The sequence below is a fragment of the Brachybacterium sp. SGAir0954 genome (genome assembly GCF_005490785.1).
In the GTDB taxonomy this organism is placed as follows: Bacteria; Actinomycetota; Actinomycetes; order Actinomycetales; family Dermabacteraceae; genus Brachybacterium; species Brachybacterium rhamnosum.
This window is the reverse complement of record NZ_CP027295.1, coordinates 845,348-901,756: the sequence shown is the minus strand read 5'-3', so window position 1 is coordinate 901,756 and position 56,409 is coordinate 845,348. Positions and strand designations below refer to the sequence as shown.

46 protein-coding genes (2 of these 46 only partly in view) are annotated in these 56,409 nt (G+C 74.1%); 18 read left to right on the top strand and 28 right to left on the bottom strand.

Going from position 1 to position 56,409, the window contains the following annotated elements:
- Positions 1–918, bottom strand: the 5' portion of a protein-coding gene (locus C1N80_RS03995) for a WXG100 family type VII secretion target (RefSeq protein WP_137769592.1). 18 nt of this gene lie to the left of the window's left edge; 918 of the gene's 936 nt are visible here — the first part of the coding sequence; its start codon is at positions 916–918; its stop codon lies beyond the left edge, outside the window.
- Between the two features lie 116 nt (positions 919–1,034).
- Here C1N80_RS03995 and C1N80_RS03990 point away from each other — a divergent pair, with 116 nt between their 5' ends.
- Together C1N80_RS03990 and C1N80_RS03985 are read left to right on the top strand one after the other, a co-directional pair.
- The gene (locus C1N80_RS03990; RefSeq protein ID WP_137769591.1) at positions 1,035–1,526 is read left to right on the top strand and encodes an NUDIX hydrolase; all 492 of its coding nucleotides are present in this window, start codon (positions 1,035–1,037) and stop codon (positions 1,524–1,526) included.
- A 99-nt stretch (positions 1,527–1,625) separates the two neighbouring features.
- Positions 1,626–2,987 (top strand): MFS transporter, encoded by a 1,362-nt coding sequence (locus tag C1N80_RS03985; RefSeq protein WP_137769590.1) that lies wholly within the window; start codon positions 1,626–1,628, stop codon positions 2,985–2,987.
- 197 nt (positions 2,988–3,184) lie between these two features.
- Here the strand turns inward: C1N80_RS03985 and C1N80_RS03980 are convergent, their stop codons facing one another.
- The gene (locus C1N80_RS03980; RefSeq protein ID WP_137769589.1) at positions 3,185–6,682 is read right to left on the bottom strand and encodes an efflux RND transporter permease subunit; all 3,498 of its coding nucleotides are present in this window, start codon (positions 6,680–6,682) and stop codon (positions 3,185–3,187) included.
- A 181-nt stretch (positions 6,683–6,863) separates the two neighbouring features.
- Here C1N80_RS03980 and C1N80_RS03975 point away from each other — a divergent pair, with 181 nt between their 5' ends.
- From C1N80_RS03975 to C1N80_RS03965, 3 genes are all read left to right on the top strand, one after another.
- The gene (locus tag C1N80_RS03975) at positions 6,864–8,252 is read left to right on the top strand and encodes an MATE family efflux transporter (protein ID WP_370297200.1); all 1,389 of its coding nucleotides are present in this window, start codon (positions 6,864–6,866) and stop codon (positions 8,250–8,252) included.
- 168 nt (positions 8,253–8,420) lie between these two features.
- Positions 8,421–9,641, top strand: coding sequence for an esterase family protein (locus tag C1N80_RS15620; protein WP_205750672.1), 1,221 nt, complete (start codon positions 8,421–8,423; stop codon positions 9,639–9,641).
- Positions 9,642–9,726: 85 nt separating this feature from the next.
- Positions 9,727–10,338: a short chain dehydrogenase gene (locus tag C1N80_RS03965; protein WP_137769588.1), complete on the top strand. Its 612-nt coding sequence runs from the start codon at positions 9,727–9,729 to the stop codon at positions 10,336–10,338.
- A 10-nt stretch (positions 10,339–10,348) separates the two neighbouring features.
- On the opposite strand, the gene C1N80_RS03960 is transcribed toward C1N80_RS03965, so the two are convergent.
- Complete coding sequence (locus tag C1N80_RS03960) at positions 10,349–11,200, bottom strand: PHP domain-containing protein (RefSeq protein WP_137769587.1); 852 nt, start codon at positions 11,198–11,200, stop codon at positions 10,349–10,351.
- A 114-nt stretch (positions 11,201–11,314) separates the two neighbouring features.
- Positions 11,315–12,892 carry a GTP pyrophosphokinase family protein gene (locus C1N80_RS03955; RefSeq protein WP_137769586.1) on the bottom strand — a complete coding sequence of 526 codons (1,578 nt, stop codon included), beginning with the start codon at positions 12,890–12,892 and terminating at the stop codon, positions 11,315–11,317.
- A gap of 274 nt (positions 12,893–13,166) precedes the next feature.
- Here C1N80_RS03955 and C1N80_RS03950 point away from each other — a divergent pair, with 274 nt between their 5' ends.
- Positions 13,167–14,171 (top strand): endonuclease domain-containing protein, encoded by a 1,005-nt coding sequence (locus tag C1N80_RS03950; RefSeq protein WP_137769585.1) that lies wholly within the window; start codon positions 13,167–13,169, stop codon positions 14,169–14,171.
- Between the two features lie 85 nt (positions 14,172–14,256).
- On the opposite strand, the gene metE is transcribed toward C1N80_RS03950, so the two are convergent.
- The 5 genes from metE to C1N80_RS03925 all read right to left on the bottom strand — a co-directional run bounded on the left by metE (position 14,257) and on the right by C1N80_RS03925 (position 21,545).
- Complete coding sequence (gene metE / locus C1N80_RS03945; protein WP_137769584.1) at positions 14,257–16,590, bottom strand: 5-methyltetrahydropteroyltriglutamate--homocysteine S-methyltransferase; 2,334 nt, start codon at positions 16,588–16,590, stop codon at positions 14,257–14,259.
- On the bottom strand, positions 16,587–17,528 hold the full coding sequence (locus C1N80_RS03940; RefSeq protein ID WP_137769583.1) for a methylenetetrahydrofolate reductase: 942 nt from the start codon (positions 17,526–17,528) through the stop codon (positions 16,587–16,589). Before C1N80_RS03940 ends, metE begins: the two co-directional genes overlap by 4 nt.
- A gap of 193 nt (positions 17,529–17,721) precedes the next feature.
- Complete coding sequence (locus tag C1N80_RS15930; RefSeq protein ID WP_137769582.1) at positions 17,722–18,495, bottom strand: transglycosylase family protein; 774 nt, start codon at positions 18,493–18,495, stop codon at positions 17,722–17,724.
- Between the two features lie 331 nt (positions 18,496–18,826).
- The gene (locus C1N80_RS03930; RefSeq protein ID WP_137769581.1) at positions 18,827–19,963 is read right to left on the bottom strand and encodes a hypothetical protein; all 1,137 of its coding nucleotides are present in this window, start codon (positions 19,961–19,963) and stop codon (positions 18,827–18,829) included.
- Between the two features lie 151 nt (positions 19,964–20,114).
- The gene (locus tag C1N80_RS03925; RefSeq protein WP_137769580.1) at positions 20,115–21,545 is read right to left on the bottom strand and encodes an MFS transporter; all 1,431 of its coding nucleotides are present in this window, start codon (positions 21,543–21,545) and stop codon (positions 20,115–20,117) included.
- Positions 21,546–21,727: 182 nt separating this feature from the next.
- Between C1N80_RS03925 and C1N80_RS03920 the strand changes: the two genes are divergently transcribed.
- Positions 21,728–23,428, top strand: a complete 1,701-nt coding sequence (locus C1N80_RS03920) for a M48 family metallopeptidase (RefSeq protein ID WP_240811224.1) — start codon at positions 21,728–21,730, stop codon at positions 23,426–23,428.
- Between the two features lie 93 nt (positions 23,429–23,521).
- Here C1N80_RS03920 and C1N80_RS03915 read toward each other — a convergent pair whose 3' ends face one another.
- Positions 23,522–24,910, bottom strand: coding sequence for an aldehyde dehydrogenase family protein (locus tag C1N80_RS03915; protein WP_137769579.1), 1,389 nt, complete (start codon positions 24,908–24,910; stop codon positions 23,522–23,524).
- Between the two features lie 109 nt (positions 24,911–25,019).
- Positions 25,020–26,690 carry a cell wall metabolism sensor histidine kinase WalK gene (locus C1N80_RS03910; protein ID WP_137769578.1) on the bottom strand — a complete coding sequence of 557 codons (1,671 nt, stop codon included), beginning with the start codon at positions 26,688–26,690 and terminating at the stop codon, positions 25,020–25,022.
- A 207-nt stretch (positions 26,691–26,897) separates the two neighbouring features.
- On the opposite strand from C1N80_RS03910, the gene C1N80_RS03905 reads away from it, so the two are divergent.
- A complete protein-coding gene (locus tag C1N80_RS03905; protein WP_137769577.1) occupies positions 26,898–27,944 on the top strand; it encodes a MauE/DoxX family redox-associated membrane protein in 1,047 nt (348 codons plus the stop codon).
- A 9-nt stretch (positions 27,945–27,953) separates the two neighbouring features.
- Here the strand turns inward: C1N80_RS03905 and manA are convergent, their stop codons facing one another.
- The 3 genes from manA to C1N80_RS03890 are packed head-to-tail and all read right to left on the bottom strand — an operon-like array spanning position 27,954 to position 32,033.
- On the bottom strand, positions 27,954–29,162 hold the full coding sequence (gene manA, locus C1N80_RS03900; RefSeq protein WP_137769576.1) for a mannose-6-phosphate isomerase, class I: 1,209 nt from the start codon (positions 29,160–29,162) through the stop codon (positions 27,954–27,956).
- Between the two features lie 58 nt (positions 29,163–29,220).
- Positions 29,221–30,258, bottom strand: a complete 1,038-nt coding sequence (locus C1N80_RS03895; protein WP_137769575.1) for a hypothetical protein — start codon at positions 30,256–30,258, stop codon at positions 29,221–29,223.
- Positions 30,259–30,290: 32 nt separating this feature from the next.
- The gene (locus tag C1N80_RS03890) at positions 30,291–32,033 is read right to left on the bottom strand and encodes a pyruvate dehydrogenase (RefSeq protein WP_137769574.1); all 1,743 of its coding nucleotides are present in this window, start codon (positions 32,031–32,033) and stop codon (positions 30,291–30,293) included.
- A gap of 177 nt (positions 32,034–32,210) precedes the next feature.
- On the opposite strand from C1N80_RS03890, the gene C1N80_RS03885 reads away from it, so the two are divergent.
- Entirely contained in the window at positions 32,211–32,666 is a 456-nt protein-coding gene (locus C1N80_RS03885; protein ID WP_103385017.1) for a MarR family winged helix-turn-helix transcriptional regulator, read from the top strand.
- Here the strand turns inward: C1N80_RS03885 and C1N80_RS03880 are convergent.
- The 10 genes from C1N80_RS03880 to C1N80_RS03835 all read right to left on the bottom strand — a co-directional run bounded on the left by C1N80_RS03880 (position 32,623) and on the right by C1N80_RS03835 (position 43,739).
- Entirely contained in the window at positions 32,623–34,152 is a 1,530-nt protein-coding gene (locus C1N80_RS03880) for an AMP-binding protein (RefSeq protein WP_168198007.1), read from the bottom strand. The genes C1N80_RS03885 and C1N80_RS03880 overlap by 44 nt on opposite strands.
- On the bottom strand, positions 34,121–35,263 hold the full coding sequence (locus C1N80_RS03875) for an MSMEG_0565 family glycosyltransferase (protein WP_137769572.1): 1,143 nt from the start codon (positions 35,261–35,263) through the stop codon (positions 34,121–34,123). The genes C1N80_RS03880 and C1N80_RS03875 overlap by 32 nt, the downstream gene beginning before the upstream one ends.
- Complete coding sequence (locus C1N80_RS03870; RefSeq protein ID WP_137769571.1) at positions 35,254–36,519, bottom strand: MSMEG_0569 family flavin-dependent oxidoreductase; 1,266 nt, start codon at positions 36,517–36,519, stop codon at positions 35,254–35,256. Before C1N80_RS03870 ends, C1N80_RS03875 begins: the two co-directional genes overlap by 10 nt.
- Entirely contained in the window at positions 36,516–36,854 is a 339-nt protein-coding gene (locus C1N80_RS03865; RefSeq protein WP_137769570.1) for an MSMEG_0570 family nitrogen starvation response protein, read from the bottom strand. Before C1N80_RS03865 ends, C1N80_RS03870 begins: the two co-directional genes overlap by 4 nt.
- Positions 36,847–37,749: a carbon-nitrogen hydrolase family protein gene (locus C1N80_RS03860; protein ID WP_137769569.1), complete on the bottom strand. Its 903-nt coding sequence runs from the start codon at positions 37,747–37,749 to the stop codon at positions 36,847–36,849. The genes C1N80_RS03865 and C1N80_RS03860 overlap by 8 nt, the downstream gene beginning before the upstream one ends.
- Positions 37,750–37,761: 12 nt before the next feature.
- Positions 37,762–38,289 carry an MSMEG_0572/Sll0783 family nitrogen starvation response protein gene (locus C1N80_RS03855; protein ID WP_103384775.1) on the bottom strand — a complete coding sequence of 176 codons (528 nt, stop codon included), beginning with the start codon at positions 38,287–38,289 and terminating at the stop codon, positions 37,762–37,764.
- Positions 38,290–38,386: 97 nt separating this feature from the next.
- Complete coding sequence (locus C1N80_RS03850) at positions 38,387–39,838, bottom strand: MSMEG_0567/sll0787 family protein (protein ID WP_137769568.1); 1,452 nt, start codon at positions 39,836–39,838, stop codon at positions 38,387–38,389.
- A 1-nt stretch (position 39,839) separates the two neighbouring features.
- Positions 39,840–40,979, bottom strand: coding sequence for an MSMEG_0568 family radical SAM protein (locus C1N80_RS03845; RefSeq protein ID WP_240811223.1), 1,140 nt, complete (start codon positions 40,977–40,979; stop codon positions 39,840–39,842).
- Positions 40,980–41,203: 224 nt separating this feature from the next.
- Positions 41,204–42,562, bottom strand: coding sequence for a hemolysin family protein (locus C1N80_RS03840; RefSeq protein ID WP_137769566.1), 1,359 nt, complete (start codon positions 42,560–42,562; stop codon positions 41,204–41,206).
- A gap of 232 nt (positions 42,563–42,794) precedes the next feature.
- Positions 42,795–43,739, bottom strand: coding sequence for a serine hydrolase (locus tag C1N80_RS03835; RefSeq protein WP_137769565.1), 945 nt, complete (start codon positions 43,737–43,739; stop codon positions 42,795–42,797).
- Positions 43,740–44,031: 292 nt separating this feature from the next.
- Between C1N80_RS03835 and C1N80_RS03830 the strand changes: the two genes are divergently transcribed.
- From C1N80_RS03830 to C1N80_RS03820, 3 genes are read left to right on the top strand one after another with little or no spacing between them, the layout of a single operon-like run.
- Entirely contained in the window at positions 44,032–45,147 is a 1,116-nt protein-coding gene (locus tag C1N80_RS03830; RefSeq protein WP_137769564.1) for an efflux RND transporter periplasmic adaptor subunit, read from the top strand.
- On the top strand, positions 45,144–45,923 hold the full coding sequence (locus tag C1N80_RS03825; protein ID WP_137769563.1) for an ABC transporter ATP-binding protein: 780 nt from the start codon (positions 45,144–45,146) through the stop codon (positions 45,921–45,923). Before C1N80_RS03830 ends, C1N80_RS03825 begins: the two co-directional genes overlap by 4 nt.
- On the top strand, positions 45,920–47,128 hold the full coding sequence (locus C1N80_RS03820; protein WP_137769562.1) for an ABC transporter permease: 1,209 nt from the start codon (positions 45,920–45,922) through the stop codon (positions 47,126–47,128). Before C1N80_RS03825 ends, C1N80_RS03820 begins: the two co-directional genes overlap by 4 nt.
- A 219-nt stretch (positions 47,129–47,347) precedes the next feature.
- Here the strand turns inward: C1N80_RS03820 and C1N80_RS03815 are convergent, their stop codons facing one another.
- Positions 47,348–48,460, bottom strand: coding sequence for a type II CAAX prenyl endopeptidase Rce1 family protein (locus C1N80_RS03815; RefSeq protein WP_240811222.1), 1,113 nt, complete (start codon positions 48,458–48,460; stop codon positions 47,348–47,350).
- Between the two features lie 104 nt (positions 48,461–48,564).
- Here C1N80_RS03815 and C1N80_RS03810 point away from each other — a divergent pair, with 104 nt between their 5' ends.
- From C1N80_RS03810 to C1N80_RS15985, 4 genes are all read left to right on the top strand, one after another.
- A complete protein-coding gene (locus C1N80_RS03810) occupies positions 48,565–49,269 on the top strand; it encodes an NADPH-dependent F420 reductase (RefSeq protein ID WP_137769561.1) in 705 nt (234 codons plus the stop codon).
- A gap of 103 nt (positions 49,270–49,372) precedes the next feature.
- Positions 49,373–50,635 (top strand): sensor histidine kinase, encoded by a 1,263-nt coding sequence (locus C1N80_RS03805; RefSeq protein ID WP_137769560.1) that lies wholly within the window; start codon positions 49,373–49,375, stop codon positions 50,633–50,635.
- Positions 50,632–51,381: a response regulator transcription factor gene (locus tag C1N80_RS03800; RefSeq protein ID WP_240811221.1), complete on the top strand. Its 750-nt coding sequence runs from the start codon at positions 50,632–50,634 to the stop codon at positions 51,379–51,381. Before C1N80_RS03805 ends, C1N80_RS03800 begins: the two co-directional genes overlap by 4 nt.
- A 72-nt stretch (positions 51,382–51,453) precedes the next feature.
- Complete coding sequence (locus C1N80_RS15985; RefSeq protein ID WP_370297198.1) at positions 51,454–52,869, top strand: hypothetical protein; 1,416 nt, start codon at positions 51,454–51,456, stop codon at positions 52,867–52,869.
- A 31-nt stretch (positions 52,870–52,900) separates the two neighbouring features.
- Here the strand turns inward: C1N80_RS15985 and C1N80_RS03790 are convergent, their stop codons facing one another.
- Positions 52,901–53,893: an aldo/keto reductase gene (locus tag C1N80_RS03790; protein ID WP_137771635.1), complete on the bottom strand. Its 993-nt coding sequence runs from the start codon at positions 53,891–53,893 to the stop codon at positions 52,901–52,903.
- A 135-nt stretch (positions 53,894–54,028) separates the two neighbouring features.
- Positions 54,029–54,538, bottom strand: coding sequence for a hypothetical protein (locus tag C1N80_RS03785; RefSeq protein ID WP_137769558.1), 510 nt, complete (start codon positions 54,536–54,538; stop codon positions 54,029–54,031).
- 101 nt (positions 54,539–54,639) lie between these two features.
- On the opposite strand from C1N80_RS03785, the gene C1N80_RS03780 reads away from it, so the two are divergent.
- A complete protein-coding gene (locus tag C1N80_RS03780) occupies positions 54,640–55,182 on the top strand; it encodes a DUF2087 domain-containing protein (protein ID WP_137769557.1) in 543 nt (180 codons plus the stop codon).
- Positions 55,183–55,229: 47 nt separating this feature from the next.
- Positions 55,230–56,123 carry an ornithine cyclodeaminase gene (locus C1N80_RS03775; protein WP_137769556.1) on the top strand — a complete coding sequence of 298 codons (894 nt, stop codon included), beginning with the start codon at positions 55,230–55,232 and terminating at the stop codon, positions 56,121–56,123.
- A 43-nt stretch (positions 56,124–56,166) separates the two neighbouring features.
- Here the strand turns inward: C1N80_RS03775 and C1N80_RS03770 are convergent, their stop codons facing one another.
- Positions 56,167–56,409, bottom strand: the final stretch of a protein-coding gene (locus C1N80_RS03770; protein ID WP_137769555.1) for an FAD/NAD(P)-binding protein. 2,430 nt of this gene lie beyond the right edge of the window; only the last 243 of its 2,673 coding nucleotides appear in the window; the start codon falls outside the window, past its right edge; its stop codon occupies positions 56,167–56,169.

The window sequence follows — 56,409 nt, the reverse complement described above, 5'->3', positions numbered from 1 at the left end:
GGGATCGGAGATGAAGTCGCCGACGCCCTCGACCGCGTCGCCCACGGCGTCGGTCGTCGCGTCCCACGCCTTGCCCGCGGTGTCGCTGATGGTGTCCCAGTTCTCGACGATCGCCTTGCCCGCGTCGATGCCGAGCGAGATGCCGCCGGCCACGAGCCCCACCCCCGCGACGATCGGCGCCGCCGGGCCGGTGAAGGGCGCCGCGAGCAGCAGGCCGCCGCTGAGCGTGCTGAGCCCGCCCGCGGCCACATCCCAGCCGTCCTCCGCGGTGACCATCTGGTGGATGCCCATGCCGATGTCGAGCACCGGCAGCGCCTTGCCGAGCACCTTGCCGGCCCCCTTGACGACCCCGGAGTCCAGGATCCCCTCGGCGACGTCGGCGACCCGGGTCCAGCCCTTGCCATGCAGGAAGTCCATGATCTTGCCTGAGGGAGCCCGGGTCCGGTCCACCAGCTCGTCGATGAACTGCTGGTTGACCAGCCCCTTCAGCCCCTCATAGCCGGCCTCGCCGAGCTTCGCGAGATCCCGGAAGAGCTGGAACGCCTTGACGCCCTTCCCGATCGTGGAGATCGCCTTGCGCAGATCGTTCAGGCCGCCCTTCACGGAGTCGAAGAGGTCGCCGATCGTGTCGAGGAAGCCACCGCCGCCGTCCTCGCCGGATGCCTCGTCCTGCTGCTCGGCCTGCTCCTCGAGCTCGCCGCGGCGCCGCCCCACGCCCTCGGAGGTCTCGCCGAACTGCGCGCTCACGCCCGTCCATCGGTCGCGGAAGGCATCGGCGTCCCCGCCCTGCCAGATGTCCTCCCGCAGCACGGCGGCGTCGAGCTGGTCCCGCAGCTCCGCCAGGCGCCTGCTGCGGTCCTCGAACACCCCCGCCACGTCGCGCAGCGCGTCCGTGTCCGCCCCGTAGAAGCCCGCCATGTCTCTCCCCCGCCGTCATGGTCCGCGGGGAGTCCCGCGGCCTGCACGCACCCTACGGCGAGCGCGCCCGCCCGGACCATGGGGAGAACTCCCCGCGCGGGTGACACGATGGGCGCATGCCGCGACTGCTGCCCGATCCCGCCTACTTCGCGACCCTGCCCAAGGTCATCACCTCCGCCGCGGTGATCCTGCGCGACGAGCGCGGCCGCTTCGTCATCGAGAAGCCGAACTACCGCGACCACTGGCTGCTGCCCGGCGGCGGCGTCGACCCGGGCGAGGACCCTCGCGGCTGCGCCCGCCGCGAGGTGCAGGAGGAGCTGGGCCTCGACGTCGAGATCGGCCGCCTGCTCGCCCTGAACTGGGTGCCCTCGCGCGCCGCCGCGGGCGCCCCGATGGGCGTGCACTTCGTGTTCGACGCCGGGGTGATGCCCGCCGCGGAGCTCGAGGCGCGGATCGTCCCCCAGGAGGCGGAGCTCGACGACTGGCGCCTCGTCGAGGAGTCCGAGGCGCATCTGCTCTCCCCGTGGGGCGCCGCCCGCGCCGAGCGCGCCCTCGCCGTGCTGCGCGGCGAGGCGGAGGTCGATCTCCTCTCCCCGCCCGTCGGCTGAGCCGCCCCGCCCCATGACCGGGGTGCGCGCGGGTTCCGGCGATGCGGGATCATGGCGCTCGTCCTTCCCCGTCCTCACCCCTCCCCTCCTCCGGAGCCGATGATGTCCCCGACCTCCGCCGCCTCGAGCGCCGCGCCCCTCACCCGGGCCGAGCGCCTCGACCGCCTTCCCTTCACCCGCCGCCACGGCCGCCTGCTCGGCGCGTCGGGGATCGGCTGGGCGCTCGACGCGATGGACGTCGGCCTCGTGTCCTTCGTCATCGCCGCGCTCACCGTGCACTGGGGCATCGACAAGGCCGACGGGTCGCTCATCGCCTCCGCGGGCTTCGCGGGCATGGCGATCGGCGCGACCGTCGGCGGGCTGCTCGCGGACAGGATCGGCCGGCGCAGCGTCTTCGCGCTCACCCTCCTGGTCTACGGCATCGCGACCGGCGCCTCCGCCCTCGCGGGCGGTCTCGCCGTGCTCATCGCCCTGCGTTTCATCGTGGGCCTGGGCCTCGGCGCGGAGCTGCCCGTCGCCTCGACCCTCGTCTCCGAGTTCGCGCCCCGCCGGATCCGCGGCCGCGTCATCGTGTGGCTCGAGGCGTTTTGGGCGATCGGCTGGATCCTCGCCGCGCTCATCGGCACGCTCGTCGCGGCGAGCGGCCCCTCCGGCTGGCGCTGGGCGCTTGCGATCGGCATGGTCCCGGCGCTCTACTCGCTCGTGATCCGCGTGGGCATGCCCGAGTCGGTGCGCTTCCTCGAGGGCCGCGGCCGGCATGCGGAGGCGGAGCAGGTGGTGCGGCAGTTCGAGGAGTCCGCCGGGTTCACCGACGCCGACCACCCCACCGAGGAGGACACCTGGAGCGCCGGAGCGGAGGCCCCCGCCCCGCGGCACGAGAGCATCTGGAGCCGTGGCCTGCGCGGGCGCACCGCCGCGCTGTGGACGGTGTGGTTCTGCATCAACCTCTCCTACTACGGCGCCTTCATCTGGATCCCGACGCTGCTGGTGGAGCGCGGCTTCGACCTCACGAAGTCCTTCACGTTCACGCTGATCATCACGCTCGCGCAGATCCCCGGCTATGCGGTCTCCGCCTGGCTCATCGAGCGCCTGGGCCGGCGCTGGACGCTGACGATCTTCCTCGCCGGCTCCGCCATCGCGGCGGTCGCCTACGGCTCGGCCGGCTCCGAGACGGCGATCATCGTCGCGGGCTGCCTGCTGAGCTTCTTCAACCTCGGCGCCTGGGGCGCGCTGTACGCGATCGGCCCGGAGCTCTACCCCACCGCGGTGCGCGGCACGGGGACGGGCGCCGCCGCCGGGTTCGGCCGGATCGCCTCGCTCGTCGCGCCCTTCCTGGTCCCGGTGCTCGTGGTCGCGGGGAGCACGGTGCTCGCCTTCGCGGTGTTCGCGGCGACCTTCGGCGTCGCGGCGCTCGCGGCCTTCACGCTGCCCGAGCAGCGGGGGCGCGCCCTCGAGGACTGACCCGGCGGGGTTCCCGGGTGCGGTGCAGCGCGGGGTAGGCGCCAGCACGGTCCGGCACGGCATGGCCCGCCGCGAACCATGGGCACGGCGCGAACTATTGGCACGGCACAGACGATGGGCACCTCAGGGAGCATGTCGCGCAGGACATGCTCCCTGAGGTGCCCATTCTTTCGCTCGCTCCCGTAGCTGCGGCCGGCTCAGCGGCGGAAGCGGCGCCGGAGGATGCCGACGATGCCGCCGCGCTCCTTGAGGCTCGCGCGTCGGCCGCGCTCGGCACCTGAGGTCGGGACCGACGGGCGCCCGACGACCGGGGTGCCCGTCGCGGGCTTCGCCGCACGACGACCGTGGGCCGTGGCCGAAGCGGGAGCAGATCCCGCCGCGACGGTCCCCGCCGAGGCCGACGAAGCCGTGCCCGACGAGACCGTGCCGCTCGAGGCGGGGGCCGGGGCGGTCGGCACCGCGTCGACGCCCTCGCCGGTCGTCGCGCTCTCGCCGCGGTGACGCTCCCGGCGCTCGGCGTCGGCCGCGTCGCGCTGCGCCCGCTGCTCCGTCTCCCGGGCCTCGCGGCGCAGGCGGCGACGCTCCCCCGGGCCCTCCACCATGCGGTAGAGCACGGGGACGATGACCAGGGTCAGCAGGGTCGAGGAGACGAGGCCGCCGATCACGACCACCGCGAGCGGCTGGGCGATGAAGCCGCCGTTGCCGGTGAGGCCCAGGCCCATCGGGATGAGCGCGAAGATCGTCGCGGCGGCGGTCATGAGGATCGGCCGCAGTCGCTTCGAGGCGCCCAGGTGCAGCGCCTCGTCCAGGCCCATGCCGTCACGCCGGTACTGGTTGACGAGGTCGATGAGCACGATCGCGTTGGTGACGACGATGCCCACGAGCATGAGCAGGCCGATCATCGAGGGCAGGCCCAGCGGCACGCCCGTGATGACGAGCAGGCCGAACGCGCCCACCGCGGCGAAGGGGATCGAGACGAGCAGCACGAGCGGCTGGATGAGGGACTTGAAGATCCACACCAGCAGCACGTACACGAGCAGGATCGCGGCGGCCATCGCGAGGCCCAGCTGCCCGAAGGTCTCGTTGATGTCCGCGGAGGTGCCGCCCAGGGTGGCCTCCGTGCCCTCGGGCAGGTCCGCCGCGTCGATCGCGGCGTTCGCGGCCTCGGAGACGGTGCCGACGTCGTCCCCGGCGGGGGTCAGGGAGATCGTCACGGTCTCCACGCCGTCCTTGGTGGAGATCGACGGGCGCGAGTCCTGCTCGGAGACCTCGGCGACGTCCGTGAGCGGCAGGCCCGGGGCGAGCTCGAGGTCCTGCAGCTGGGTGAGGGTGTCGACCTTCTCCCCCTGCTCGACGTAGATGTCGAGGTCGGAGTCGTCCAGGGCGATGGTGCCGATCGAGCCCGGGTAGAGCTGCGCGGCGACCATGCCGATCACGGCGTTCTCGGTGAGGCCCTTCTCCGCGGCGGCCGTGCGGTCCACGGTGACGACCGCGGTGGGCTCGTCGCCCTCGAGGTCGCTCGAGACGTCGGTGACGCCCGAGGGCAGCGGGTCGAGCTCGGCGAGGATCGCGTCGTTCGCCTTCTTGCGGTCCTCGGCGGTGGGGCCGGTGATCTCGATGTCCACGGTGGAGGAGCCGGTCGCGGAGCCGACGTCGGAGGACTCGACCTCGCCCGGATCGGGCAGGTCCTTCAGCGTGTCCACGAGCTTCTCGGTGAGCGCCTGCTGGTCCTCGACGTCGGTCGCCGTGGTGATCGAGTAGCTGATCGTGTTCTCGCCACCCGCGCCGCCGCCGAGGCCGGCCTGCGCGCCGCCACCGCCGATGGTGGTCTGCACGGTCTCGACGCCGTCGACGTCCATGAGCGCCTTCTCGGCGTCCGTGGCCTTGTCCGAGGACTGCTCGAGGCTCGTGCCGGCGGGGAGGGTCTGGGTGATCGAGGCGATGTTCTGCCCCGTGTCGCCGAGGAAGTTGACCGTCATCAGCGGGACGAGGAAGCCGGAGCCGATCAGCACGAGGATCGCGACGGCGACCGTGCCCAGGCGCCGCGGCAGCGAGTCGAGGGTGAGGTGGAGGACCGGGGCGTAGAGGCGGTGCAGCCAGCCCTTCTCCTCCTTCGCCTCGGCGTCCTCGCGGACCTTCGCCTGCTGGGCGGGATCGTCGGGGTCGGTGATGGCGGCGGCCGCCTTGGGCGCCCGCAGGAACCAGTAGGCGAGCACCGGGACGATCGTCAGCGACACCAGCAGCGAGGAGAGCATCGCGATCGCGACGGTCAGCGCGAAGGGCCGGAACAGCTCCCCGGCCATGCCGGCGACGAGCGCGATCGGCAGGTAGACGACGACCGTGGCGAGCGTCGAGGCGGTCACCGCGCCCGCGACCTCCCGCACGCCGTCGAGGATCGCCCGGCGTCGCGGCTTGCCGTAGGAGAGGTGGCGGGTGATGTTCTCGATGACGACGATCGAGTCGTCGACGACGCGGCCGATGGAGATCGTGAGCGCCGCGAGGGTCAGCATGTTCAGCGTGTAGCCGGAGACCAGCATGCCGATGAACGCGATGAGCAGCGACGTCGGGATCGAGATCGCGGTGACGACCGTCGGCCGCACGCGGCGCAGGAACAGCAGGATCACGCCGATGGCCATGAGCAGGCCCAGCGCGCCCTCCTCGGCGAGCGCGACGATCGACTCCTGGATGAACGGCGCCTGGTCGAAGACGACGTCGCTCTTCGCGCTGCCGCCCACGCCGGGGAGGAGGTCCGCCATCGTGTCCTCGACGCCCTTCGAGACGTCGACGACGTTGCCGTCGGCGGTCGCGGTGACCATGAGGACGAGCGACTCGCGGCCGTCGGTGCGGGAGATCGAGGTGGCGTCCTGGGTGGTGCGCTCGACCTTCGCGACGTCGCCGAGGGTCGTGACCTCGGGGGTCTGGCCGGGCGTCTGCGAGGTCGTGTCGGAAGAGTCCGCCGGCATGAGCACCATGGACTCGAGGTCCTTCAGGGAGCTCATGGACTTCCCGAGCACCACGTCGAGGCTGCGGTCGGAGTCGGTGACGGTGCCGCCGGGGGCGGAGAGGCCGCTGTCGTCCAGGGCGGTCTTGATGTCGTTGTCGGTGAGGCCCTTGGCGGTGAGCTCGTCCTCGTCCGGGGTGATGCGCACGATCTCCTCGGGGGCGCCGATCACGGCGACGGAGGAGACGCCGTCCACGCGCTCGAGCTCCTTGACGACCTGGGAGTCGAGGCGGTCGGCGAGCTCGGAGGGGTCGAGGTCCGAGGAGACGGAGAGGACCACGGCAGGGATGTCGCCCGAGCCGCCGGCGATGACCTGCGGGTCCGTGCCGTCGGGCAGCTGGTCCTCGATGCGGGTCAGCGCGGCGTCGACCTGGTTCGCGGAGCGGGAGACGTCCGTGCCGTAGGTGAGCTCGAGGGTGACCATCGAGGTGTTCGCCTGCGAGGTCGAGGAGGTCGACTCGACGTTCTCGATGCCGCTCACGGCCTGCTCGATCGGGGAGGAGATCCGCTCCTCGATCTGCTCCGAGGTGGAGCCCTGGGAGGTCGTGACGATCTGGATCTGCGGCAGCGAGACCGAGGGGATGAGCTCCTGGCGCATCGTCGACATGGCGAACACACCGACGATCGAGACCGCGATGCACACGAGCGCGATGAAGGCCCGGTTGTTCAGGCTGAGGTGGGCGAGACGATGCATGGCGCTCCCTGGGACTGCGGCCGACGGCGGCGACGCGACCGCACGGCCGCGACCGGGGGTCACGGCTCCGGAGGCCCCCGCCGGGTACTGTTCCACAGCCCGATGCGCCGCCGTATCCGACGTCGGTAGGGGTTCGGTCACGATCCGCTGTGACGTTCCGGGGAGCCGCCACAATGGACGGGTGGCGCCACCCCCCTCCCCCTCCTCCCCCGCTTCCCCGTCCCCCACCCCCTCGCCGGGCGATCCCCGTGCCGCGCGCCGCGCGGTGGACCGCGACATCCTGCGCCTGGCCGTGCCGAGCCTCGGCGCGCTCGTCGCCGAGCCGCTGTTCGTCATGGCGGACTCCGCGTTCGTCGCCCGGGTCTCGACGACGGCGCTCGCCGGCCTCGGCATCGCCTCGACGGTGCTGATGACGGTCGTGGGGCTGTCGATCTTCCTCGCCTACTCGACGACGGCCGCCGTGGCCCGGGCGATCGGGGCGGGCCGCCGCCGGGAGGCGATCTCCCGCGGGGTGGACGCCTCCTGGCTCGCGCTGCTCATCGGGACGGTGTGCGCGCTCCTGCTCGCGGTTGCCGGGCCGTGGCTGCTCGCCCTGTTCGGTGCGAGCCCAGAGGTCACCGCGCAGGCCGTGATCTACCTGCGGATCTCCGCCTTCGGCCTGCCGGCGATGCTCGCCGTGCAGGCGACGACGGGCCTGGTGCGGGGCATGCAGGACGCGCGGCTGCCGCTCGTCGTCGCCGTGGGCGGCGCGATCCTCAACGTGCCGCTGAACGCGCTGCTGATCCTCGGCCTGCAGCTCGGGATCGCGGGCAGCGCGATCGGCACCGTCATCGCGCAGTGGCTCATGGCGCTCGTGCTGCTCGCGGCGGTGCGCCGCTACGCGCGGGGTGCGGGGGTGAGCCTGCGGCCGGACCTCCACGGGGTGATGAGCACGGGCCGGGAGTCGGTGCCGATGCTCCTGCGCACCCTCAGCCTGCGCGTGGTGACGATCGTGACGGTCGTCGTCGCGGCGCGGCTGGGCGATGTGCAGCTCGCCGCGCACCAGCTCGCGACCACCGTGTTCATGCTGCTCTCCCTCGCGCTGGACGCCCTCGCCATCGCAGGGCAGGCGCTCACCGGCCGCTACCTCGGCGCGGCGGACACGAGAACCGTGCACGCGGTGACGAGCCGCCTGACCCGCTGGGGAGTGGGCGGCGGGGTCGCGGTGGGGCTCGTGCTGCTCGCGGCGAGCTACGCCGTGCCCGGGGTGTTCAGCCCGGATCCGCTCGTGCAGGAGAACCTGCGAGCGGCGCTGTGGGTGCTCGTGGTCGCCCAGCCGATCGCCGGGTACGTGTTCGTGCTCGACGGGATCCTCATGGGCGCCGGGGACGCCCCCTACCTCGCGCGGGCGGGGATCGTCGCAGCGGCCGCGGTCATGCCGGGCGCGATCGCGGTGGGCGTCGTCGCCCCGACCGGCCCGCTCGGCACGGCGCTGCTGTGGGTCGCGACGAACCTGCTGTACATGATCGCGCGCGCGATCACGCTGGGCCTGCGCACGCGCGGAGACACCTGGATGCGCACGGGGGCCTGACGGGGGCCTGAGGGCGCCACCGCGCCGGTCCTCTCGACCGGCGGACGGCGATGTGTCGGGCCGACCCCCACAAGTAAGGTGACCCTTACTTAGCGGCATGCGACGGCGGCCGACACGGCGTCCCCGTCGGCCGACGTCCCTGTGTCCCGCCCCCGCGAAGGAGTCCCCGTGCCCGCCGATCAGCTCACCGACCTGCTCGACCCCGCGCGCTGGGATCCGCTCCCGCACCCGCCCGCGATGGAGGACCCGCTCCCGGTGCGCCGCCGCGACCCGCGCACCCTGCCGCCCGCCCCCGCGACCGGCAGCGCCCCCGAGGTCCTCTCCCGCGGCGCGGACGGCGTGCTGCTGCGCCTGCGGCACCGGGCGCCCCGGGCCCGCGCCGTCGCCCTCCACGCCTCCGGCTGGTGGCGGCCGCAGCCGGCCGACGCCCTCGACCTCGTGCCCGCCGGGGACGGCTGGTGGGAGATCGTGCTCGAGGCGCCCGCGGACTGGCGCACGAGCTACGGCTTCGTCGAGCACGACGGGCCCAGCGATCCGCCCTGGTGGGAGGCGGGGCTCAAGGCGCCCGGCGCGCCCGTGCACCCCGACGCCCTGTGCGCGCACCGCCACGGCGCGGCCCGCGGCGGCGCCGAGCGCTCCGTGCTCTCCCTCCCCTTCGACGGCCTCTTCCGCGCCGGCCGCGACGACGCCGAGACCCCTGCCGAGGTGCACGAGCTGCCGCTCGGTCCGGACGCTCCCCGCGTGCGCTGGTGGGTCCCGGAGGAGGCGGGGCCCGCGCCGCTGCCGCTGCTCGTCGTCACCGACGGCGCCGAGCACGTGGAGCAGCTGGGCACCCCGGAGCGGCTGCGCCGCGGCGTCGAGGCGGGCGTCCTGCCGCCCCTGGTCGCCCTCTTCGTCGACGCCGGTGAGCATCGCGGCGACGTGCTCGGGGTACCCGGCGGGCAGGCCCGCTGGATCCCCGAGGACCTCGTCCCGCGACTCCGCGCCGCGGGCCTGACCGCGCCAGGCGGCCGCCGCCTCGCCCTGACCGACGATCCCGCCCGCACGATCATCACCGGGGCCAGCTACGGCGGCCTCACCGCCCTGTTCACCGCCGCCCGCGCCCCCGGCACGATCGGCATCGCGATCGCGCAGTCCGTCTCCCTGTGGCGCTACCCGCGCGGCGCACTCGTCGGCCCGCTGCGGGAGGCCGCCGGCTACGCCCCGCTGCGTCTGCGGCTGCACGCCGGCCGCTTCGAGGGGTCCATGGCCGCCGACGCCCGCGCGCTCGCCGACGCCCTCGACGGAAGCGGCGCCGAGGTCACCCTCGACCTGCACAGCGGCGGCCACGACTGGGCCTGGTGGCAGCCGGCGCTGCTCCACGACCTCGCCGCCGAGCTCGGCCGCTGAACCCGGGCACGGTGCCCAGGCGGGCGGTGCATGCTCGGGGCACGGCCCGATCCCGGGCCATCACCTCAGCGAACGGAGCCCCCGCATGACCACCCAGCGAGTTCTCGTCGTCGGCGCGAGCGGCCTGATCGGCGGCGCCGTCGCCGACCTCCTCGAGCAGCGCGGCCACGAGGTCGTGCGCGCCTCCCGCTCCACCGGCGAGCAGGTCGACCTGACCGACGAGGCCTCCGTCGCGGACCTCCTGCGCCGCGTCACCACCGCCGGGCCCCTCCACGCCGTCGTCGCCGCGACCGGCAAGGTGCCCTTCAAGCCCGCCGCGGAGCTCACCGTCGAGGACTACCGCGCCGGCCTGCTCGACAAGGCGCTCGGGCAGATCGCGCTCGTCGTCCACGGCGCCCCGCTGCTCGCCGAGCGCGGCTCCTTCACGCTGACCAGCGGGATCCTCTCCCACTCCCCCGTCCCCACGGGCGCCGCGGCCTCCGTCGCGAACGGCGCGGTCGAGGGGTTCGTGCGCGCGCACGCGGCGACCCTCCCCGGCGGCGCGCGCATCAACGCGGTCAGCCCGAACGTGCTCGCCGAGGCGGAGGGCTACCACCCGAGCTTCCCCGGCTTCCTGCCCGTCCCCGCGGCCGACGTCGCCGCGACCTACGTGCGCGCCGTCGAGGGCGTCGAGACGGGCCGCGTGCTCGACGTCTGAGCCCGCGGGCTCAGCGGCGCCACAGCTCCCGGGGGTCCCGGCCCGGCCGGAAGCCGAAGGACTCCACCATCGCGGCCGCCTCCGGGAAGCCGTGGGCCAGCGCCGCGGGCACGTGCGCGTCGCTGCCGAAGCTCACGGCGCGCCCGCCCTCCTCGCTCCACCACTGCGGCATCCACGGCCACAGGCGGCGCGTGTTCATCTCGAGCGCGCGGCCGCTGCCCGCGATCGCCCGCATCGCCGCCCGGATCTCCCCCTCGACGCGGCGCGGGTCCACCGGGCCGTGCTCCTCCTCCGGCCAATAGCGCAGCGCGTAGTCGAGGTGGGTGACGACCTCGAAGGGCTCGTCCCCGGCGACCAGCGCGGGCACCTCCGCGAGGTAGCGGCGCAGCACCTCCTCCGGGGGCAGGCGGCGGAACAGGGTGTTCGGTTCCGCCCGCCGGCCCTCGTGCTCGAGCGTGTGCAGGGAGCCGATGATCCGGTCGAACAGGCCCAGGTCCAGCTGCTGCCGCGCCGCTGCGGTGCGCAGGTGCGGCTGGCCGAACTCGAGGCCCGTGCCGATCCGCAGCTCGGGGAACGCCGCCCGGCAGCGCTCCACGCTCTCGAGGTAGCCGTCCACGTCGAAGCGCGGGACGGCGACGATCCCGTCGGCCCCGAGCAGGTGCTTCTCGTGCTCGTCGAAGTCCTCGTCGTCGCTGAACCAGGCGTCCTCGAGGTCGAGGTGCTCGGTGAAGAACAGCGCCGGCAGGCCGATCCGCACCGCGCGGGCGCAGCTCGCCTCCATCGTCCCGGCGGCGGCGGAGCCGGGCCCGCCGGTGTCCCAGGAGAACTCGCTGTGCACGTGGCTGTCGGCGGGGAGGCTCATGGCACGAGCCTGCCACGGCGCGCCGGCGCCGACGGGCCGTGTCCGACGTCCGCCTCACGGCGATCCGGGCCGCCGGCGGGCGAGACCCGTCGCCGTCGGGCGTCCCGCCGCCGCTCAGCCGCCCGTGGCCAGCGGCTCGCCGTTGCGCAGCACCCGCACGTCGGTGCGCTCGGCACCGTCGAGGAGGTCCTCGAGCAGGCGCTCCGCGGCCCGTCGGCCCAGCGCCGTCGCGACCCAGAGCGTGGTGCCGTCGGCCAGGCGCACGGGGCGCGCGCGGGCCTCGAGCGGGAGGTCCTCGAGGCGGCTGATCGCCCCGTCGCGCACCACCTGCGCGGAGCCCTCGACCGTCGCGACGATCCGGGCGACCTCCCGCACCGCCCGCACCGCGGGGATCGCGTGACCCGTGAGATCGGCGGGGACATCGGCCCCGAAGAGCTGGTACGTGACCGTCCGACGGCGCACCGTGACCTTGCCGCGCAGACGGTCGTACCGCCATCGCAGCTGGTCACCGCGCCGTGAGCTGTTGCCGATGCTCGCCGTGCGCTCGATGTACTCCTCGCCGAGCACCGCGAGCAGCTCGTCGTCCAGGCGGCGCACGCGCGTGACGGTCGTCGACGTGTCCATCAGCCGGCGCACCTCCGCGCCGTCGATCGCGGAGAGCTCCGCGTCCAGGCCCCGCACCGTGCGCAGCCCGCAGGCCTGCACGAGCTCGAGGGCGAAGGCGACGCCCCGCTCCGAGCCCTCGGAGTCCTCCGGGAAGCGGCGCGCGAGGTACGCGGTGAGCGCCTCGACGTCGAGCAGCTCGACCTCCGGCGCCGTCGTCTCCTCCTCCGCGCCGTCCTCCGCGGCATCGGCATGATCGGCCGCGGCGGAGCCGGCGGGGTTCGCGAGCACCCGGTCGATCGCCACGAAGATCTCGTCGAGCGCGTGCCGGGCATCCGCCGCCGCCCCGAAGAGCTGGTCGATCGTGAGCCGGTCCAGGTCGCCGACGGCCTTGTAGCCCTCGCCCTTGTAGCGGCGGGCGTGCTCGAACTCCGCCCAGGCGTGCGCGGCGACCGTGCGGATCTGGATCTCGAGGCCGCCGAAGGTGCGGAAGTAGCGGTCGAGGCTCGACCCGCGCGGCGCGACCGGATGCTCGGCGTCCTCCCGCTCCGCGACCGCCACGAGGTGCGTCGAGTCGTAGCCGCGGCGCGCGGGCGAGGCCGTGTCACGCTCGCTCGTGTCGAGATCCTCCGCGAGCTCGAACTGCTCCCTGACAAGCTCCGACGCCCGCTCGCGATCCGTCGCCGAGTACATGATCAGCCGCACTGCGACCGTGTCCGTCACCTGCCGCAGCGGCTCCGTGTAGCCCTTCTGGCGGCACTTCTCGACGAAGGACTCGTAGCGCTTGGCGCGCGCCGTCACGTCATGGGCGTTGATCGACGCCTCGGAGAGCAGCCCCCGCAGCCCCTCCTCGACCTCGTGCGCCGCCTGCGGCAGCCACTCCCAGAGCGAGGCGTCGACGGGCGCCACGGCCTTGGCAGCCGTGTCGCCTGCGGCGGCGCCGCCGTTGCCGGTGGCGCCGCCGTTGCCTGCCGCCTCGCGGTTGCCGGTGCCGGTGGCGGTGGCGGTGGCGCCACCGTTGCCTGCCGCGCCGCCATTGCCGGCCGTGTCGCGGTTGCCTGCCGAGCCGCCGTTCGTCCGTCGTGCCATGCGGTCCTCCCCCTGTGCGTCTGCGCCCACCCTAGGCCCCCACCCCGACGTCGCCGTGGTCGGGCACGGGACGTCTTCGCGCAGATGTGGCCCGAATCGGGGGCACCTGCGCGATGACGTCCCGTGCGCTCGTGACTGATGGCGGCGGAGTCAGCCGAGGGGCACGAGATGCCGAGGCGCCGGTGGCCACGCGTCGTCCCTCCCCAGCCGGTCGCCGTCCACATCTTCATCACCCACCCGGACGCGCCAGGGCGCCCGGTGATCCCCTCACCCCATGCAGATCACCGGCGTCACCCATCACCGCGCCGTCCAGCCGGGGGACCACGCGAAGCACCTCGCCGCCGCCCTCGACGGGGGCACCGCGCACAGGATCGGACCCTGGGTCATCGAGGACGGCGCCCCGGCGGATCTCGTCGCCCTGCTGACAATGGGCGTGCGCCCCACCTGTCTCGACGCCGCCTCGCTGCACGGTCTCTGGGTGCCCCCTCGGCTCGAGTCGGTGCACGTGTTCCGCCCGCGGATGGGACGGGGCACCCGCCTGCCCGACGCGGCGCCGCCGGCCGCGACGGCGATACCCCTTCGCCGGCGCCAGGGCCAGCCCGTGCCGAAGCTCCAGGAGAAGCAGATGCCGCTGCTGTTCCACGGGCCCGCCGCCCGCGCCTGGCCGGGAACCGATCCGGTGCCGAGCCTGCCCCTGGTCCTCGATCACGCCGCGAGGTGCCTGCCCTCGGTGGAGGCGGCGATCCTGTTCGAGTCCGCGATCGAGCGACGCCGCCTCACCCTCCATGACGCGCGCCGGATCGTCGCCGGCCTCCCGCACACCCCGCGCCGCACCCTGGCTCGGATCCGTCACGACGCGGGCTCGGGCACGGAGACTCGGGTGCGCTGGTGGTGCGAGGCGCAGCGGATCCCGGTGCGGAGCCAGGTTGTGGTGCCCGGCGTGGGGCGGGTGGACCTGCTGGTGGGAGAGTCCTGGATCATCGAGTGCGACAGCCGCGAGTTCCACGACTCCGAGGACGTCTACGAGCGCGACCGGGCCCGGGACCTCGCGCTGCGTTCGCGCGGCTACGTGGTCACTCGGCTCACGTGGAAGCAGGTGTTCCTCGAGTGGGCGGAGACCGAGGTCATGCTGCGCACCGTGCTCCGACACGGCGACCACCGGCGATGCCCCGCCGCCGGACTGACGGATCCGCGCGCCGGGCACCCGGGCCGGGGTGCCGCAGGAGGACGGGACGTCACCGCGCAGATCGGCCCCGAAACGGCGGGACCTGCGCGATGACGTCCCGTAGGCCGACGAGGGCCGGGGCCGTGGGCCGGGCCGACGGCGGCCGGGGCGGACCGGAGCCGGGCCCCGGCCCGGGCGGTCAGACGGCGGCGGGGACCTCCGCGTCCTCGCGGGTCGCGCGGGCGGCGGCGACGAGGTTGCGCAGGCTGGCCTCGGTCTCCGCGTAGGCGCGGGTCTTGAGGCCGCAGTCGGGGTTCACCCAGAGCCGGCGGGCACCGACCACGGCGCGGGCGCGGCGCAGCTGGTCCACGATCTCCTCGGTGGTGGGCACGCGCGGGGAGTGGATGTCCCATACGCCCGGGCCGATGCCGCGGGGGAAGGCGTCCGGGTCCACGGCCTCGAGGATCTCGCCGCGGGAGCGGGCGGACTCGATGGAGGTGACGTCCGCGTCCAGGGCGTTGATCGCGTCGACGACCACGTTGAACTCGGAGTAGCACAGGTGCGTGTGGATCTGCGTGGTGTCCTCGACGCCGGAGGTGGCGAGGCGGAACGAGCGCACCGACCAGTCGAGGTAGGCGGCGTGGTCCGCGCGGCGCAGCGGGAGCAGCTCGCGCAGCGCCGGCTCGTCGACCTGGATGATGCGGATCCCGGCGGCCTCGAGGTCGGCGACCTCGTCGCGCAGGGCGAGGCCCACCTGGTCGGCGGTCTCGCCGAGCGGCTGGTCGTCGCGCACGAAGGACCAGGCGAGGATCGTCACCGGGCCGGTGAGCATGCCCTTGACGGGGTGCGGGGTGAGCGACTGGGCGTAGGTGGCCCAGGGGACGGTGATCGGCGCGGGCCGGGACACGTCGCCGAAGAGGATCGACGGGCGCGTGCAGCGGGAGCCGTAGGACTGCACCCAGCCGTGCTCGGTGACCGCGAAGCCGTCGAGGTTCTCGGCGAAGTACTGCACCATGTCGTTGCGCTCGGGCTCGCCGTGGACGAGGACGTCCAGGCCGAGCTCCTCCTGCAGCGTGATGACGCGGGCGATCTCGTCCTTCATCGCCTGCTCGTAGCCGGCGGCGTCGAGCGTGCCGCGGCGGTGGGCGGCGCGGGCGCGGCGCACCTCCGTGACCTGCGGGAAGGAGCCGATGGTGGTGGTGGGCAGGTCCGGGAGGCCGAGGGCCTGGCGCTGTGCCTCCTCGCGCACCTCGTGGTCGGTGCGGGTGGAGTCCGCGTCGGTCACGGCGGCGGCGCGCTCGCGCACGGCCTCGTCGCGGACGCCTGCGAAGGTGCGCGGCACGGAGCGGGGGCCGTCCACGGAGCCCGGGGCGACCTGGCCGGCGGCGAGCTCGACGATCTCGGCGATCTTCTCGTCGGCGAAGGCGAGGGTCGCGACGAGCTCGGCGGGGAGGGAGGTCTCCCGGTCGAGGGTGTGCGGCACGTGCTGGAGGGACACGGAGGAGGAGACGGAGACGTTCTCGCCGTCGCCGCCGGCCTCGGTGATGCGGGAGCGCAGCTCGGCGAGGCGCGCGGCGGCGGTGGGCAGCTCGGTGCGCCACACGGTGCGGCCCTCGACGAGGCCCGCGACGATCCGGGTGGTGCCCACGCCGGTGAGCTGGGCGACGCTCGGCAGGTCACCGCGGGTGAGGTCGAGGTGCACGGCCTCCACGCCCGTGGCGAGGGCGGCGGCGAGCAGGTCGCCGATGCCGCCGTAGGGGGTGGCCAGGAGGATCGCGGGGCGGTCCTCGGAGGCGGCGAGACGGCCGACGGAGCGCTGCAGGGCCTCGGCGAGCTGGGCGGCGTCGAGGCGCTGGTCAGCGGCGAGTACCGGCTCCTCGATCTGGACCCAGGGGGCGCCGGCCTCACGGAGGGCGGAGAGCAGCTGGGCGTAGACGGCGACGAGCTCGTCGAGGCGGTCCAGGGGGTCGAAGCCCTCGGGGGCGTCGTCGGCCGGCTTGGACAGGAGCAGGAGGGTCAGCGGGCCCACGAGCGCCGGACGGGTGCCCTCGCCGTCCTCGAGGCTCTCGCGGAACAGGTCGACGACCTGCGTGGACGCGACGTGGAGGTCGGTGTCCGGGCCGATCTCGGGAACGAGGTGGTGGTAGTTCGTATCGAACCACTTGGTCATCTCGAGGGGGCCCTGCTCGGCGGTGCCGCGGGCGAGCTCGAAGTAGCCGTCGGTGCCGACGGTGCCGTCCGCGCCGAGCACGCCGGCGAGGCGGGTGGGGACGATGCCGGTCGCGACGGCGGCGTCGAGGACCTGGTCGTAGAGGGAGAACGACTCGGGTGCGGCGGAGGCGCCGGCGAGGCCCAGCTCGGCGAGGCGGGCGCGGGTCGCGCGACGCAGGGTGCGGGTGGCCTCGGCGAAGCCGTCCGCGTCGATCCGGCCGGCCCAGTAGGCCTCCTCGGCCTTCTTCAGCTCGCGGTCGGGGCCGATGCGCGGGTAGCCGATCGGCAGGGCTGCGGGGAGGGCGGGGGCGGTGGGGGTCATCGGAGATCTCCTGCGGTGGGTGCGGACCAGCGGTCCAGGTCGAGGGCGTCGAGCACGTCGAGGGCCTCGACATGCCGGTTGAAGGTGAACAGGTGGAGGCCGGGGGCGCCGGCGTCGAGCACGCGCGCCGCGAGACCCGCCGTGTGCGCCACGCCGATGCGGTGGCGCTCGGCGTCGTCCCGGGCGTTCTCGAGGGAGTGGAGCAGCTCGCGGGGCGCCTGCACCCCGGAGAGCTCGGCGAGCCGGGCGAGCCGGCGCGGGTTCGTGGCGGGCACGAAGCCGGGGACGATCGGCAGGCCGATGCCCGCGGTGCGGGCGCGCTCGACGAAGGTCTCGTAGGCACTGGGGTCGAAGAAGACCTGCGTGATCGCGAAGTCCGCGCCGGCGCGCTCCTTCGCCATGAGCACCTCGAGATCGTGCTGGGCGGTGGGCGACTCGGGGTGGCGGTGCGGGTAGGCGGCGACGCCCACGCTGAGGCGGCCGCCGGCGAGGGCGGCCGTGCGCTCCCGCTCGACGGCGCGGATCAGCTCGACGAGGGGGCGGGCGAAGGGGACCTCGTCGTCGTCCAGCCGATGCCCCTCGGGCTGGTCGCCGCGCAGGGCGAGCACGCCGCGCACGCCGCGGTCCAGGAGCGCACCGACGATCGCGGCGAGCTCGGCGCGGGTGGAGCCGATCGAGGTGAGGTGGACGAGGGGGCGCAGGGTGGTCGCGTCGAGGAGGTGCTCGGTCACCTCGAGCACGCGGTCGAGGTTGCCCTGACCGGTCTTCGAGGTCACGGAGACGTAGTCGGGGGCGGTCTGCTCGAGGGCCGCGATCGTGGTGCGCAGGCGCTCGAAGGACACGTCGCTGCGCGCCGGGAACAGCTCGTAGCTGAGGGCGGGGCGGCGGCGTGCGGGAGCGGCCGGGGCACGGTCGGGCAGCGTCGAGGTGGCGGACATGGCGGCGAACCTACGAGGCGCGCGGGGCCCGGGGGAAGGAATGTGACGGCCTGTGCCGAAGGTGGCGCGGTGCGTCGTCGTGTGACGTGCGAGCTCCTCCATGAACCCGCTGGTGACGGGCCCGGACAGCACGACGCGCCGGCCCCCGAGGGGGACCGGCGCGTCCTGGCCTGCGGCGCGGGGCCGCTCCGGGTCAGCGGTTGTTGAGGTAGGTCTGCAGCGCCTTGGTGGTCGCGTAGGACGAGCGGAAGTCCCACACGCCGTTCTTCTTCAGGCCCATCTTCTGGCGCAGCTTGCCGGTGGTCTCGGAGCCGATCTTGCCGTCCGCCTTCGCGCCGACCTTCTTCTGGAGGGCCTTGATGTCCGAGGTCGAGAGCGAGCCGTCCGCCGTCACGCCGACCCACTTCTGGAGCTCACGGGTGGTCTTCGGGCCGAACTTGCCGTCGACGACGAGCGTGCCGGAGGAGACGCTCTCGCGCACGCTGTCACGGCTCGCGGAGCCGGAGCTCGCGGAGCCGGAGCTCGACGAGCTCGACCCCGAGGGCTGCGCGTTGGCGTCGGCGCCGCCGTTGGAGCGGGTGAGGCCGGCCTTCTTACCGCACACGGGCCAGGCGCCGGGGCCCTGGGTCTTGAGGGTGCGCTTGGCGACGGCGATCTGCTCCGCCTTGGTGGCCTTGTCCGCGGTGGACGCGTAGGCGGTGCCGCCGAAGGCCTTCCAGGTCGACTTCGAGAACTGCACGCCGCCGTAGTAGCCGTTGCCGGTGTTGATGGACCAGTTGCCGCCGGACTCGCACTGGGCGACCTTGTCCCACACGGAGTCGTCGGCGCTCGCGATGCCGGCGCCGCCCACGGAGAGGCCGGCGGCGATCACGGCACCGCCGGTGGCAGCAGCGACCTTGGGCGCCACGCGGGCACCGCGGAAGTAGACGGCGCCGCCGTCGGCGCGGTGGGTGTTGGTGGTGGCCATGGAGGACTCCTCGGGGGAAGCGGCTCGGGGAAGCGGGGGAAAGGTCGAGCGGTGCCGGGGGGATCAGGTGCGCGGGCTCATGACCTGCACGCCTGCGGCGTGCTCCCGTCAAGCGTGCAGGTCGCCCACCCCGGGGGCCAGGCCTGGTGACCTATTCCGAATCCACGCTTTGCCAAACTTTTACCGATAATGCGCGGCGCGGCACCATTTCCGCGAATCACAGCGGTGTCATTCTCCGCGCCCGCCCGCGCGGGCTCCCGGCCGGGTGCTCAGCCGCAGACGAGCACCGTCGGGTCCTCGGCGTCCTCCATGGATACCGTCAGCTCACCGGTTAAGCATCGACGCAGATCGCCGCCTCGGCGTCGACCGACGCTGTGAGCTCGCCGCCCGGCGTGAGCACCATCCGCACGCTCGGGAGGAAGCGCACAGTCTGCGCGGGCGAGCCGGTCGCGTCCGGGGTGAAGCGCGCCTCCCCCGCATCCGTCGCCCCCACGAGCCAGCTGTCCACGCCGTCGAACGTGGTCAGGAGTCCCGGAGGCGCGGTGAGGATCTCCCAGGTGCCCGGCTCGGAGGCGTCCGAGCCCGTCGCGGCGAAGGGGCATCCCTCCGGCGCCGCGGTGGTGCTCCGTGCGCACTGGGTGATCAGGTCGGTCGCCTCCTGCGTGGCCGCCTCCTCACCGTCCGCGGTGAGCTCCATCGTGAGCATCACCGGTGAGCGGGACGGCGTCCGCGCACCGGGCAGGTCCGCCCTGAGCGTCTCCGGCACTCCTCGGACGAGGCCGTTGCGGCTGGCGGCGGCGAGGTCGTAGCTGCCGGCCGGCAGCTGGAGCGTGGCGACGACCCCGGTGCCGCTCAGCAGCGCCACCGCCTCCGGCGCGGCACCGTCGGGCACCGCCGCGGCGGCGTCCGAGCGCGCCTGCTCCGCGTCCTCGGGCAGCGGCACCTCCACGCCGCCGATCTCCAGGTGGTCCGCCCCCAGCGGGACGCCCACGGAGACGGACTGCAGCGCGACGGGGTCCAGCACCCAGGACCGCGCCAGGAGCGGGCCGGCGCCCTCGGCATGCGCGGCGAGGGCGAGGGTGCCCGGCTTCGCGCCGTCGGACCAGGTCACGGTGCTGGTGACGGTCGCGGTGTCCCCCGAGATGCTCACGCCCTCGAGGTCGTACCCGGTCACCCGACGCTGCGCGCCCTGCAGCACGGCGTCGACGAGGCCGACGGGGCTCGCGTCCGGCGTCGCCGCGAGATGCTCCTTCAGCACGCCGGCGTCCCCGGCGACGAGCGCGTCGAGGTACTCGCGGGCGGCCCGCTCGGGGGTGCGCGGGTTCATCAGCACGAGCGGGATCGCGATGACCAGGGCGAGGACCAGGGCGACGCCGCCCCAGACCCGCACGGCGCGGCGTCGGCGCGCGGGCGTGGGAGCCGAGTCCCCGCGGTCGGCCGCGGCTCCGCTCCGCGCATGCCCCGCCACGGGGCCGTCGGACGCATCGGCGCAGCCGGCTCCGCCAGCTGCGTCGACCCCATCAGCCCCGTCGGCGTCGGCCCAGCCCAGCCCAGCGAGATGACCCGGCGATGCCCCCCGGTCCCCGTCGGCCCCTGCGTCCCCGGCCGCCGCCGCGCCCTCACAGCGCTCCGGGGGCGGACTTCTCGCGGTTGCGGTCGATGATGCTGACCCCCATCGCGGCGAGCGTGAGCACCATGATGATCACGGCGACCATGATGAACGCCTCGAGCCACGAGGTCCCGGACTCGGTGAGGGAGAAGAGGATGCCGGGGATCATCGCGGTGCCGATCGCGGCGCCCACGCGCTGGCCCAGCTGCAGGATGCCGCCGGCGACGCCGCCGTAGCGGGGGTCCACGGCGTTGAGGGTGAGTGTCTGGTTCGGCGAGATCGTCATGCCCTGGCTGACGCCCATGAGGGTGAGCGGCACGGCGAGGAACCAGAACGGCAGCCAGCCCCATTCGACGGGGCCCACGGCGAGCGCGGTGCCGAGCAGGCCGCAGAAGGCGACGGCGAAGCCGATGATCACGAGCCGCCGGCCCATGGCGAGCACGCGTCGGCCGGCGACCTGGGAGCTGATCGCGGCGGCGATCGACGAGGGCAGGCCCAGCAGCGACGCTTCGAAGGCCGTGTGGTGCAGGTGCATCTGCAGGTAGAGCGGCACGATGATCCACACGCTCGTGGCGCCCAGGAAGTAGATGGAGACGATGAGGATGCCGTTGCGGAACGGGCGGCTCGAGAAGATCGCCGGGTCCACCATCGGCGGCCGGCCCTGGGAGCGGTAGCGGTGCTCCCACGCCCACCACAGGCCCAGCACCACGAGCCCGACGGGGAAGGTCAGCCACACGAGGGCGCTCGCGCCGCGCTCGAGGAACGGGAACATGACGCCGAGGATCGCGAGGGTCAGCAGCGCGGTGCCCACGGGGTCGAGGTCCGGCAGCCGCTTCGAGCGCACCGAGTCGCCCGGGATGATGAGGAATGCGCCGATGATCCCGGCGACGCCGATCGGCAGGTTGATGAAGAACATCCAGCGCCAGCCGGTGTCGTTCCCCAGCAGCTGGATGAGCGCGCCGCCCAGCACGGGGCCGAACGCGGTGGCGACGGCGACGGCGGTGCCCAGCAGCGCGAAGGCGCGGGCGCGGTCGTGGCCGCGGAAGTGCTTCTGGATCAGCGCGACCGTCTGCGGGTTCAGCAGTCCCGAGCCGATGCCCTGCAGGATGCGGGACACGTTGAGCACCTCGATGCTCGGCGCGAGCCCGCTGAGCAGGGAGCCCACGGTGAAGATCGCGACGCCCGCGATGAAGATCCGGCGGCGGCCGGTCGCGTCGCCGAGGCGGCCCGCGGGCACGAGCAGCACCGCGAAGGCGAGGGCGTAGCCGGAGATGACCCACTGCAGTGCGCCGCTGTCCGCCTCGAAGCTCGTCCCGATCGCGGTGAGCGCGACGTTGATGACGCTCATCGCCACGAGGGCCATGAACAGCGGGGCGATGAGGACGGCGAGCAGGGCCTTGCGGCGCACCGGAGGGGTCGGTGCGCTGGGATCGGGTATCACCACAGAAGCATAGGCCGGGCGGCGTCGGTCGCGGCAGGCCCCTCGCCGGGTCCCCCGTGCGTCGGACCCGATCGCGTCGAAGGTCGACGAGGTCCGTCCGCAGGTCGGGACCGTCCACAGCGCTCTGTGAGCATGCACCTCGCGGCGGTACCGTCGAGCCGTCCACGTTCGAAGGAGCAGTCATGAGCGTCCCGCCGTCCTCCGGCCCCCAGTGGGATCGGCCCGCCGTCCCCACGCCCTACGGGCAGGGTCCCGCCGCCGGCTCCCCCGGTGCGCCCTCCGGCCCCTACGGTCCCGGCGGCCCCGGCAGCCCGTCCGGTCCCGGTGGGCCCGCGGGCCCCGGCGGTCCCCTCGGTCCGGGCGGTCCGACGGGCCCGCAGGGCGGTCGCACCGACGCACCGAACCTCGTCAACGGCGCGACGACCCATGGGGTCATGGGCCGGCGCGGCATGCGCCACCCGTGGGAGATCCCGATGGTGGTCATCGCGGCCGTGATCTCGGTGCTCACCGTCCTCGCGCTGATCTCCATCGGCATCATCACGATCTGGCTCGCCGCCCGCGGTGACGACTGGGAGTCCCTCGGCTTCAACCCGCTCGTGGTCCAGATCGCCGCGATCGTGCTGTCGCTGCCGCTGCTGCTGTGGATCCAGCGCGCCCTGATCTACGCCCAGATGCGCGTGTTCGGCGTGCGCATGTCCCCCACCCAGTTCCCCGAGGGGTACCGGATGGTCGCTCAGGCCGCGGAGGAGTTCGGCCTGCGGCGCGTGCCGGATGCGTACGTGCTCGCCGGCAACGGCACGATCAACGCCTTCGCCTCCGGCCACGGGTTCCGCCGCACGGTCGTCGTCTACTCGGACCTGTTCGAGGTGGGCGGCACGGTGCGCGACCCGGAGGCGCTGCGCTTCATCATCGGCCACGAGGTGGGCCACCTGGCCGCCGGCCACGTCTCCTACTTCCGCCTGCTGTTCACGCAGCTCGCCTACCAGATCCCCTTCGTGGGCATGGCGCTGTCCCGCTCGCAGGAGTACACCGCGGACAACTACGGCTACCTCCACACGCCCGAGGGCTCGTGGGGCGTGATGGGCGTGCTCGCCGGCGGCAAGTACCTCAACGCCGAGGTCAACGTGCACGAGCTCGCGGATCGCGCCGCGAGCGAGAAGGGCTTCTGGGTGCACCTGACCCAGTGGCAGTCCACGCACCCGGTGAACACCTGGCGCGCGCACGCCCTGCGTGACCGCTCCGCGCCCGGCCGCATGTTCATCCGGCCCGGGAAGCGCCTGTTCGAGGGTCCGCTGCCCGCGGGCTCGACCTTCTCCGGTCCCTACCCGACGCCGTCGGAGGCGCTCGGCATGCTGGCCCAGGCGGATGCCGTCCGTCCCGCGGGCAGCGGGGACCAGTGGGGCCGCTTCGTGGGCGGCGACTACTCCGCGCGTCCCTCGATGCGGCAGATGCAGCAGGCGGCGCCGCTGCTCGCCCGCCGGGTGGGCTCGATCGCGCCGGAGGGCCCGTCCGGTCCTGCGGGGCCGACGGCGCCCCCGACCGGGCAGGGTGGTCCGACGGGCGGTCCTGCCGGTGGTCCGACGGGCGGTCCCTTCGGCGGCCCGTCGAACGGCCAGGCTCCCACCGGCGGCTACGGTGCGGCCCCGGCCGGCGGGTACGGCCAGTCGTCGGCCCCGGCGGCCCCGGAGGACGACTCGATGTACGGCGCCACCCGGATCTCCCGTCCCGGCGAGACCGCGGACCCGTACGGCCAGGGCGGCGACCCCTACGGCCAGGCGCGCCCGTCGGACCCGTACGCCCAGGGCCCGCAGCACGGTGAGGACCCGTACGGCCAGGGCCCCGGCTCGTCGGCGCCCTCGGGCCCGGCGCCCTACGGCGGCTGAGCACCGGCCCCGGAACGGGCCCGGCACGACGGCCCCGTCCCTGCATCGGCAGGGGCGGGGCCGCCCGTGTGAGGAGCGGTGCCGGGCGGGGCGTCAGCGGAAGAGGCGACCCAGGATCCGGCGGCGGGGTGCCCGGTAGGGCGGGTAGATCGTGCGCAGGGTGTCCGGGCGCAGCGGCTTGCGGACGATCGGCTTGGCGTGCGTGAACGCCTCGAAGCCGGCCCTCCCGTGGTACGCGCCGTGGCCGGACTCCCCCACCCCGCCGAAGGGCATCGCCGTGGTGCCGAGGTGCGCGAGGGTGAGGCCCAGGGCGAGGGAGCCGGAGGAGGTCTGCTCGGCGAAGCGCTCCTCGACCTCGTGGGAGGGGCTGAACACGTACGCTGTCAGCGGCTTCTCGCCGGCGTTGATGCGGGCGATCGCCTCGGCGGGGCCCTCGACGGGCAGCAGCGGCAGGATCGGGCCGAAGATCTCCTCCGCCATCACCGGGTGATCCCAGCTCGCACCCGCGAGGATCGTGGGGGCGAGGTAGCGCTGGCGGCGGTCCGCGCCGGCGGTGCCGCCCACGACAGCGAGGTCGTCGTCGACGAGGGAGCGCAGGCGGTCGAAGTGCCGCTCGGAGACGATGCGCCCGTAGTCCGCGCTGCGCATGGGGTTGCGGCCGTACATCTCCCGCACCGCCTCCCGCAGCTCGGGGACCAGCGCCTCGAGGGTCGCGGGGGTCGCCATGAGGTAGTCGGGGGCGACGCAGGTCTGGCCGGCGTTGGTGAACTTGCCCCACACGATCCGGCGGGCCGCGGTCGCGAGGTCGGTGCCCTCGTCGACGAACACCGGGGACTTCCCGCCGAGCTCGAGCACGGTCGGGGTGAGGTGCTCGGCGGCGGCGCGCGCGACGATCCGGCCCACGCTCGCGTTGCCCGTGTAGAAGATGATGTCGAAGCGCTCGGCGAGCAGGTGGGTGGTCTCCTCGACCGCGCCCTCGACCACGCGCACCCACGCCGGGTCGAGGTGCTCCTCGATGAGGCTGCGGATGACGCGGGAGGTGGCGGGGGCCAGCTCGGAGGGCTTCAGCAGCACCGTGTTGCCGCCCGCGATCGCCGCGACCAGCGGGGACAGGGTGAGGTTCACGGGGTAGTTCCAGGGCGCGATGATCAGCGCCGTCCCGAGCGGCTCGCGCACGATGCTGCCGCGGGAGGGGGCGAGCAGGGTCCCCGGGGAGAAGCGCTCGGGGCGGGTCCAGGAGCGCAGGTTCTTCACGGCGGTCTGGATCTCCGCGAGCACGGGGCCGATCTCCGTGACCGACGATTCCGTCGCCGACTTGCCGAGGTCCGCAGCGAGGGCCCGCTGCAGGTCGCGGCGGCGGGTGCGGATGCCGCGGCGCAGCGCCTCGAGCTCGGTGACGCGAGCGGCGACGGGACGGGCGAGGCCCTGGTCGGCGGAGGCGCGGAGGGCGGCGACGTCGGCCGTGATGCGGGAGGTCGTCATGCCACCAGCGTAGGTGGTGCGGGTCATGACGTCCCCGACTCCGATCGACTCCGCGGGGGCACGGGCGGAGGCGGGAGGACGACGCGACACCACGCTCGTCCCCCGTCCGTCAGGAGACTGAGCTGCGACGGAGCTGCGGGATGCGGATGGTGAAGGTCGAGCCGGCGCCTTCCGTGGATCGCACGCTGATCTGCCCCTCGTGGGCGAGGACGATCAGCTTCGTGATCGACAGGCCGAGGCCGTGACCCGGTATGTGGTGCTGTCGGGCAGTGGGCGTGCGGTAGTACTGCGTGAAGAGGTTCGTCTGCTCCTCAGGGCTCATGCCGATGCCCGTGTCGGACACACGGATCTCGACCGCGCCGTGGTGCTCGCGGACGCTGACCGTGATCCCTCCCCGCTCCGGGGTGTACTTCACCGCGTTGGAGAGCAGATTGGTGATCGCCTGGGTCATCCGTGACGGGTCGACGGAGACCTCCGGTGTGTCGTCGATGGACTCGGCGACGTTCAGCTGCTTGGCCTGAGCCTCATGGCGCATCGACTCCACCGCCCGCCGCGTCAGCTGGGAGAGGTCGACGGACGTCCGGGAGATCTCGATGCCGCTGTCCTGGACGGACTGCGTCGCCAGGAGGTCCTCGACGATGGTCAGCAGCTGCTCCGCATTGCGGGAGACCACCTCCAGATGGGCGAGATCCTCCGCGGGCACCCGGCCGCCATCCATGACGAGGTCGAGGTAGCCGAGGATCGACGTGAGCGGCGTCCGCAGCTCGTGGGAGACGGCCGCGACGAATCGCTGCTGTCGCCGCGCGGTATCGAAGTACGGGGTCACGTCGGCGAACACGATGACCGCGCCGTCCCGCTGGCCGTCGACGTCGATGATCTGCCGAGCTGAGGTCGACACCTTGCGCCCCCGCCCCCGGGTGGGTCCGAATCCGACGACGTAGTTGCTGAACGTCTCGCAGTCCGCTGCCCGTGCGATGGGGCGCTGATCCTCGGGCACCGGGATCGCCGTGTTCGGAAACCGCATCAGCAAATCCGCTTCACGGGGGGTCTCCTGCCCGGGCGGCGAGGCGTAGCGTGACAGCTCCTGGTGAGCACGGTTGATCATCGCCACCCGACCGTTCCGGTCCAGCACGAGAATGCCCATGTCGATCGTGTCGATGATGTTCTCCATCAGACGCTCCTGCGTCACCGCCGCTGAGAGCAGCTCTTCCTTCTCACCCAGCAGCGCTCGCGTGCGCGCGCGCTCCGCGAGGGTCCGCGAGCGTGCCAGGGCCACCATGAATCCCATCTGCGCCACCACCATGGGCACCAGCAGGGATCGGGTGATCACCACGGAGTCGATGTCCGGGAAGGCGCGCACCACCGTCGGCAGGGAGATCGCGAGGGTGACCGCGGCAGTGGCCATCAGGTTCCCGCGCTGGCCGAAGGCGTAGGCGAGCCACAGCGCCGGCAGGAACGCGAACAGCGCCACCGCAGCGGCATCGGCGCGGAACACATCGCGCATGAGGCCCGCCGCCGCGATGTCGAACAGGGGCACGACCGCGATCCACCCGTGCGGGATGCTCGCCCAGCGCACGACGCCCGTGAGGACGGTCATCAGCACGAGCGCCGCCGCAGCCGCGAGATACGGCCCCGAGAAGACCAACGAGGATGCGGACACGGCGAGCAGCAGGCTCATCGCCAGGACGAACCCGGTGAAGAAGCACTGCTTCGCCGCGACGCCTCCGCTCGCCGAGGCGAACCGCCCCAGCCACCCTGCATCGTCTCTCTCGCCGCTCATGGGCCTGAATATGACAGGTCACGCCCGTCACGGCGGGCAACCCGCCCGTGGCGCCGCCGAGTCGGCCCTCGCCGCCGTCACCAGGATGCTCGCTCCGGGCGGCCCGGCTCCCCGTCCTCACACGGAGGTCAGGTGCGCGAGCGGCCCGGGAGTCCCGGGCTCATCGGGACGACGATAATGGGCGGGGTCGCCGACGAAGGGAACCCGATGAGCATCCTGGTGGCAGCGCCGATCCTGCTGTCGATCATCCTGCTGGTGTCCGGCATCGCGAAGCTCGGCGAGCGCCGCGGCACGCAGGACGCCATGACCTCGCTGCGCCTTCCCGCGCGCCGCGCGCACCACCTCGTCGCGGCCGTGCTGCCGGGCGCGGAGATCGTGCTCGCGCTGCTGCTGTGGGTGCCGCTCGTGCCGCTGCAGGTGGTGCTCGCCGTGCTCGCGACGCTGCTGATGGCGGCGTACCTCGTGATCATCGCGCGGGCGCTGACCTTCGAGGAGAAGGTGGAGTGCTCGTGCTTCGGCTCGCTCGCCTCCCCCACGGTCTCGAAGGCGACGCTCGCGCGGAACATGCTGCTCACCTTCCTCGCGCTCGTGACGATCTCCGCCGCCGCGCGCGGCCAGATCGCCGATGCGCTCGTGCGCGCGCCGCTGTCGCTGCTCACGCTCGTGGTGGTGCTCGTGGTGGCGATGGCGCTCGTGGTGCTCGTGCTGGGCGGGGTCGAGCGTGCGGCGGAGCCCGGATCGGAAGCGGAGCCGACGGCGGCCGACGCCGAGCTGGACGGGGAGGACGATCTCCTCGATTACGAGCGTGTCGCCATCCCGGCGGCGGTGCTCCAGCGTCCCGACGGAGACCTCGTCACCCTGCGCCAACTCACCTCCCAGCGAGCGGCGCTGCTCGTCTTCGCGACCGAGGGCTGTGGTCCCTGCGAGCGCGTACTGGACCGTATGCCGACCTGGATCGAGAAGCTCGATCCGTTCATGCAGGTCCTCGCCGTGTTCCGCACCCCTCAGGACAGGCTCACCCCGCGCACGCAGGCCCGGGTCGCGGAGCACGCCCTGTATGACCCGCAGTTCACCGCCCGCGAGCAGCTCGGCAGCCGGGGCGCCCCCGCCGCAGTGCTCTTGGGCGCGGATGGACAGCTCGCCGGGGGTCCCGTGACCGGGGGTGAGCAGGTCATCGAACTCGTCGAGGAGATCCTCGACCAGGTGACCGCCGCTCAGGAGGCAGGGGAGCTGCAGAGCACGACCCCCGCCTGATCGGGCCGGCTACGGGACCGACGCCTGGATCACTCGCCCTTGCCCTGCCACGTGCAGGTCCCCGTCCTCGGCGGCGACGAACACCGCCCGGCCGGCGGGCAGACGCAGCGTGCTCCCGCCCGCGCTCACGGTCAGCTCGCCGTCGAGGCAGAGCAGGATCCTCGGTCCTGAGCCGGGCACGAGGTACCGGGCGACCGGGTCGGCGACGTCCCCTCCCCCGTCGAGCGTCGTGACCGAGAGCTGAAAATCATCGATCGGCGCGAAATAGGCGACCGTGCTCGGGGTCAGACGCTCCGGAGCGACCCGTTGCGGCGGCGCGGCCTGCACGCTCACGCACTGCAGCATCTCCTCGACGTCCACCCGCTTCGCGGTCAGGCCTGCCCGGAGCACGTTGTCGCTCGCCGCCATCACCTCGACGCCGAATCCCGAGAGGTAGGCGTGGATCGCGCCCTCGGGGACGTACATCGCCTCCCCCGGCTGCAGGGTCACGGGATTCAGCAGCAGGTTGGCCACGACACCCGGGTCTCCGGGGAAATGCTCGTGGAGGCGCACCACCGTCCGGTCGATCCGCGGTGAGGGCGAGGCCCCGGCGGCGACCCGGGCTTCGCAGGCTGCGACGACCTCGGCGACGGCCGCGGCATCCGGCCGGAGGGACGGCGAGACCAGGGTGCGGAAGGCGGCACGCATCCCGTGAGCACTGAGGTTCTCCACCAGCAGGGTGTGGAGACGATCGGAGAGATCGGTGTCCAGGCCCGCGAGGATCTGGGCGGCACGGCGCGGCGCACGGAAGCCGCAGACCGCCTCGAACTTCGTCAGCGCGAGGACCATCTCTGGCTTGTGGTTGTCGTCCCGGTAGTTGCGATGGGGTGAGTCGAGCGGGAGCCCGGCGGCGTTCTCGGCGGCGAACGACTCCGCCGCATGCGAGCGTGAGGGGTGGACCTGCAGGGAGAGCGGGCGCTCGGGAGCGATGAGCTTGAGCAGGTACGGGAGGCGGCTGCCGAAGGCGTTCACCACGTCGTCCCCGAGCATGCCCCGGGGGTCCCCCGTCACCGCGGCGTCCAGCGGCCCCGCGGCATCGAGGATCGACGGGGCGCTGGGATGGGCCCCGTACCAGAGCTCCGCCCACGCTCTGCCGTCAGGATCCCTCCCGAGGAAGCGCGGCAGCTCCTCGGCGGACCCCCACGCGTAATGCTGCGGATGCGCATGCAGCGGCCTCATCGGTGCTCCGATCCCCTCTCCTCGGCCCGTGCATCACGCCGGTTCCGGAACGTCCCGTTCATCGCACCCCGTCGAGGGTCTCCGCGAGCACTGTCGCCGGCTCCTCGGCGGGCGGGGCCGGCGGCCGCGACGGACCGGAGCTTCCGTATCGTCGCATGCCGGTCCGGTCCCACAGGTCCTGCAGCCATGCCGGAGCGCCGGGTGCGTGCACCCGCACCGGGACTCCTCGGACCGCGGCCTCCAGCAGCTCCTCCTGACGCACGCCGACGAGAGGCACGGCCGGGAGCTCCGCCCCCGGCTCGACGAGCTCCGCGCCCCGTCGGCGCCAGAGCTCGTAGGAGGCCCGCGAGATCGGATCGGTATCGCCGATGTCCGGCCGCAGCCGAAACTGCCCGTGGCGCATCGCGCTCGCGGCTGCCCTCGTGGCGAGATGGCGGGGAAGGAGGTCATCCGCGAGGCGAGCCAGCAGCACGGGAGGTCCGTCCTGCAGCTCGGTGACGGGATCATGGGACAGCTCCCAGAGCCGCTGCGACCCGATGACCATGGTGTCGACGTCGTGCCGTCCCGAGCGCAGCAGCGCGGCATCCGCATCGGTCCACGCCACCACGGTGGTCTCCTCCGGGAGAGGGGGCGAGAAGGGGGTGACCTGCCCCGTCTGCAGGACGAATGTCGCCACCCCGCGCCCGATCACCTCCTCGTGGAGGCCCCGCGTCCACGGGCCGGCTCCGCCTGCGGTGAGCACGGCACCCGCACCCGTGGCCTCGAGCAGGCCCTCGAGGCCCTGGACCGGGGAACGGGGCAGCGAGGCGAGCTCCGTCGGCACGCTCTGCGCACCGACCACGACGCAGTGCACCGTGCCGCGCAGATACGGGAGCGGCGCGAGGAGGGCGCCCATCGCGCGGTCGTCCAGGTCCTCGAGCACGACCAGCGTCGACCTCGTCCCGGAATCATCCCCCGGGATCGACGCCAACTCCGCGAGGGGCACCTGCTCGTCGGCGGCGCCCCCGCGCAGTCGACGGAGACGCCGCCCCGTCTGCCCGCGCAGGTCTCTGCGCTCCCGCCAGAGCGCGAGATCGCGCGGGTGGATGAGCTCCATGTCAGTTCCCTCCCCGTTCCCGGGTCCGCGCCTCAGCGCGGCATGTTGCGCAGGTTCGCGGAGGCCATGTCGAGCATCTTGCCCACGCCGCCCGCGAGCACGATCTTCGTCGACGCCGTCGCGAACCCGCGGATCTGCTGCGGGCTGATCTTCGGCGGCATCGACAGCGCCGCCGGGTCCGTGACCACGTCGATGAGCACGGGGCCCGGGGTGGCGAGCGCCTTCTGCATCTCCTTGCGCAGCTTCTTCGGGTCGGTGATCCGCACCGAGGTGATGCCGGCGCCCGCCGCGATCGCCGCGAAGTCGACGCCCTCATGGTCGGTGCCGTAGTCCGGCAGGCCCTCGACGAGCATCTCGAGCTTGACCATGCCGAGGCTCGAGTTGTTGAAGACGACGATCTTCGTGTCCAGCTGGTGCAGCTTCACGGTGAGCAGCTCGCCCATGAGCATCCCGAGGCCGCCGTCGCCGCTCATCGAGATGACCTGCCGGCCGGGGAACGCCTTCGAGGCGCCGATCGCCTGCGGCAGCGCGTTCGCCATCGTGCCGTGGTGCCAGGAGCCGAACAGGCGGCGCTTCCCGTTGGGGGTGATGTAGCGGGCGCCCCACACGTTGCACATGCCCGTGTCCACGGTGAACACGGCGTCCTCCGCGGCGAGGTCGTCGAGGGTCGCCGCGACGAACTCGGGATGGATCGGCGTCATCCGCTCGACGTTCTTCGTGTACGCGGCGACGACGCCCTGCAGCGCCTTGTGGTGCGCCTTGAGCATCTTCTGCAGGAACTTCGCGTCCTTCCTCCCCTGCAGCAGCGGCAGGACGGCCTGCAGGGTGAGCGCGACGTCGCCGTGCAGCGCGAGGTCGAGCGGCACGCGGCGGCCCAGGCGGGAGGCGTCCGCGTCGATCTGGACGATCCTCGCCTTCTCGTTCTGCGGGAGGAACTCGCTGTAGGGGAAGTCGGTGCCGAGCAGGATCACCAGATCCGCCTCGTGCATCGCGTCGTAGCAGGCGCCGTAGCCCAGCAGCCCGCTCATGCCGACGTCGTACGGGTTCTCGTACTGGATCCACTGCTTGCCGCCGAACGCGTGTCCCACCGGTGCCTTCGTCGCCTCGGCGAGCGCGAGCACCTCCTCGCGGGCGCCCTCCACGCCGGCCCCTGCGAAGAGCATCACGGAGCGGGCCTCGTCGATCATCTCGGCGAGCCGGCCGACGGGCCCCGCGGCCGGCTGCACGGCGCCGAGCTCCACGGCGAGGTCCTTCGTGAGCGGGCCGTCGACCTCCTGGTCCGCGACGTCTCCGGGGATCACGAGCACGGAGACGCCGCGCTTCGCGATCGCGGTCTGGATCGCGATGTGCAGCAGCGTCGCGCCGTGCGGGCCGGAGTTCACCATCTCGCAGAAGTACGAGCACTCCTGGAACAGGATCTCCGGGTGGGTCTCCTGGAAGAAGCCGGTGCCGATCTTCTCCGAGGGGATGTGGGAGGCGAGGGCGAGCACGGGGGCGCCGTCGCGGTGCGCGTCGAACAGCCCCTGGACGAGGTGCGTGTTGCCGGGGCCGCACGAGCCGGCGCACACGGCGAGCTTCCCGGTCAGGCGGGCCTCGGCGCCGGCGGCGAAGGCGGCGGCCTCCTCGTTGCGCACGTGCACCCACTCGATGCCCTCGGTGGTGCGGATCGCGTCGACGACGGGGTTCAGCGAGTCGCCGACCACCCCGTAGATGCGCTCGACGCCGAGGTCGCGCAGCTGGGTGACGAGGAGGCGGGCAAGACTGGTGCGGGCCATGGTTTCTCCTGGGATCGACGGCGGAGCGGCCCGCGTCCTGCAGGCCGCGATGGGATCGAGCCTAGTCCTCGGCGCACGGGCGCCGCACAGGTTCGGTCCGGGAGGGCCGACGGGACCCCGGCACGCGGGGCCCGCCGGGATCGGTATGCTCGTCCGGACTGCTGTGAAGGAGTGGACGTGAGCGAAGCCGGTCCCGTGGACCCTCTGGCGCTGGAGACCCAGTTCTGCTTCGCCGTGACCCTCACCTCGCGGAGCATCGTCGCCGCCTACCGCCCGGTCCTCGAGCCGCTGGGGCTGACGCATCCGCAGTACCTCGTGATGCTCGCCCTCTGGGAGGACGCCCCGCTCTCCGTGAAGGCCCTCAGCGCACGGCTCCAGCTGGACCCGGGCACGGTCTCCCCGCTCGTGAAGCGGCTCGAGGCGATCGGATACGTGGAGCGTCGGCGCGACGAGAAGGACGAGCGCGTCCTCGCGATCGCGCTCACCCCCGCCGGGGCCGCGCTGCGCCATGAGGCGGAGGCCGTCCCCGGTCAGATGCTCGAGCGGCTCGGCATGGACATGGAGGAGCTGCAGGCCCTGCAGCGCAGTCTCATGAAGGTCTCGGCGGCGGCGCGGGCGGCCGGCGGGATCTGAGCCCGCCCTCCTCGAAGGCGGTGACCCACGCCCGGCGGCGGGCCTTGCCGGCGTCGTCCCGCAGCAGGCGGTCGACGACGAGCACCTCCTGCGGGGTGCGATGCCCGAGGCGGGGCCGCACCCCGGCGAGGATCCGCCGGCCGACGGCCTCCGCGGCGTCCCCGTCCTCCCCGTCGGGCCCGACCCCGGGGACGTCGAGCACGGCCGCGATCCGGTGCCCCCACTCCGCGTCCGGCAGTCCGAGCACGAGGGCGCCGCGCACCTCGGGGTGCTGTTCGAGCTCCGCCTCGATCGCGGCCGGGGCGATGAGCTCCCCGCCGCGGTCGATCATGTCGTCCTCGCGGTCCGTGAGGTGGAGGTAGCCCGCGGCGTCCAGGCGGCCCAGGTCCCCCAGGGTGTCCCAGCCCTCGGCGTCGCGACGGGAGGGGGCGCCGAGGTAGTGCGAGGCGGGGGCGCCCTCGCGGCGCATCTGCACGAGACCCGTGCGGCCGGGCGGCAGCGCGCGGCCCTCGGCGTCGACGATCCGCGCGGAGGTGCCCGGCAGCGGCCTGCCCACGCTCCCGGGATGCGCGAGCCAGTCCGCGCCGTCGATCATGACGATCCCGTTGGACTCGCTGCCCGCGTACACCTCGAGGACCCGCTCGGGGCCCAGCCAGTCGATGACCTCCCGCTTGAGCGGCACCGCGCAGGGCGCGCCGATATGCAGCAGGGTGCGCAGGCTCGCGAGCCTCGCGGGCGAGCGCCGGGAGGGCGGCAGTCGCAGGAGGCGGTGGAGCATCGTCGGCACCACCATCGCCCAGGTGACGCGGTGCTCCTCGACGGCGTCGAGCCAGGCCTCCGGGGTGAAGCGCGGCAGCAGCACGAGCCGGTGACCGGTGAGCAGACCGCGGAAGGCATAGGTGAAGGGCGCCGGGTGGGTGAGCGGCCCGGCGACGAGCTGCACCTGGTCACGGGGCAGGTACGGGGCGACCGCCCGCTCCGGGTCGAGCAGCGCCGGGGCGCTCGCCCGGACGATCTTGGGCCGGCCCGTCGATCCGGAGGTCGTCATCGCCTTCCAGCAGGAGGCGGCCAGATCGGGGTCGAGGTCCGGACTGCGATCGGTGTCGTCGGCCCCGTCGGCCGTCCCCGCGACCTGCAGATGCACGACGTCCGGCCGCGCCGGGAGCGCACCGATCGAGGCGGTGGGGCGGGCAATGTCCTCGATCCGCTCCCGCTCCGCGTGCACGAGCCCCGGGGCGAGCGGCAGCGGCGTCGCGCCCGCCTCCCACACGGCGCAGCAGGCGATGACCATGTCGCGGTCGTTGCCGAGGGAGACCTCGACGTGGTCGTCGACGCGCACCCCCGCACGGCGCAGGCGCCGGGCGAGCGACCGGGCGCCCGCCGCGAGCTCGCCCGCGGTGAGCACGCCGCGGGCGTCGAGGACGACCGGCTCCGACGGGTCCCGGGCGCCGCGCTCAGCGATGATCCGCGAGATCGACCGGCGCACCGGCATCGCCTCCGTGCTCGAGGACGTGCCGGTAGAACCGCTCGTGGAGCTCCGCGGCCCGCTCCCAGGTGAAGGCGTCGGCGAGCGCACGGCCCCGCCGCGGATCGGGCCTCTCCCCCGCGAGCATCGTGTCGAGCCCGCTCGCGATGCCCTCCACGGTGCCCGGGGCGCGGTGCACGGCGTCGCCGAACACCTCGCGGATCACGGGGATGTCCCGGGCGAGGACGGGCACGCCCGCGGCGAGCGCCTCGAGCGCGGCCAGGCCGAACCCCTCCTTCGTGGAGACGAAGCCGAGCACCTCCGCGCCCGCGACGAGCGGGGGCACCTCGTCATCGGGCAGGGTGCCCAGCAGCACCGGCTCGACCCCCAGCTCCCGGGTCCGCTCCTCGAAGCGCGCCCGGTAGGGGCGGTAGTCGAAGAGCGTCTCCCCGCCGCCGAGCACGAGCCGGACCCCGGGATGCCGGTCCCGGATCCGGGCGAAGGCCTCGAGCAGGTCGATCGTGCCCTTGCGGGGCTCGATCCCGCCGAGGGCGAGCACGTAGCGGCCGAGCCTGCCCTGCCAGCGGGCGCGGGCGGCGGCGCCCTCCGGCCCGGCGGCGCGGGCGAAGCGCTCCGCCGCGACGCCGTTGGGGATGACCGTCGGCACCGGGCCGTACGTCTCCCGCACCTCCGCGGCGACGGCGGCGGAGACGCAGATCCGGGCTGCCGGCTCCCGGATCGCCCGGTCGTGGCAGCGGATCAGCCGCTCGGTCGTGAACGCGTCGAGGTGGTGGATCGTGCGCACGTGCGCTCGCCCCCTCTCCCCCACGGCGTTCGCGGAGATGCAGTCCTGCGCGTGGACGACGTCGGCCGCGGAGTCGAAGGCCCCGCCAAGCACCGTGATCGACCGGTCGATGCGCTCCCCCACGCTCTCCCCCTCCACCTCGGGGAAGGGGACGGCGCGCACGCTCACCGCGGGGTCGACCTCCCGGAAGAAGCCCGCGTCGCCGCCGCGGGCGAGGGTCCACACCTCGACCTCGTGCCCGCGGCCGGCGAGCGCCTCGGCGAGGGCGAGCGTGTGGACCACGCCCCCGCGGGGCTTCGTCGAGTAGGTGAGCAGCGCTACGCGCATGCCTGCTCCCCCACCGTCGCGAGGTGCTCGCGGACGGTCGCGGCCACGTGCTCGGAGTCCCGGGCGATCGCGTGGAAGCGGCCCGAGCCCCAGGTCTGCAGCCACGGCAGGCCCAGGAACTGGAACCCCGGCACCGACGTCGCGCCGCGGGAGTGAGCGGGATGCCCGGTCGGATCGAGCACCCCGGGGAGGTCGAGCCAGGACCAGTCCGCCCGGAACCCGATCGCCCAGACGATCGCGGAGAGCTCCTCGAGGGGGATCTGCGTGGGCCCGTCCGGCGGGGTCCACACGGGCCGGTACCGGGGCTCGACGGGCGCGTCGATCCCCAGGGTGGCGATGTGCGCGTCGATGTCGTCCTTGATGGACTCGGCGACGGAGTCCGCATGGTCGAGGTTCGCCGCGAGCGAGTCGTCCAGGCGGATCGCCCCGTCCTCCACGCCCTCGGCGCGGCCGTGGAGGTGCATGCCGTCCCGGGCGAAGGCGCGCAGGTCGATGTCACGCCCGCCGTCGCGGCCGGTCACGTAATGGTTGGTCGACTCGCGCTTGGCGAGGCCCCGGGTGGAGACGGGGACGTCGTAGACGCCCATCTCGGCGAGCCAGGTCATGCAGTCGCGGCCCCGGTAGAAGCGCGCGACGCGCGGTGCGCGACCGACGGCCAGGTGCACCTCCCGGCCCTCGAGGTGGAGGTCCTCCGCGATCTGCGTGCCGGACTGCCCGGTCCCCACCACGAGCACCGGTCCCTCCGGCAGCTGGGCCGCGCTCCGGTAGCGGTGGGAGTGCAGCTGGAACAGCTCCGGCGGCAGGGCGGCCGCCCACGGGGGCACGACCGGTTCGTGGTAGCCGCCGGTCGCGGCGGTGACGGTGCTTGCGGTGATCGTGCCCGCGTCGGTCTCGACGGTGAACCCGCCCTCGGGGCGGGCGCTCACGCGCCGGACGGCCACGCCCTCCGCGACGGGGGCGTCGAAGGACTCCGCGAAGCCGCGCACCCAGGCGTGGACCTCGTCGCGGCGCATGAAGCCGTCGGGATCGGGGCCCTCGTACTCGTAGCCGGGGAGGCGACAGTGCCAGTTGGGGGTGACCAGCGTGAACTGGTCCCAGCGGCCGTCCTTCCACTCGTGCGCGACGCTCTCCCGCTCGATCACCACGTGGTGCACGCCGGCGTCGACCAGGTGCCTGCTGAGCGCGAGCCCGGCCTGCCCGCCGCCGACGACGACCGCCTCGTAGTGCTCACCAGGGGTGAGGGTGGTGGGGATCATCGGCGGGCCTCCTCGGGCCTCGGGCCGGCGCTCGCACCGGCGGGGAAGGGCACGGCCGGGCGGACGAACCTCAGCACCTCGACGCGCCCCGGCGGGGAGGCGGCCGCACGTTCCGCGATCTGCCGGGAGGAGCGGCGCGCGAGGGAGCAGGGGTGCCCGTAGCGGGCCTCGACCCGGTCGCTCGCGGCGCCCAGGGCCGTGCGGGCGCGGTCCACGAAGTCCTCGAGGTCGTAGCCCGCCCCCTCCCGGAGGTGGTCGGCGATCACGAGGCTCGGGGAATAGTGCTCGGACTCGGCGCCGTCCGGCCAGCGCACGGCGAAGCGCAGCTCAGGCATGGGCCACCTCCCGCCATCCGTCCGCCCGGGACGTGCCGGACTCGACGACCGGCGCGTAGACGTCCGGCCTGCGGTCGCGCAGGTGGAACATGCCTCCGCGCATCTCCCGGAACTTCCCCTCGACGTCGACCTCGGCGATCGCGAGACCGTCCCCGAGGAGGGTCGTGGCCAGGACGTTCCCGCCCGGGTCGACGACCTTCGCGTTGCCCACGTAGCGCAGCGAGCCGAAGGTCCCGGACTGGTTCGACGCGATCCAGAACACCTGGTTGTCCAGGGCGCGGGCGATGTCGAACTGGTTGAAGCGGTAGGTCCAGCGGTCGTCCTGGAGGTTCTCCGCGGTCGCGGTGCGGGCCGCGGGCCAGGCCGACATGCTGATGACGATCTCCGCCCCGTCGAGGGCGAGCATGCGCGCCGCCTCCGGGAACGCCTTGTCATAGCAGATCTGCATGCCGAGCCGGCCGACAGGGGTGTCGAAGGCCTGGTAGCCGTCCCCCGCCGCGTAGGACATGTTCTCGCCGAGCGGCTGGTGGACCTTGCGGTACGACGAGTAGATCTGCGAGTCGTCGAGGCACACGGCCGCGTTGTAGCGGGTCTCGCCGTCCTCCGCGAGCTCGCAGAAGCCGATGGTGAGGACCGTGTCCCCGGCGAGCTCCTGGACCCGGGCGATCTCGGGGCCGTCGAGGCGGAGCGCGGGCGGCAGCGAGCGGCGGGTGGTGCGCACGCTGTCCCCGTGGTTGCCGAGGGCGGGCAGGTAGCCGCCGAGCGCGGCCTCGGGGAAGGCGACGAGGCGGGCACCCTCGGCGCGGGCCTGCTCGAGCAGCTGCGCGATCAGCGCGTAGTTCTGCTCGAGGTCGCGGGTGAAGTTCGCGCTGACGGACGCGACGGTGATGCTCATGGCGGCGCCCGTTCAGAGGTTGTAGGTGGAGTTGATGATGGCGCCCTTGCGGGCGTAGTGGATGAGCGCGTCCTGCACGTCGAGGGGGTGTGCGGGGACCACGCCCTCGATGAGGTCCTCCTCGCGCATGCCGTGCAGGCCCATCCCGAAGCGGCAGCAGAACACCGTGCCGCCCTCCTTGATGAAGGTCTCCAGGGAGCCGTTCATGTTCTGCTCGCCCGGGAACCCGGAGTCGCCGGTCGTCGGGAAGCCGCGGGTCGCGGAACAGGCGAGGGCGCCGGGGCCGTAGAAGTAGATCGCGGACTCGAAGCCCTTCCGCAGCGCGCGTGTGGCCTGCAGGATCGCCACGAAGCTCACGGAGGACTCGTGGGGGATGCCGTGGACGAGGGTGAAGTAGGACTCGCCGTCCTCCGCCTGGAGGTCCGGGAAGATCTTCGTGGAGCCGTAGAGGTTGGTGCCGGCGGGCAGCGAGGGGTGCGGGATCTCGCCGAGGGACTTCTGGATGTTCTCGGCGATCTGGGCGTCGATGTCGCTGGTCATGATGGTTCTCCCTGGTGAGGTGGGTGGTGCGGGTGGGGCTGCGGGGGCGCCGTCCGATGGCGTCCCACGACCCGGGCGCGGGGCCCGGGAGGTCTTCTCAGGCCGTGCCGAGTCCGGTCACGGCCGCGTCGAGGGCCGTGGTCTCGACGCCGTCGGGCCAGCGCAGGCGCACGCCGGGACCGTCGTCGAGGGTGCCGACGCGGGCGGTCCTCGCGAAGCGGGAGGCCATGCGGTTCTCCCCGCGGGGATCCGCGGTGAGCATCCCGAAGCCGGGGAAGCAGGTGAGCCAGTCGCCGTGGGCGGCGGCGCCGGGGGCGGGGACGGCGGCGACGTCGAGCACGGCGCCGGTCCCGGAGGCTTCGGCGAGCATCCCGGCGGTGCCGATGATCCCGCCCATGGAGACGTCCTTCGCGGCTGCGGGACGGGCCCGGCGCACGGTGCCGGCGAGGTCCTGGAGCGCCTCCGGGGTGCGGGTCGAGCTCGAGTCCCACTGCCGCCCCTCGTACCCGGGGCGCCAGGCGCCGTGGAGGTCCGCGGTGAGGTGGAGGTCGTGGCCCGGGCGGCCGCCGCCCCCGGGGACGGGCCGCGCCGCGCGGCCGATCGCGGTGACGGAGAGCGAGGGGTCGACGCCGAACTGGGTGTGGCCGCCGAGCACGGGCACCGCCCAGGCGCGGGAGGCCTCCGCGATGCCCTCGGCGACGCGGCGCGCCTCGCGCACGGTGCGGGCGCCGATCGCGTCGAGCAGGCCGACGGGCTCCGCCCCCATCGCGGCGACGTCGTGCACGTTGACGAGGACGCCGCACCAGCCGGCCCATTCGGGGTCGCGGTCCACCATCGCCGGGAGGATCGCGTCGCAGGCCGCGACGAGGTCCGTGCCGGGGACGGGGGCGGCGTCGTCGCCCACGAAGCCCTGGCCGCCCAGCTGCGGCCTCGGCGGGACGGCCGCGCCGGGACCGCTGGCCGCGCCCGCGGGCACCGCCCGGCCGAGGGGCTCGAGCACCCCGCCCAGGGCACTCTTGGTCCCGGTGACCAGGCTCTGGACCCGGTCGATGGGCCACTGCATGAGCAGGTGGGGCACGCCCTGCACGGTCGTCGTGCCCACGCGCTGCCAGCCGAGGTGGTCGAAGAGCACGGCGGCGCCGAGCTGCACGGTCGCGTCGAAGCGGAGCACGCCGAGCCCGGCGATCGTCGAGCACGCCTCCCGCACGAGCGCGGAGCCGATCCCGCCCGCACGCCGCGCCCCGCGCCGCACGGCGAGGCGGCTCCCGCTCCACCAGCCGATGTCACGGCCCTCGGGGACGGGCGCCACGCGCACCCCGCCGAGCACCTCGCCCTCCGGGCCGAGCGCCACGAGGACCACGGTGCGGGTGTCCTCGTCGATGCGGTCGCGGTCGTCGGCCGTGAAGATGCCCTGCTCGCGCACGAACACCTCGCGGCGGATCCGCAGGTACTCCGCGCGCTGGGCGGGGTCGGCGATCACGATGCGCAGGGGCGCCGGGCGGCGGCGCGCGGGACGCGGTGGGCCGGAGAGGAGCGGGACGTCGAGCATGTCAGGCCCCCGCCGTCTTCAGCACGCTGCAGGCGCCGCAGGTCGCGCAGCCGGCCTTCTGGTCCGCGCCGCGCATGCCCGCGGCGGCGAGCAGCGCCGCGACGCGCACCGTGACGTACCGGAGCTGGTCACGATGGGGCGCGGGGATGCGGTCGACGTCCGCCGCGAGGGTCCCGGCGAGGGGCCGGAAGGGGACGATGAACGGGTAGACGCCCATCGAGATGAGCTCCCGCGCGCCCTCGACCATCTCGTCGCTGTCCTCGCCGAGGCCCACGAGCAGGTAGGTGGAGACCTGGTTCCAGCCGAAGACCCGCACGGCCTCGCGCCAGGCGGCGCGGTACTCGTCGAGGGTGACGGTGGACTTGCCGGGCATCCAGCGCCGCCGCACCTCGTCGTCCATCGACTCGACGTGGATGCCGATCGAGCTCGCCCCCGCCTCGCGGAGGTCGGTGATCGCGCGGAGATCCGCCGGCGGCTCGCACTGGACCTGGATCTCGAGCTGCGGCACGGCCTCCTTCACCGCGCGGACGCAGCGGGCGAGGTGCTTGGCCCCGCGGTCCCAGCCGTTCGAGGTGCCGGTGGTCATGACCATGTTCGTCACGCCGTCCAGGCGCACCGCGGCCTCGGCGACCTCCGCGAGCATCGCGGGGGTCTTCACCGCGACGGTGAGGCCGGCGTCGAGGGAGGCCTGGATCGCGCAGAAGCGGCAGCGGTCGGCCTCGTCGTAGCGCACGCAGGTCTGGACCACGGTCGTCGCGAGGACGTCGCGGCCGTGGAGCTTGGCGATCTTCTCGTAGGAGGTGCCGTCCGCGGTGGCGAGGTCGTAGAACCGCGGGCGGGAGACGGGGGTGACCTCGAGGCCGAGGTCCGCGCCGTCCACGGTGACCCGCCCCTGCGGGGAGAGCACGTAGGGGCTCTCGGGGTTCATCGGGATCGCGGCGCCCTCGCCGGCCACGAGGAAGTGGCCGTCGTCGCTGGGGCCCGCGCCGCCGCGGCGGCTCACGGGGACCGCGGTGCGCACCCCCAGCAGGGCGAGGTCCACGCGGGTCGAGACGCTGCGCCGGCCCGTGCCGCAGGACCCTGCGGAGGCGTCCGTCGCGGGGGCCGACGACGACCCGGTCGAGCACCCGTCGGGCGCCACGGCGGTGGCCTCCGCGGCCGGCTCGGCGACGTCCCCCGTGCCGCACGGACGAGCATTGCGTGGTGTGCCAATGATTGGTGCGCTCATGGCACCGATGAAAGGCCTCGAGTGATCCTGCGCACCAGATCAGGCCGCCGCCGTGACCTTCTCGTGACCGAACGGGTCATCGGGCGAGACAGCGCCGAGTACGCCCGACGAAGGTCCCGCCGCAGGTCAGCGCAGGGTCACCCTCGCGTCGGGGCCGCCTCGCCGCCGGAGGCCGGAGCGGCGCCGGACGCGGCGCCGTCGGCCGTCGGCTCCTCCTCGCGCACGAAGCGCACCGTCTGCACGCGCCGCTCGTCGACCTTCGTCACGTCGAGCCGGCCGCCCTCGATCGGCACCGTGTCGCCCTCCACAGCGATCCGGCCGAGGGAGGCCATGACGAAGCCGCCGACCGTCTCGTAGCCGCCCGTGTCCGGCAGCTCGATCCCGGTCAGCGCCTCGAACTCCTGGAGGATGAGGCCCCCGTCGATCTCACCCTCGGTGAGGCCCGGGTGCTCGGGGTCGCTGCCGCGGGGGTCGGTGTCGAACTCGTCGTAGATCTCCCCCACGAGCTCCTCGAGCAGGTCCTCGAGCGTGACGATCCCGTCGGTGCCGCCGTACTCGTCGACCACCACCGCGATCTGGTCCGCGTGCGCTCGCATCCGGTTCAGGGCGCGCAGCACCTGCACGGTGCCGGGAACGTGCTCGATGGGGCGGGCGATGGAACGCAGGCGCGTGCCCTCCGGGTCCTCGACGTGCAGCAGGTCCCGCACGTGCACGAAGCCGAGCACATCGTCCACGTCCTCTCCCGTCACCGGGTAGCGGGAGTGGCCCGACTCCCGCACGAGCTCCCGCGCCTGGGCGACCGTCTGCTCCCCCTCGAGGAAGTCCACCTGGTGGCGGGGCCGCATCACCTCGACGACCGTGCGCTCGGAGGCGTCGAAGACGTCCGCCAGCACGCGGGACTCGGCCTCCTCGAGGGCGTCGGAGTCGCGCACCATCGCCTTGATCTCCTCCGCGGAGACCGCCTCGCGGTTCGCCTGCGGGTCACCGCCCAGCAGCCGCACCACGAGGTTCGTGGAGACGGACAGCAGCCAGATCACCGGCCGCATGAGCCGCCCGAACACCCCCAGCGGCGGGCCGACGATCTTCGTCAGGCCCAGCGCGTTCTGCATCGCGAGGCGCTTCGGGGCGAGCTCACCGAGCACGAGGGAGAGGAACGCGATGAGCAGCGTCATGACGATCAGCGCCGTCGTGCTCGCCGCCGAGTCGCTCATCCCGAGCCCCGTGAGCACCGGGGTGAGCACCGGCGCGATCGTCGAGGCGCCGTAGGCGGAGCTCAGGAAGCCCGCGACCGTCACGCCGATCTGCACCGCGGAGAGGAAGAGGTTCGGGTCCCGCACCAGGCGTGCGGTGGCCTCCCCGCGGGGTCCCGTCTCCTCGAGCTGGCTGATCTGGGACTCGCGGAGGTTCACGATCGCCATCTCCGTGCCCGCGAACACGCCGCCGATCAGCACGAACAGCAGGACGAGGACGATGTTCACGATGACGGAGGGATCCATGCGCCCACGCTACCGGCCGCGCCTGCGCCCAGCCCGGGGACGTGCGGGTGGTGCTCCTCCCGTGCATCCCCCGGGGGCATGGGCCTACGGGACCTCTTCGTACCGATGTCCCCGAATACGGCCACATCTGCGCGATGACGTCCCGTACCCGTCGGCCACCCGGGGCCGGCGACCGGCGGAGGGGACGGGGTGGTCGCCGCGGCCGGCGGGGCGGGGCCGACGGGGCCGCGGGTCAGAGCAGCGGGAGGAGCTCTTCGCGCACCGCGGCGAGCACCCCGTTCGCGCCGCCGTTCTCGATGTGGGAGGTGATCGCGACGAGGGCCTCCTGCTCGGGGAGGACCAGCAGGAACTGGCCGTAGGCGCCGTCGGCCCGCCATGCGCAGTCCGGCTGGCTGGCCCAGACGCCCAGGCCGTAGCGGGCGTTGTCCGGGTCCGGCCAGGCGGTGGGGACCCAGGTGTCCTCCGCGTGCATGAGGTCCACCCACTCGGCCGGGACGAGCTCGGCGCCGTCCACGGTGCCGCGGCCCAGCAGCACCTCGCCGATCCGCGCCATCTCGCCGCTCTTCAGATGCAGGCCGGTCGCGCCCCAGCTGTGGCCGTCCACGGTGGTGTGCCACTGCGGGTTCACGATGTCGAGGGGCTGGAAGAGGCGGGGCATGAGCCAGCCGCGCAGGGTCTCCCCGGTGCGCTGCTCGATGATCCGGGAGAGCAGGAAGGGCCCGCCGTTGGAGTACTCGAAGGCGCTGCCGGCCTCCCGCACGAGCGGCGTCTCCAGGTAGAGCGAGGTGAGGTCGCGGTGGTCGCGCTCCTCCTGGGCGAAGGCGGTCACGGGCGAGCCGGAGGTCATGGTGAGCAGGTGGCGGATCGTCACGTCCCCCACGCCCTCGCCGTAGCGGCCCTCCGGGGAGGGGAGGTGGTCGACGGCGCGGTCGTCGAGCTCGAGCAGCCCCTCGGCGCGGGCGATGCCGACGCCGAGCGCGGTGACGGTCTTGGAGACGGAGTAGACGTTCTCGGCGGTGTCGTCGACGAAGCGGTGGACGACGTCCTCCCGGCCCGGGCGGATCACGTGCACGGCGCGCACCGCGAGGGAGCGCTCGGTGAGCCGCTGACGCAGCGGGAGCAGGAGCAGGGGATCGGGGATCGCGGCATCAGGGGTGCGGGTGGCATCGGCGCTCATGCCCGGAAGGCTACGCGCGCCGTTCGGCCCCGGTCACGGACGGTCCAGGCGAGGGGCGGGCGGAGGGCCGGGCCTGCTCGGGACCGGTGCCGGATCGATACCCGACCTCCCACGCGCGGGGGATGACCGGCGGGCCGGCGTCGGCCAGACTGACCTCGCGGCGCCCACCGGCCGGCGACGACCTGCGGCGCCGCACACCGTCCCGACCTCCGGTCGCCGCATCCCGCCCCACCGGGCCGCACCTTCCCCGCCTCCTCGGCGCCCCGCCGCCGAGCCGATCGAAAGTCCTCCGATGGCCGCACTGCGTCGCTACGTCTTCCCCCTGTTCTGGATGCTGATCCTCGGCATCATCGCGGTCTCCCTCGCCCGCCTGGCCTTCTTCCCCGGGGAGTCGAGCGCGGCGGAGGAGGACCCGATCAGCCCCAGCGCCGACTTCGACCAGTACGCCACGGTCACCGCCTCCCGCGAGGACATCAGCTCCGAGCTCGTGCTGCCCGCGACCGTCGCGCCGGACGAGGGCACGCCGCTCAAGGCGACCGCCGCCGGCGAGATCAACAAGGTGTGGGTGAAGGACGGCGACGAGGTCCAGGAGGGCACGAAGATCCTGCAGGTCCGCGTGCCCGTCGAGGCGGATCCCGTCGAGATCGCCGCCACCGAGGACGCGGCCGCCACCACGGACGGCACCGAGGATGGGACGGAGGCCGAGGCGGTCACCCCGTTCACCGCCGCCACCTCCGCCCCGCAGGAGTACCGCTACCTGACACTCGTGGCCGACGGCCGCGGGATCGTCCGCGACCTCACCGCCGTCGATTGGGAGACCGTCTCCGTGGGCGACACCGTCGCGACCCTCTCCCCCGGCACCTACTCGATCACCGCGGACCTCACCCCCGAGCAGCAGCTGTCCCTGCTCGACGTCGACATCGAGGCGACCGCGACGCTGCCCTCCCTCACCGACCCGATCCCCTGCTCGCGGCCCGCCGTCACCGAGGACGACCCGTCGGCCGACGACGAGCAGGCCCCCAGCAACGAGGGCGCCTCCATCGAGGTGAACCCGATGACGGGTGAGGAGATCACCCCCGAGACGACGTCCGCCCAGCTCAGCTGCGCGGTCCCGGACGGCACCCGCGTCGTCTCCGGTCTCACCGGCGAGGTGAGCGTCGCGCTCGGCACCGCGGAGGGCGTGCTCACCGTCCCCACCACCGCGGTCGAGGGCGAGGGCGAGGCCGGCACCGTCTACACGCTCGACGAGGCGACCGGCGAGCCCACCCCGCTCGAGGTCGAGCTGGGCCTGCGCGGCGACGGCGTCGTCGAGGTCCGCAAGGGTCTCGAGGAGGGCCAGGAGGTCCTGCAGTACGTGCCCGGCGTGGACAGCGCCGAGTCAGGCATGGACGGGATGGAGGTCTGGTGACCGCCGCGGAGCCCCTGCTCCACCTCGAGGGCCTGCGCCGCTGGGTGCGGCTGCCCGGCGGGGAGGACCTGCACATCCTGCGCGGCGTGGACCTCGAGGTCGACGCCGGGGACCACGTCGCGATCGTCGGCCGCTCCGGCTCGGGGAAGTCGACCCTGCTGAACCTGCTGGGCCTCATCGACCGGCAGAGCGACGGCGTGCTCCGCTTCGACGGGCAGGACGTGCACCGCCTGCGGGACGCCCGACGGGCCCGCCTGCGCGGCGCGTCGATCGGCTTCGTCTTCCAGCAGTTCAACCTGCTCGACGGCCGCACCGCCCTCGAGAACGTCATGATGCCGCTGCTGTACGGGGACGCCCGCCAGTTCTGGCACCGCGAGAAGCTCGCCCGGGAGATGCTCGACCGGGTGGGGCTCGGCGGCCGCGCCGACCAGGTGCCCGCGCGGCTCTCCGGCGGTGAGCAGCAGCGCGTCGCCGTGGCGCGGGCGCTCGTGCGCCGGCCGCGGCTGATCCTCGCCGACGAGCCCACCGGCGCGCTCGACGTCTCCACCGGCGAGGCGGTCATGGCGCTGCTCGACGAGATCGCCCGCGACTCCGACGCCGCGCTCGTCACGATCACCCACGACCTGCAGGTCGCGGCCCTCTCACAGCGGGCGTACCTGCTGGACGAGGGGACCCTCCACGACATCGGCACGCTCGACGCGGCCGGCACCGCGGAGGCGCGCACCGCGCTCGCCGCGACCGCGGGCCTGCGGGCCGGGCAGGAGGCCGTCGCATGACCGGGCTGATCGCCTCGATCGTCGAGGCCTACGGCGAGCTGCGGGTCCACAAGGGCCGCATCATGCTCTCGCTGATCGGCGTCGCCTTCTCGGTGTTCGCGCTGACGGCGGTGCTGGGCGGCGGGGGCATGCTCTCCGGCGCGCTCGAGCAGTCGATGGAGCGCAGCGGCGGCCGCGACGCGACCCTCATGATCTCCTCGTTCGGCGGCGCCGAGTCCGTGACCCCGCAGGAGCAGGACGAGGCCGTGCTGGACGAGATCGACCGCCTCGGCATCGACCAGCGCACCCGCCGCATGTACACCGACGCGCGGGTGCAGACCACCGAGGGGGTCAAGCTCACCCAGCTGATGGGGGTGGACCCGGCCTACGGGGACATCTTCCGGACGCAGGTCGCGCAGGGCCGCTGGATCGCCGACTCCGACCAGCACCGCCTCGCCCCGGCGATCGTCGTCAACCAGCCGCTGTACGAGGCGCTCGGCCGGCCCGCGCTGGGCACCGAGCCCGTCACCCTCTACGGGGACAGCGGGGCGGCGGAATCCGGGCAGGCGATCGTGATCGGGGTGCTCGCCGCGGATCCGAACCTCGACTGGGACCTCGCGGCCTTCGCCCCGGCCGACAGCGTCGCGCAGCTCCCCGGGAAGACCCCGGAGACGACGATGACCTCGGAGTACCTCGTGTGGGTGCCGCCGGAGCAGGCCGACGAGATCCGGGCGCGGCTCTCGCAGACCCTCGCCGGCGCGGGCGTCGGCACCTTCGACGTCTCCCCCAGCTCGTTCTCGCTCGAGGACCAGGGCTTCGGCGCGATCACCCTCGGCGTGGTCGTCGTGGCGCTCGTGATCCTGCTGCTCGGCGCGCTGGGCCTGGTGAACATCTCCCTGGTCACGGTGCGGCACCGGGTGCGGGAGATCGGGATCCGACGCTCCTACGGCGCGACCGGCGCACGGATCTTCGTGGGGGTGCTCATGGAGTCCGTCGTCGCGACGGTGCTCGCCGGGGCGATCGGCGTGGCCTGCGCGGTCGCGCTCGTGAAGGCGCCCTTCGTCACCGACTATTTCCGGGAGCAGGGCCTCGTGGACCTGCCGCCGTTCCCGGTGACGGCGGTGCTGCTGGGCCTGCTCGCGGCGACCGCGGTGGGCGTGCTCGCGGGTGCCCTGCCGGCGCTCATCGCGACCCGCATCAAGGTCATCGACGCGATCCGCGGCTGAGGCCACCACGCGCACGCGGCACGGGCCGGCACCCTCGCAGGGGTGCCGGCCCGTGCCGCGTCGGTCACGTCAGGGAGTCCCCGCGGTCCGCGAGCGCCTGCTCGAGCTCGTCCCGCCGCGGAGCCCGCAGCTGCTCGGCGTCGTCGCCGGGGCGACGGTCGTCGGGCAGCGGCAGGGCGCGGAGGTGCGACGGGGAGGGTCGGACGTGGACGGGGAGGGTCAGACGTGCAGGGCGTCCGGCACGCCCTCGGAGGCCTCGCGGCCCACGGGCTCGAGGAAGCGCACGCTCTCCCGGGTCCCGATGACCTGCATGACCACCGCGGTCACGACGAGCAGGGCGAGGGCCCCCGCCAGGCCGCCGGCGAGCGCGGTGTTCCCGGGGGCGGCGACGGCGGCCGCGTCGAGGGCCGCACCGGAGGTGCCGGGGGCGGCGCTCGCGGCGACGAGCGGGGCGATGCCGGCGCCCGCGGAGGTCCCGGTGAGCAGCGCCGCACCGACCAGGCCGAACACGCCGACCCCGGCGGTGAGCAGCATCGGCACCTCGAGGCCGCCGCTCTTCCAGGTGAGCACGGCGGCGCACAGGGCGAGCACCACGGCGGGGATCAGCACCGCCGCGTGGAGATCACGGCCGATCAGCGCGATCAGCGCCGTCACGGCGATGCCCGGCCAGGGCAGGGCGAAGCGTGCGCCGAGGGTCTGCAGCACCACGCCGCGCAGGGCGAGCTCGACACCCACGGCCTGCAGCGGGGCGAGCACGAGGACCACGAGGACCACGGCGATGCGTCGGCCCGCACCGCGCGGGGCGGCGTCGGCCGGATCCGGCCAGACGGCGCCCGGACCGGCGAGGCCGGCGGCGATCGCGCCCGCGCCGCCCGCGACGGCGACGACCACGAGCGCGCCGAGCAGCATCCAGGGGGCGCCGCCGCGGAGCATCCGGCGGCGGAACCGCGTCGAGACGGACCAGGCCGTCGCGAGGGGCCGCCAGCCGCCGAACCGCACGCCCACCATCCCGGCGGGCACCCAGAGCGCGCCCATGAGGAGGGCGAGGCCCACGTCGAGCGGGCTGGTGGGGTCTCCGCTCGTCACGCCGAGGGCGACGTTCATGCCGGGGGCGAGGGCGAGCACCAGAACGGCGGCCACGAGCAGGGCCGACGCGAGGATCACGTACGCGAGGAGCGTCGCGAGGATCGTCAGCAGCGCCCGCGAGCGGGTGGACCACTCGGGGCGGAGGGTGGCCATCCGGTGGTACGGCACGGGCTTCGCGGCGTGCAGGGCACGGCAGCGACGCGCGGCGTCGGACCGCCCGGTGGCGGGATCGATGAGTCGGCGCATGGCCCGCTCACTCTAGGCCTCAGGGCGCGGGTGCACCACCGGGGCCGCGGTCATGCCCGTCACAACCGGGAATCCGCCCAGGACCTGCGTCGTTGCAGCGCGATGTGAGCAACGACCCGGCCTCCCCCGCCCCGCAGCGGCGCCTCGCGATCCTCGGCGCCGGGAAGATCGGCACCGTCCTGGCCCGTCACGCGGTCGCCGCGGGCCACGACGTGCGGATCGCCGGCAGCGGTGATCCCGAGCGGATCGCGATGATCGTCCGCTTCCTCGCCCCGGGCGCCCGGCCGCTCGCGGCGCGGGACGCGATCGCCGGTGCGGATCTCGTGGTCCTCGCCCTGCCGCTCGGGAAGCTGGCCGCCGTCCCCGCCGACGCCCTCGCGGGCATGCTCGTCGTGGACGCGATGAACCACTGGTGGGAGACCGACGGCCACCAGGAGGAGCACGAGCACGCGGGCGCCTCGACGAGCGAGGCCGTCCAGGCGCGGCTGCCCGGCGCGCGGGTCGTGAAGGCCTTCAACCACATGGGCTACCACGACCTCGCGGACCTCGCCCTGCCCCGCGGCGACGCCGGCCGCCGCGGGATCGCGGTCGCCGGGCCGGAGGCGGAGGCCGCGGAGGTCGCGGAGCTGGTCGACGAGCTGGGCTTCGACCCCGTCGTGATCGGCCCGCTCCGCGCCGGCGTCGCGCTGCAGCCGTACACCGAGGCGTTCGGTGCGGCGGTCCCGGCCGCCGAGCTCCGCACGATCGTGGACCGCTTCCCGGACACGGCGCGCGGCCGCGAGGTCATGGCGGCCCTCGCCTCCGCCTGAGCCCGGGCCCGGTTTCGGCCCCGGCCCCGGTCGGGCATCGTCCGCGCGGTCCTCGACCGTGCGGCTGATCCTGCGCCCGCCCCGTGCTCCCTACGCTGTGCCCATGGCCTATCCGCATCCCGACGACGCGCCGTCCTCGCGCAGCTCGCGCGAATGGGCGATCGCCGCCGCGCAGACCATCGTCTGCCTCGTGCTCGGGATCGCGCTGTGGTTCATCTCGACCGGCCTCACGCTCACCGAGTACCAGAACGCGCCGCCGCTCGCGCTGCGCACCTTCACCCTCGGCGAGCTCGTCGTCGGGCTCCCGATCGCCCTGGTCATCGGGCCGCTGCGGTTCCTGAGACCTGGCCGCCTGCACACGGTGCTGCACATCGCCCTCGCCGTCGTCGGTTCCGCGGGCACGCTCGGCCTGCCGGCGGCGACCCTCGCGCTCGTGCGGATCGGCCGGCGCCGCCAGCTCGCCCCGGACGCCGTGGTCCTCGCCCTGCTGTGCGCGCTCGGCGTGGCCCTCGCCGCGCTCGACCACGCCATGCGCTCGACCGCCGGCACCCGGGTCGACGCGCTGCTGCCGATCGTCGTCATGGCGCTCGCGGCGATCCCCCTGCTCGTGGGGCACACGCTCGCCACCCGCCAGATCCTCGTCGCGTCGCTGGGCCGGCAGGCCGTCGCCGCGCAGAAGGCACGGGAGGCCGCGGAGCGCGAGGCGGGCGCGCTGCGCCGCGAGCGGGACGCGGAGATCGAGCGGGTGCGCGCCGAGGAGCGCGCCGCCCTCGCCCGCGACATGCACGACAGCATCTCCCACCAGCTCGCGACGATCGCGATGCACGCGGGCGCCCTCACCTACCGCGAGGACCTCTCCCCCGCCCAGGTGCGCTCCGCGGCGGGCACCGTGCGGGACGCCGCGCAGGTCGCGAACCAGGAGCTCAAGGAGGTGCTGCTCGCCCTGCGCTCCACCGAGGGCGCCGTGCCGCTGCCCACCGCCCCCACGCTCGACGAGATCGTCGACCTCGCCCGCGAGAGCGGCCAGGACGTGACGCTCACCTGGGACGGCGTGACGCCCGCGGAGCTCGCGGCCCGCAGCCGCGGCACCGTCGTCGCGATGGCGCGCATCCTCTCCGAAGCCGTCGCGAACGCCGCGAAGCACTCCCCCGGCGCGCCCGTCGCCGCGTCCCTCACCCGCACCGGCCACCGGCTCGTGCTGCACGTGCGCAACCCGCTCCCCGGCCCGCCCGAGGAGCCCCACGACGCCCCGTCGACCGGCCACGGGCTGATCGGCATCCAGGAGCGGGCCCGCCTGCGCGGCGGCGACGCGACGACCCGCCGCGAGCAGGACTCCTTCGAGATGGAAGCATGGGTGCCGTGGTGACCGATCCCGACCTCCCCCTCCGCGCCGACGCCGCCCCCGGCGACGCTCCCGCCGGCGGCCCGCGCGTGCTGCTCGTGGACGACGAGGCGCTCATGCGCTCGGGCCTGCGCCTGCTCATCGACGGCGCGAGCGGCATCGAGGTCGTCGGCGAGGCGGGCGACGGCCAGCAGGCCCTCGACGAGGCCGCGCGCCTGCGCCCGGACGTGATCCTGCTGGACGTGCGCATGCCGCGGATGACGGGGCTCGAGGCGCTCGCGGCCCTGCGCGAGCGCGGCGACGAGGCCCGGGTCGTCATGCTCACCGCCTTCGACACCGACGACTTCCTGCTCACGGCCCTGCGCGGCGGCGCGGTGTCCTTCCTGCTCAAGGACTCCCCGCCGCAGGAGGTCGTCGACGCGGTGCTCGACGCCGCCGGGGGCCGCGCCCGCTTCTCCCCGGAGGTGCTCTCCCGGCTCGTGCGCCTCGCCGCCGGGACCGGGGCCGACGGCGGCTCCGCCGAGCCCGAGGTGACCGACAGCGCCGGGCCCTCGTCGGCCCCCGCCGCGGCCCCCGTCCCCGAGGGCCTCACCGCCCGCGAGTGGGAGGTGGGACGGCTCGTCGCGCAGGGCCTCGGCAACCCGGAGATCGGGGAGGAGCTGTTCCTCTCGGTCGCCACCGTGAAGACGCACCTCGGCAAGCTCTACGACAAGCTGCAGGTCACCAACCGGGTCCAGCTCGCGATCCGGGTGCTCGAGCTGGGCGGCTGAGCCTCGCGCGGGGACGGCGGACGGCGGGATAAGCGATGGCCGCGACGGCCGCCGGCTCGTAGCATCCGGGCCATGCCTGCCCTCCCCGACCTCACCGTGCTCGATCCCGTGGGTCCCGCGACCCGCTGGCGGGAGGTCGAGCGGCGCCTGCTCGAGGACGGCTGGACGCCCTGCGGCGCCGGGGACTGGGCGTTCGCCCTCGCCTCCCCCGACGGCGGGACCGTCGCCCGGATCAGCCCCTTCGACCCCATGGGTCCCTGGACCGCGCGGCTCTACACGGAGGCCGCGACGACCGGGAGGGTGCCGCGCCTGCACCTGCATCGCCGCCTCGCCGGCGGGGCGGACCTGCAGGTCATGGAGCGCCTGGACCCCGTCCCGGAGGCGGAGGCCGCGGCCTTCCTCGCCGGGTTCCGCGAGCGGCATCCCGCGCTCGCGGAGGTCGTGGACCGCGTGCACGCCGAAGCGCGCGAGCAGCTCCCCTGGTGCGGGCCGCTGGACACCAACCCGTCGAACGTCATGCGCTCCGCGGGTGGGGACCTCGTCATGATCGACCCCTACTACGCGGACGGCCCCGCCCTGTACGCGGCCGCCGCGCAGGAGCCGGACCGCTTCGTCCGCACTCTCCCGCCGGAGGCGCGTCAGCACCTCACCGAGATCCCCCTCGACTGCTCCGGCCCCTGGCCGCAGGAGGAGCGGGACGCGCTCGCCGCGCGGGTGCGGCAGGAGGACCGCGCTCGTCCCGCCGAGGAGCTGATCGCCGAGGCCGCCGCCGCGGACGTCTCCGGCTGGGGCTTCACCTGGCTCGAGGGCCGCGCCACGGAGGAGCGGCCGCCGTGGCGCTACTCCCGTCTGCTCGCGGAGGCCGTCGGCGCCGCGGGCGTGGCGGTCGACCTCGACACGGGCGGCGGGGAGGTGCTCGGGGAGAGCCCCCGCCTCGCCCGGGAGCAGCACGTCACCGAGTCCTGGGCGCCGAACGCGGCCCTCGCCCGCGAGCGGCTCGGGCCGCGCGGCGTCACCGTCCACGAGATCGCGCCCGGGGCGCCGATCCCGCTGCCGGACGCCTCCGCGGATCTGGTCACCGCCCGCCATCCCCTCACCCCGGACTTCGAGGAGATCGCGCGGGTGCTCGCCGCGGGGGGCGAGTACCTCGCCCAGCACGTGGGGCCCACCTCGGCGTTCGAGCTGATCGAGGCCGTGCACGGTCCCACCACGGCGGAGCAGCGCCGCGGCCGCCACCCGGAGGACGAGGCCGCCCGGGCTCGGGAGGCGGGCCTCGAGGTGGTGGAGCTGCGGACGGCACGCCTGCGCATGACGTTCCACGACATCGGGGCGGTGGTCTGGATCCTCCGCAAGTGCCCGTGGTGGGTGCCCGGGTTCTCCGTGGACACCCACCGCGCGCCGCTGCTCGAGGTGGACCGGATCATCCGCCGGGACGGCGCGTTCGTCGCGCACTCGACCCGGCACCTGATCCGCGCCCGACGGCCCTGAGCGACGGCTCAGGGCCGGCCGGCGGGCCCGCTCAGGAGGGCTCGGGGAGCGCGCCGACCACCGCGTGGGGGACGTAGGGCTCCTCGAGCGAGGCGATCTCCTCCGCGGTGAGCTCGAGGTCGAGGGCGCCGAGCGCCTTGTCGATGTGCTCCGTCTTCGTGGCGCCCACGATCGGCGCGGCGACCGGGTCCTGCGCGAGCAGCCAGGCGAGGGCCACGTGCACGCGCTCCACGCCGCGGTCCTCCGCGATCTCGGCGACGCGCTGCACGATCGCGCGATCCGTCGTCTCCGTGGAGTCGTACTTCGAGCGAGCGGTGGTGTCGGTGCGGGCGCGGTCCGTCTCCGCCGTCCAGTCGCGGGTGAGGCGGCCGGCGGCGAGCGGGCTGTACGGGGTGGAGCCCACGCCCAGGCGCCGCAGCAGCGGCATCATCTCCCGCTCCTCCTCGCGGTAGAGGAGGTTGTAGTGGTTCTGGAGCGAGATGAAGCGCGTCCAGCCGTTCACCTCCGCCACGTGCTGCGCCTCGAGGAACTGGTGGGCGAACATCGCGGAGGCGCCGATGTAGCGCACCTTCCCCGCGCGCACGAGATCGTCGAGGGCCTGCATGGTCTCCTCGATCGGGACCCCGTAGTCCCAGCGGTGGATGATGTAGAGGTCGATGTAGTCGGTGCCGAGGCGCCGCAGGGACGCCTCCGCCTCGTGCATGATCGCGGCGCGGGAGAGGCCGGCGCCGTTGGGACCCGGGCGCATCCGGCCGTGCACCTTCGTGGCGAGCACGACCTCCTCGCGGCGGGCGAAGTCGTTCAGGGCCTTGCCGAGGATCTCCTCGCTGCGGCCGATCGAGTACACGTTGGCCGTGTCGAAGAAGGTCACGCCGGTGTCGAGGGCGTGCTGGATGACCGGGCGGGCGGCGTCCTCCTCGAGCACCCACGGATGGATCCACGCCTCGGGATCGCCGAAGCCCATCGTCCCCATGCACAGGCGGGACACCTCGAGGCCGCTGCGGCCCAGGTTCACGTACTCCACTGTCGTCTCCCTCATCGGTGGTCAGGTGGTTCGCACCGAGCCTGGCACCGCTGCGGGGCCGGGGGGAGGGTCCGTCAGTCCCCCCTTCGCCGGCGTCGTCGCCGGGAGCGGGGCCGACGGGCCGACGGGCGGGGGTCAGCGCCTGCGGAACATCTTGCCCACCGCGATCGCGATGAACATGACCACGAAGATCATGCCGAACGAGCCGAAGTGCGAGCCGCCCATCCGCCACCAGAACCCGAGGAACACGAGCGGGACGATGAGGCCGAGGGCCCGCTGCAGCACCTGCGGCCAGCTCAGAGGGCGCCGCCCCGACCCGGATCCGTGCTCCGACTGCCGTCCGTCCGTCGCGCCGAACTGCGGGGCCCACTCCTCGTCCTGCCCGGGCATCGGCCCCTGGTGCGGGGCGCTCCCCTGCGGCGGGGCGCCGTCCCGCATCGACGCGGGCTGCGGTGCGGAGCCTGCGGTGAAGTCCGAGGTGAAGTCGGAGTCGGCGCGCGAGGCAGCACCGTCCGGCGGCCTGCTCCAGCCCTGCGGATCGCTGCCGCCCTGTGCGTCGCCGCTCCGGGCACCGCCCGAGGCGGCGCCGTCGCGCCAGCTCTGGTCCCCACCCAGGAAGTTCCCGCTCTGATCCCCCATGTTCATGCGCTCACCGTAGCGAGCCGCTCTCCCGGGCGCAGAAAATCCGTGCCCGGGCGGCGGGCCCTGCGTGACAGGCTGGGTGGATCGTCCACCAGGGAGGGACCATGACCGAGCAGAGCACCGGCCGCGAGACCGAGGACGCCGCACAGGAGGTCGACGCCGCGCTCCGCGAGGCGCGGATGCTGCTGTCGATGCTCTCCGCGCCGGCCCTGCGCGCGGGGATCGGCGCCGCCCTGCAGGGGGAGGCGCCCACCGATCCGGCGGTCGCCGGCCCGCTGTCGCGTCTCTCCTGGCTCACGGCCGACGGCGCCGTGGACCATGCCCTGCTGCGGGCCCGCGTGGACGCGCTCGGCACGCTGCTCGGGGACGGCGCGATCCTCTCCGCGCGGCGGCTCACCTCGCTGCCCGTCACCGAGGAGGAGCGGCGGGAGCTCGCGGGGCGGATCGTGCGCCTGGCCTGGGAGCGGCTGGGGTCGCCGCACTTCGTGACGGAGCCGGAGCTCACCGCTGCGCTCGCCATGGTCACGGCCGACGCCGCGCTCGTGCGCCGCGCCGCGGTGGATGCCGGGGCGCTGCGCCGCACGCCGGACGGCGCCCGCTACGAGCTCGCCGCCACGGCGCCCGAGCCGCACGCCGACCCCGCCTGAGCCGGCCCGGCCGTCGGACCGCCGGGGCGGCACGCTACGGTCGTCGGATGCTCTTCCTCGACGACGACCAGGTCCGTGACCTCCTCCCCTCCCCCGCCGAGGCCGTCGCGCTCATGCGCGAGACGCTGCTGGCCCTCGCGGACGGCTCCGCCTCCGTCACCCCGAAGTCGCAGGTGGTGCACGAGGAGGGCGGCTTCGCGAACGCCATGCCGGCGGCGTGGCCGGAGCGGGGCCTGCTCGGCATGAAGTGGGTGACCGTGACGCCCTCGAACCGGGAGCGCGGCCGGGAGATGATCGACGGCCTCATGGTGCTCTCCGCGCCGGACGGCTCGACCCGGGCGACGCTCGCCGCGGCGGAGCTCACGGCCCTGCGCACGGCCGCCGTGAGCGGCGCATCCCTCGCGCTCGACGACCGCCCGGTGACCCTGCTGGGCACGGGCGTGCAGGCCCGCTCCCACGCCCGGGTGCTCGAGGCGCTGGGCCGCGGCCCGCTGACCGTCTGGGGGCGCCGCCAGGAGGCGCTCGACGCGCTGAGCGCCTGGTGCGCCGCGCACACCCCGGATCTCGAGCTGCGCACCACGACGGACCGCGCGGCCGCGCTGACCGGCGCGGGCGTGATCATCAGCGCGCTCCCGATCGGTCTCGACGGCCACGCCCTCGCCCCCGAGGAGGTCGCCGCCGACGCCCTGCTGCTGCCCCTGGACTACGCCTCCGTCGCCGGCGCGGGGATCGCCCGCACGGGCACGCTCGTCGCGGACGACCCGGTCCAGTTCGAGGCCCTGCGCCCCGTGAAGCTCGGCGCGGACTATCCCTCGCCGACCGCCGCGACCGGCGACCTGCTGCGCGACGGACGCCCGGAGGGCCTGGTCATCGCCCAGAACCTCGGCTCCGGCCTCGGGGACGTGGTGCTCGCCGACGCCGCGGTCCGCGCCGCCGGCTGACACAGCGCCGCCGGCTGACGAACCTCGCTGAGACGCTGCCGGCTCAGGCCACCCGTGCCCGAGGGCTCGTGGGCGCCGCGCCCTCGGCGGCCCCGTCGGCCGCTGAGGCGGAGACAACGCCCAGGGCCGTGAGCTCGGCGTGCGTGCGCCACCCGGAGAACAGGCCGCCCGCGGGCTCGAAGCGGCGGCCGTCCGCGAGGGAGCCGGCGCGCACGGCGTCGTAGCCGAGGCGGTGCAGCAGCGCCGCGGCGAGCTCGGCCGCCCGCTCGTGGTCCGTGGCCAGGGC

What these genes read in the sequence shown, in the direction of transcription:
- C1N80_RS03990 (WP_137769591.1), top strand. Translation starts at nt 1,035, where the DNA reads ATGCCGCGACTGCTGCCCGATCCCGCCTACTTCGCGACCCTGCCCAAG.
- C1N80_RS03985 (WP_137769590.1), top strand. Translation starts at nt 1,626, where the DNA reads ATGATGTCCCCGACCTCCGCCGCCTCGAGCGCCGCGCCCCTCACCCGG.
- C1N80_RS03980 (WP_137769589.1), bottom strand. Translation starts at nt 6,682, where the DNA reads ATGCATCGTCTCGCCCACCTCAGCCTGAACAACCGGGCCTTCATCGCG.
- C1N80_RS03965 (WP_137769588.1), top strand. Translation starts at nt 9,727, where the DNA reads ATGACCACCCAGCGAGTTCTCGTCGTCGGCGCGAGCGGCCTGATCGGC.
- C1N80_RS03960 (WP_137769587.1), bottom strand. Translation starts at nt 11,200, where the DNA reads ATGAGCCTCCCCGCCGACAGCCACGTGCACAGCGAGTTCTCCTGGGAC.
- C1N80_RS03955 (WP_137769586.1), bottom strand. Translation starts at nt 12,892, where the DNA reads ATGGCACGACGGACGAACGGCGGCTCGGCAGGCAACCGCGACACGGCC.
- C1N80_RS03950 (WP_137769585.1), top strand. Translation starts at nt 13,167, where the DNA reads ATGCAGATCACCGGCGTCACCCATCACCGCGCCGTCCAGCCGGGGGAC.
- metE (WP_137769584.1), bottom strand. Translation starts at nt 16,590, where the DNA reads ATGACCCCCACCGCCCCCGCCCTCCCCGCAGCCCTGCCGATCGGCTAC.
- C1N80_RS03940 (WP_137769583.1), bottom strand. Translation starts at nt 17,528, where the DNA reads ATGTCCGCCACCTCGACGCTGCCCGACCGTGCCCCGGCCGCTCCCGCA.
- C1N80_RS15930 (WP_137769582.1), bottom strand. Translation starts at nt 18,495, where the DNA reads ATGGCCACCACCAACACCCACCGCGCCGACGGCGGCGCCGTCTACTTC.
- C1N80_RS03920 (WP_240811224.1), top strand. Translation starts at nt 21,728, where the DNA reads ATGAGCGTCCCGCCGTCCTCCGGCCCCCAGTGGGATCGGCCCGCCGTC.
- C1N80_RS03915 (WP_137769579.1), bottom strand. Translation starts at nt 24,910, where the DNA reads ATGACGACCTCCCGCATCACGGCCGACGTCGCCGCCCTCCGCGCCTCC.
- C1N80_RS03910 (WP_137769578.1), bottom strand. Translation starts at nt 26,690, where the DNA reads ATGAGCGGCGAGAGAGACGATGCAGGGTGGCTGGGGCGGTTCGCCTCG.
- C1N80_RS03905 (WP_137769577.1), top strand. Translation starts at nt 26,898, where the DNA reads ATGAGCATCCTGGTGGCAGCGCCGATCCTGCTGTCGATCATCCTGCTG.
- manA (WP_137769576.1), bottom strand. Translation starts at nt 29,162, where the DNA reads ATGAGGCCGCTGCATGCGCATCCGCAGCATTACGCGTGGGGGTCCGCC.
- C1N80_RS03895 (WP_137769575.1), bottom strand. Translation starts at nt 30,258, where the DNA reads ATGGAGCTCATCCACCCGCGCGATCTCGCGCTCTGGCGGGAGCGCAGA.
- C1N80_RS03890 (WP_137769574.1), bottom strand. Translation starts at nt 32,033, where the DNA reads ATGGCCCGCACCAGTCTTGCCCGCCTCCTCGTCACCCAGCTGCGCGAC.
- C1N80_RS03875 (WP_137769572.1), bottom strand. Translation starts at nt 35,263, where the DNA reads ATGCGCGTAGCGCTGCTCACCTACTCGACGAAGCCCCGCGGGGGCGTG.
- C1N80_RS03870 (WP_137769571.1), bottom strand. Translation starts at nt 36,519, where the DNA reads ATGATCCCCACCACCCTCACCCCTGGTGAGCACTACGAGGCGGTCGTC.
- C1N80_RS03865 (WP_137769570.1), bottom strand. Translation starts at nt 36,854, where the DNA reads ATGCCTGAGCTGCGCTTCGCCGTGCGCTGGCCGGACGGCGCCGAGTCC.
- C1N80_RS03860 (WP_137769569.1), bottom strand. Translation starts at nt 37,749, where the DNA reads ATGAGCATCACCGTCGCGTCCGTCAGCGCGAACTTCACCCGCGACCTC.
- C1N80_RS03855 (WP_103384775.1), bottom strand. Translation starts at nt 38,289, where the DNA reads ATGACCAGCGACATCGACGCCCAGATCGCCGAGAACATCCAGAAGTCC.
- C1N80_RS03850 (WP_137769568.1), bottom strand. Translation starts at nt 39,838, where the DNA reads ATGCTCGACGTCCCGCTCCTCTCCGGCCCACCGCGTCCCGCGCGCCGC.
- C1N80_RS03840 (WP_137769566.1), bottom strand. Translation starts at nt 42,562, where the DNA reads ATGGATCCCTCCGTCATCGTGAACATCGTCCTCGTCCTGCTGTTCGTG.
- C1N80_RS03835 (WP_137769565.1), bottom strand. Translation starts at nt 43,739, where the DNA reads ATGAGCGCCGATGCCACCCGCACCCCTGATGCCGCGATCCCCGATCCC.
- C1N80_RS03830 (WP_137769564.1), top strand. Translation starts at nt 44,032, where the DNA reads ATGGCCGCACTGCGTCGCTACGTCTTCCCCCTGTTCTGGATGCTGATC.
- C1N80_RS03820 (WP_137769562.1), top strand. Translation starts at nt 45,920, where the DNA reads ATGACCGGGCTGATCGCCTCGATCGTCGAGGCCTACGGCGAGCTGCGG.
- C1N80_RS03815 (WP_240811222.1), bottom strand. Translation starts at nt 48,460, where the DNA reads ATGCGCCGACTCATCGATCCCGCCACCGGGCGGTCCGACGCCGCGCGT.
- C1N80_RS03805 (WP_137769560.1), top strand. Translation starts at nt 49,373, where the DNA reads ATGGCCTATCCGCATCCCGACGACGCGCCGTCCTCGCGCAGCTCGCGC.
- C1N80_RS15985 (WP_370297198.1), top strand. Translation starts at nt 51,454, where the DNA reads ATGCCTGCCCTCCCCGACCTCACCGTGCTCGATCCCGTGGGTCCCGCG.
- C1N80_RS03785 (WP_137769558.1), bottom strand. Translation starts at nt 54,538, where the DNA reads ATGAACATGGGGGATCAGAGCGGGAACTTCCTGGGTGGGGACCAGAGC.
- C1N80_RS03780 (WP_137769557.1), top strand. Translation starts at nt 54,640, where the DNA reads ATGACCGAGCAGAGCACCGGCCGCGAGACCGAGGACGCCGCACAGGAG.
- C1N80_RS03775 (WP_137769556.1), top strand. Translation starts at nt 55,230, where the DNA reads ATGCTCTTCCTCGACGACGACCAGGTCCGTGACCTCCTCCCCTCCCCC.